Genomic DNA, 54,407 nt, shown 5'->3' with positions numbered 1-54,407 from the left:
GCGATGTCGAACAGCGTCGACTACGGCGCCTGGTGGGGCTACTCGTTCCAGCGCGTCAGCGGCCTGAGCCTGACCGACGAGAACATCTTCTCGCAGCAGCCGGTCCGGTCCACGCCGGGGAACATCCGGCTCACGAGCTTCCCGGACCGCCGCGACTGGACGATCTTCCACGACGCCTACACCGACCCCGAGTCGGGTATCGGCACCGGCAAGAACGCCACCGCGTTCCCGACCACCACCGGCCCGATCACCTACACCGGCCACGAGGCCGCGGCCACCGACGCCGCGAACCTCAAGCACGCGGTCGAGGCCGCCGGCGCGGACAACGGTTTCATCACGGCGCTCTCCCCCGGCTCCGCCGCCCGCATCGCGAACGAGTACTACGCGACGGAGGAAGAACACATCTGGGCGTGGGCCGACGCCCTGCGCGAGGAGTACACGACGATCCTCGACGCCGGCCTCGTGCTGCAGATCGACGACCCCTCGATCGCCGAGAACTGGGACCAGATCAACCCCGAGCCGAGCATCGAGGACTACCGCGCCTTCACCCGCATCCGTGTCGAGGCGCTCAACCACGCGCTGCGGGGCCTCGACACCAGCCGCGTGCGCTTCCACCTGTGCTGGGGTTCCTGGCACGGCCCGCACACCACCGACATCGAGCTCCGCCACATCGTCGACCTGATGCTCGACATCGACGCCGGCGCGTACTCGTTCGAGGCCGCCAACGCCCGCCACGAGCACGAGTGGACCGTCTGGCAGGACGTCACCCTGCCCGAGGGGAAGGTCATCGTCCCCGGTGTCGTCGGCCACGCCACGAACGTCGTCGAGCACCCCGACCTCGTCGCGCAGCGCATCGAGCGGTTCGCGTCGGTGGTCGGGCGTGAGCGCGTCATCGCCGGCACGGACTGCGGCCTCGGCGGCCGCGTGCACCCGCAGATCGCCGCGGCGAAGCTCGAGTCCCTCGGCGAGGGTGCCCGGCGCGCGAGCGCGAAGCTCTTCTAGCCGTCCGTTCCTTCCCAGAACGGCTGCGATACATGGCGAGATCGGGCGTACCTGTCACGAAGAACACGGCAGGTACGCCCGGTTCCGCTAGGTACGCCCGGTTCCGGCAGGTACGCCCGGTTCCGCTAGGTACGCCCGGTTCCGCCAGGTACGCCCGGTTCCGCCAGGTACGCCCGGCTGTGCAACGCACGGGCGGACTGGAGGCGCGGTGCGGGCTGGCACCGTGCCTCCAGGCCGTCAGCGGCGTCGGCGCAGGGCGACGGCCGCGACCGCGACGAGCGCTCCCGCCCACAGCACGGGGCGCGTGACGCGCCGTCGCTTCGCGACCCAGCCGCCGTTCGTCGCGTTCGCGGCGTCGGCGGGGGCGTAGAGGTTCCCGTCGGTCGGGGCGCCCTTGCCACGGAGCGCGAACGTCTCCACCATCGGCTTCGTGATCTTGTGGAACAGGCCCGGGAACACGTACTGCAGCGGCACGAGCGATGCCTGGATGCGTCCGACGAAGCGGTAGCGCTTGGGGTGCGTGGCGGCCTGCACGACAGCACGCCCGGCCCGCTCGACCGAGACGGTGGGCGGCAGCGGGTGCGAGGTCTTGCCGGTGTAGTTGGCACCGTTCTGGTAGATCGGGGTGTCGATCGTGGACGGCAGCAGTGCGGTGAACTCGATGCCGGTGCCCGCGAACTCGTCACCGAGCACGTCGACCAGGCCGAGGGCCGCGTGCTTGCTCGTGACGTACGCCGACTGGTACGGCGCCGAGAGCAGCGACTGGATCGAGCCGACGAGCACGTAGGTGCCCTTCCCGCGCTGCTTCCAGTGCGGCAGCAGGTGCGTGACGGCGTTGAGGTGCCCGTACAGGTTCGTGTCGACGACGCGCTTGAACGCCTCGGTGGGGGTCTGCTCGAACAGGCCGTAGACGAACAGGGCCGCGTTGCCGACGAAGACGTCGATGCGACCGAAGCGGGTCGTCACCGTGCCGATGAGGTCCTTGACCTGGTGCTCGTCGGCGACGTCCGTGGGGATCGCGATCGCCTCGGCGCCGAGCTTCCGGCACTCGGCGGCTGCGGCCTCGAGCGAGTCGTGCCCGCGTGCGGCGAGCACGAGCGTGGCGCCCTGCCGGGCGAACTCGTGTGCGGCGGCCCTCCCGATGCCGCTCGATGCTCCGGTGATGACGACGATCTTCCCGCGGTACCGATGTCCCATGTGTCCTTGGTACCCGGCCGTGGTCCGTTCCCGCACAGCCGGGTCGTACCCCTGCACGCGGTGCGAAGATGGAGCATGCGCAAGGACGACCTGACCGTCGACGAAGCCGCGGTCATCGCCGAGCACGCCCGCTCCGGTGTCCTCGACGTCGACGACCCCGAGGTGCGGAAGGTCGTCGAGCAGGCGAACCGGGTGCTGGTCCGTGCACAGATGTGGGGCGAGGAGCGGAGCCCGAAGCTGCGGCGTCGCCGACGGCTCATCGCGGTCGGCGCCCTCGTGATGGTGCTCGTCTGGGTCGCGGGCCTGCTCGTGCCGCTGGCGATGCGCTTCGGCTGACGGGTCCGTCGGCGCCGGCTGCGGTCTGCGCGGGGCGGATCAACCACGGTGCGGCCCTGGCCTGACTCGTCCGGATGGTGCATGATCCGACGACCACACCACCATCGCGCTGCAGGGAGCACGACATGGACCAGCACATCGATCGACGGCGCTTCATGACGCTCGGACTCGCCGGAGCCGCGACGACGGCCCTCAGCGCGACGGCGATCGGCGCGGACGGGTCGGCGCAGGCAGCGACCACGTCGGCTGCCGCCCCTGTGCTGCTCGCTGCCGACGAGTTCGACGGCCCGGCCGGCAGCGCGCCGAACCCGGGGATCTGGCGGTACGACCTGGGTGCCGGCGGGTGGGGCAACGCCGAGCTGCAGACCTACACGGACTCGCGGCGGAACGCGGCGCTCGACGGGGCCGGCAACCTCGTGATCACCGCACACCGCGAGGCCGACGGCTCGTACTCGTCGGCCCGGCTGAAGTCCGAGAGCACCTACACGGCGCAGTACGGCCGCATCGAGGCGCGGATCCGGATCCCCCGCGGCCAGGGCATCTGGCCGGCGTTCTGGATGCTCGGCGCGGACATCGGGCAGGTCGGGTGGCCGGCGTGCGGGGAGATCGACGTCATGGAGAACGTCGGGTACGAGCCGGGGACCGTGCACGGCACGGTGCACGGGCCCGGGTACTCCGGCGCGCAGGGCATCTCGGCGGCGTACACGGCCCCGTCCGGAGCAGCCTTCGCCGACGACTTCCACGTGTACGGGGTCGACTGGCGCCCCGGCTCGATCACCTGGACGGTCGACGGTGTCGCGTACCGGACGGTCACCCGGGCCGACGTCGGCTCGGCGACGTGGGTGTTCGACAAGCCGTTCTTCGTGATCCTCAACGTCGCGGTCGGCGGGAACTGGCCGGGCTCGCCCGACGCCTCGACGCGGTTCCCGCAGCAGATGACGATCGACTGGTTGCGGGTCCACCAGAACGCCTAGCCGGGCCCGCGCAGCCGACCCGGTCGGTCCTGCGCTGCCCGCTCAGGGACGGCGGTTCGCCCGGGCGACGAGCCACAGGTAGGTGCTGTGCCCGACCAGGGCGAGTCCGAAGAACACCGCGGCGACCGCGTACACCCGGTCGAGCTTGCCCTGCCCGATCACGAGCATCACGACGCAGAACGCGACGGCGATCGCGAGGACACCGACCTGCACGGTCGACCAGATCCGTCGGAAGCGCGGCATGCCCGTCTCGTTCACGCCACCCATTCTGCCCGATGCCGTCAGTGCTTCTCCGGGTCGTGGCCCCAGTTCATGAGCGAGTACCGCCAGGGGGTGTCGTGCACGTCGCCGTCGGGACGCTGTTCCGAGTGCCGGGCGACGTAGCCGACGACCTTCCGCATGTGCGCCAGGTCGTCGTCGGTGCGGTCGGCCTTGTGCTTCTCGAGGATGCGGATGATGTGCCGACCGCTCTCGTGGCCGGTCGACTCGCCGCCGCCGGACGGCTTCTGCCCGACGGACTTCGACTCGTCGGTGTCGAGCCACTTCCGCAGCTCGGTGGCGGTCATGTTCACCGCGTCGCCGAAGTCGGCTCGGGTCTGCTCGTCGTCGTGCTCGCTCATGCCGTCGAGACAACCCGACGGTGCTGGACGACTGCGCAGGGCGGATCGCGTCTGATGGGAATGGAACGGCCCCGCCCGGTGTCGAACTCTCCACCGACCACGAAGGAGCCCACCATGAGCCTCGACCTCCACAAGAGCACCGGCGCCGGAACCGTCACCGACGAGCGCACCTGCCTGCCGAAGCCCGTCCTGCCCAGCCTGCACGACGAGCGCACCCCGTCCTTCGGCCGCTGGCTCGGACAGATCAACCACACCGACTGACCCACCAGCGGGAGCGAGGGCGCCCACGACCCGGGCCCTCGCCGCGCACTGCTACCGTGCACCCATGTCCTGGGGCCGGCGGTACTACGCGCTGCAAGCCGTCGGCGGAGCGGCCTGGTGGATCGCCGTCGCGACGCTGCCGTGGATCCGCACGGCGACGCTCGGCTCGCTCGACCCGGTGCTCGTCGCGGTGTTCGACGTCCCGCTGTTCGTCGTCGGCTCGGCGCTCGCCGCCGCCGGGGTCCGGGCCGCCGCGGTGGTCACGACGGTGTGGACCGCCCTGGTGCTCGTCGCCCTGAGCGTCTGGGCCACCGTCATCGGCGAGGCGGGCTGGGGCGTGCTCGTCATGCTGGCCGCCACGGTCGGCTCGACGGTCGCCCTCGCCCTCGTCCTGCTCGGACGGGTCCCGACGGAGTGGGTGACGAGCGGTCCGCTGCGGATCCGGACCGCTGACGCCGCGGCCCCGCGCTCCCGGCACGTCACCGCGACCGTGCTGCAGATCGTCGTCTTCTGGGGCCTGTTCCTCGGGGTGTTCCCCCTGGTCATCGCGTTCGCCGAGCACCGCTGGGGCCTGCACCCGCAGCTGCCGACACCCTTCGTCACCGCGCTCACCGTCGTCGGTGTGGTCGTGCTCCTGCTGGCCAGCGCGCTCGGCATCGCGTCGGCAGCGGCGATGTCGACGAAGGGCGAGGGCACACCGCTGCCCTCGGCCACCGCGAACCGCCTGGTGGTCGCCGGGCCGTACCGGTCGGTGCGCAACCCGATGGCACTGGCCGGCATCACCCAGGGCGTCGCCGTCGGACTGCTGCTGTCGTCGTGGCTGGTCGTCGTCTACGCGATCGCCGGTTCCGTGGTCTGGAACTGCATCGTCCGCCCGCTCGAGGAATCGGACCTGGCGGAACGGTTCGGCGACGACTTCCGTCGCTACGCCGAGCAGGTCCGGTGCTGGGTGCCGCGGTGGCCGGTGCCGGCACGCGTGGGTTCGGTGCCGCTCAGCTCGTCGCGCCGCTGATGTTGACCAGCCACGACACCCCGTGGCGATCGGTCAGCATGCCGAAGGTGTCGCCCCAGGGCGCGGTGGTGAGTGGTTCGACGATCCTCGCGCCCTGGGCGAGGCCGTTCCACCACCGCGTCAGCAGTTCGTGGTCGTCGCCGCTGAGCGAGAGCGAGATGCTGCTCTCCGCCGGTGTCGGCATGCCGGACGGCGCGTCCGAGGCCATCAGGAGCAGGCCCTGGTCGCCGTCGAGCTGCCCGTGCATCACCTTGTCGGCGTCGGCGGGGTCCTGGCTCATGCCGGCTTCACCGAACGTGCCGATGGTGAGCGTGCCGCCGAAGACCGAGTGGTAGAACTCGAGCGCTTCGCGGGCGCCGCTCCGGAACCCGAGGTAGGGGTTGAGACGAACGGTCATGACGGTCTCCCTCGTCCTGCGCGGGCGCCGTCGCCCGCGTCGTGATCATGCTGGCAGAGTGCGCGTCCCCGCGGAAGGAGACGCCGTCGTCTTCGTCCGGCGCCGCCAGGTCGTCGAGACGCCTCCACATTCGGCGGCGTCTCGACGGCGGGGCGGCGTCGCAGCAGCACGCCGGCGTCTTCGAAGCAGCACCAACGCCGGACGGGAGGCGCGTGGCGGCGCCGCCACGCGCCTCCAGGCCGTCAGGCGGTGGGGTCTACCACCGGCGGCCGGGCGGACGGGGCGAGCTCGCGGATCCGCTTGGCGGGGACGCCGGCGTAGACGCCGTGCGCCGCCAGGCGGCCGACGACCACGGCGCCGGCGGCGACCACGACGTCGTGCTCGATGTGGGCGCCGGGCAGGATCGTGGCGCGGCCACCGATCCAGACGTGCTCCTCGACGACCACCGGACGGCCGGTCGCGACGTCGCTCCAGCGGCCCTCGGCGTCGATCTCGTGGTGGCTCGTCATGATGAGCACCTGCATCCCGATCGCGGTGTTCGCGCCGATCGTCACGGGGGCCACGGCCTCGACCGTCACGTTCCTGTTGCAGAAGACGCCCCGGCCGATCGTGAGGTGCTTCGGGTCGCCCGTCAGCGAGAACCCGGTGCCCACACCGGACTCGGCGTGTGCACCGGCGGCACGGAGCAGCAGCCGACGGACGATCCGGGGCAGCAGCGGGGATCCGAGCAGTGCGGTGAAGACGAAGTGCTCACCGGCGTAGGAGGCGTCCTCGACGAGCCGGCGGCCGAACGTCGACGGATCGGTCGTCGGCGGGACGACCGCAGTCGGGACGGGTGGTGCTGCTGAGCCGGCCATGGGGTCTCCAGTCGTCGTGGCTGCGTGTCCGTGCAGCGCAAACGTAGGGCGACGATCGTCGGCGATCGGCCGGACGGCGGGCGGTTGCGGGATTCTTGCGGGCCCGCGCGGCAGCTCGTCTACGCGCGGGCGCCGTCGCGCGCGGTGGACGCCGTCTGCCGGGGCAGCTCACCGAACTCCTCGCGGTAGCTCCCCGCGAACCGGCCGAGGTGGGCGAACCCGGTGGCCCGGGCGATCTCGGCGATGCTCCGCCCGTCGCCCGACTCGAGCTGTTCGCGGGCGAGCAGCAGCCGGATGCGGCGCAGGTACATGGTCGGGGTGATGCCGTGGTGCCGCTGGAACGCCGCCTGCACGCCGCGCACGCTCAGGCCGGCGGCCTCTGCGACGTCGTCGACCGTGATCGGTTCGGTGGCGTGCTCGAGCAGGAAGGTCTCGGCGCGGGCGAACCGGGCGGTGGCGGCCATCGCCGGCTCGTGCTGCCCGACGGGCCAGTGTGGGATCGCGGTGAGCAGACCACCGGCGGCGAACCGGGCGAGCTCCCGCTCGCGTTCGATCGGGACGGCGTCCGGTCCGGCCAGCACCTCTTGCGCGACGGACCGCACCATGAGCCACCAGGCAGCGAGCGGCGCGCCCTCGGGGACGTGCCGCGGACGGAACTCGATGGGACCGGGGGCCCAGTCCCCGCGCTCGGCGGCGACCTGCTCGACGATCGAACGGTCGATGCGCAGGACGTCCTTGTTGCAGGCGATCCAGCGGAAGCGCTGGGGGCCCTGACGGAAGAGCGTCGGGCGGCCGATCTTCACGGTGTTCTCGTCGAGCTGGGCGACCCCGGACTTCATCCAGAAGATCATCATCGCGTCGCCCGGCTCGATCGTGCCGCTCAGGACCCCGGTGCAGCGGGTCGACTCGAGCGACAGCAGTGCCGTGCCGCGCACGCGCTCCTCGAACACGAACTCGGCGTCCGTCGGTTCGACCGTCAGCCCGTGGGTGATGTGCGTCCGAGCCATCGCCTCGGCCGCGACCGACGGCTCGGCGGTCTGGATCTCCCGCAGCATGCGGTGCATCTTCTCGGGCACGTGATGATCCTGACGACAAGTCGGCGTCCGCGCAACGAGCGACGCGCCGCGTTCCTGTACGGCGACCAGCCAACGCGCTGTTGGCTGTGCTCCAGGAGGTCGAACATGAAGTACATCCAGTACGACCGCTCGACGATCCTGACGAGCGACGACGTGGCCGATGCCGTGATCGAGTACGCCGCCGCCCTGGCCGGGGGCAGCCGTGCGGACACCGTGGCGATCCCCGCCGTGGCCGCCGACGGCACCATGACGACCACCAAGGTGCTCATCGGTCCGTCGAGCCAGCTCGTCGTCGAGGACGCCGAGGAGGACGAGCTCGAGCGCGAGGACACCGTGTTCGTGGCACGGCTGCGCGCCGCCGCGCTGACGTTCGACCACGACGAGGTGATCCACGCGGACACCCGGTCGGACCTGACCGAGGGGCCGGTGACGTAGGGGCGCCCCTGCGGAGCGCCAGCGGGGCGTCCGCTCAGCGCCCGAAGTCCGGCGGCGACGCGTTGGTGTCGACGGCGAGCACGGCCTCGGTGCGCCGACCGAGCTCGAGCAGGAACGCCTCGCCCTCGGGTTCGAGGTCGTCGTCCGGAGCCGGCTCGAGGGCGACCGGGATCGCCGGGGCCAGGAGCACCTCGATCGTGCTCGCCACCCCGAAGTCGTCGGCCGTCGGGATCGACACGACGTCGCTCAGCCGACTCTGGTGCAGGGCGGCGGCGTACCGGATCACCGCGTCGGCGATCGTGTCGCTCGTCAGGACACGGACCGTGCCCGCGTAGTTCACGTACTTCACACTTGCTCCCTGGTGAAGAGGAGCTTCCGTCGCGGTGACGGTTCCCTGATCCGGTGCCACGGTAGGCCGCCGTCGCGCGCCGCACACATCTTCGCGTTCCGGATGGGGTACGCCCGGAGCCTGAACCGGTGCTCAGTGGGGGTCGCAGACGATCGGGGACGTCCAGGCAAACCGACCACAGGGAGAGACATGACCGAGCAGCAGCAGCCCCCGGGGAGCGACCAGGAGCTCACGCCGAAGGCCGACCACGGCGAGGAGTCGTACCGCGGCTCCGGCAAGCTCACCGGCAAGCGTGCCGTCATCACCGGCGGGGACAGCGGCATCGGGAAGGCCGTCGCGATCGCGTTCGCGCGCGAGGGTGCTGACGTCCTGATCAGCTACCTGCCGGAAGAAGAGGACGACGCCCAGGACACGAAGCGCTGGATCGAGGAAGCCGGTCGGAAGGCCGTGCTGTTCCCCGGCGACGTGAGCGACCCCGCCTACTGCCGATCGGTCATCGACCAGGCGGTCTCGGAACTCGGCGGGCTCGACGTCCTCGTGAACAACGCCGCCTACCAGATGACCCACGAGACGATCGAGGAGATCAGCGACGAGGAGTGGGACCACACCCTCGCGACGAACCTCAGCGCCTACTTCCACCTCGTCAAGGCCGCGCTGCCGCACCTCGGCCCGGGGTCGTCGATCATCGGCTCGAGCTCGGTGAACTCCGACAACCCGAAGCCGAACCTGGCGCCCTACGACGTCACCAAGGCCGGCGTCGCGAACCTGTCCGCCGCGCTCGCGCAGCTGCTCGGCGACCGCGGCATCCGCGTGAACAGCGTCGCACCCGGTCCGATCTGGACCCCGCTGATCCCGTCGACGATGCCGCCGGAGCAGGTCGAGCAGTTCGGCAAGCAGTCGCCGCTCGGCCGTCCCGGCCAGCCGGCCGAGCTCGCACCCGTCTACGTGCTGCTCGCCAGCGACGACGGCAGCTACGTCTCCGGCGCGCGGGTCGCCGTCACCGGCGGCACCCCGATCCTGTGACGGGACCCCGGTCCGGCAACGGGACCAGGTGACGGACGGGAGGCCCGGGGCACGACGTGCGCCGGGCCTCCCGTCCGTCGTCGGGGGACGCTCCTGGCTGAATCGCCGCCCACCGGGGCCGGCCTACGTTCAGGGCCATGTCCACGCGAGCGAAGACCGTCACGGCGCTGTTCGGCGCCGCCACCGTAGCCCTCCTGCTCACCGCCTGCGACCCCGGCGGAGCCCAGAACATCAACCCCGTCGGCAAGGTCCCCGGCTCCGAGGAGAAGTCCCAGTCGGCCCAGTGCGACGTGGCCGCCAGCGCCGCCGTCGACATGATCGACAAGGCGGTCGGGTCGCACGACACCACCGAGTTCGCGAACATCCAGAAGGGTGACGGCGGCTGGTACCTCGGTGCCGCGATCGTCCCCGCGGACAGCAACGACTCGAACGACGACGAGGTCACCATCTGGGCGACCACCGCCGACCCGACGACCGACGACTTCGACGGCCCGCTGTACGCCGTGAACGACGTCGCCAAGCAGGCCGTCGCCGACGAGACCACCACCACCTCGGACGCGCCGACGCCGTTCGCCGACGACTCGAAGGCCGCCCAGCAGGTCGAGAGCTGTGTCGTCGAGGCGTCCGACCGCTAGTCGTCGGACACCGTGTCGTGGCCGATCAGTCCTTGGGCTGGTCGGCCACTTCCACGTCCACGTGGTAGTCGTCGCCGCCGTCGGTGCTGATGGTCGACACCGAGTCGTAGACCACGTCGTAGCCCGCCGTGTTCACGTCGCAGTGCACCTCGGCGCCGTCCTCGATCGCGATGTCGTCCGCACCACAGTCGACCTCGGGCGTCGCATCCGAGACGTCGGCCAACGCGTCGACGACGACGCGTTCGAAGGCGTCCGGTGTGACGGTCCGTGACGCCGACGACGATGCCGTGCACCCGCTGAGCGTCACCGCCAGGGCGATCGTCGCGATGAGCGTCGCGAGTGCGGTGATGGCGCGCTGGTGCTGCATGGTGTCCCCCGTGGCCCCTTGGCCGCTGCTCGCCCCGAGACCGGGGACCGGCTGTTCCTCGACGATAGCGGGAAGGTGCGAGGACGTCTGCCACGAGTTCGGGTCAGGAGCAGACGTCCTCGCGCTACGACGCCGTCGGGTTCGACGCGGTGGTCATGACGAGGCCAGCCCGGGAACGGGGGGGTCGGGCACCCGCCGGTAGGGTCCGGCGGGGTAGCTTCCCGAGACTGTACGACGACCACGGCTCAGACGTGTACAGGATCCGCCGGAACCGGACAGGAACCGGCGGGTCCCGGATCAGCCCCGCAGTCGCTCAGCCGTGCTGCAGCCGGTCCGCGACGCGGGCCCACTGGTCGTGCTCCCACTGGGCGTAGGCCTGTCGCCGACCGGACGACCCGAAGTCGTTCTCGACGTTCGCACTGACGGTCATGATCGTCTGCCCGTCGGTGGCTCGGACCGTGAAGTCGATGTTCATGACCGATCCGGCCCCGCCGATGTTCTGGTCGGTCGCCGTCAGGATCAGGCCGGAGTTCACGCCCGGTCGCACCGTGGGATCCGTGTAGTTGTACACGGTGGTGACCCGGGAGCTGTCGTCCCCGAACCGGTTCAGGGTGAACGGCACCACGTCACCCACCTGCGGGAACTCGGTCGGGACGCCGGTGATCGGGATCCCGCAGGAGAAGCAGGTGTGGAGTCGGTTCCAGATGTCCGTGGGGCTCGCGTGCCCCAGGGGGTAGGTGAACCAGTAGTTCCAGTGCTGCGACGGGGTGGCCGAAGCGGACGGGGTCGTCGCCGTGGACACCGCGGCGGCCGCCGGCGCCGTGTCTGCGGAGGCCGGTGCCGGAGCCGCCACCAGGACGACGCCCAGGACGAGCGCGACGCAGGACAGCAGCGGCGGGACGCTGTGCGCCCGAGAGGGCATGGAGATGGACATGTCTTCTCGTTCCTCGGCGTGTGCCGTTGGTTTCGCCAGACGATCGTCTGGCGTTTCCACGGTAGGCGAGCGGGAACCCCGCCCGGCTGAGCGTCCACCCGGGGAGTCGTGAAGGCCCGCTCAGCAGCACGGCGGTTCACTAGACGATCGTCTTCTGAACGCCTACGGTTCCCAGCACCCCGTCCCGCTCCCGAACCGTGAGAGACCGCATGCGCAGCCCCCGCCAGACCACCGTGCTCGAGACCGGCCGCTGACGTGGCAGCGGCGAAGGCGACCGTCCTGCTCGTGAGCGACTTCCCCCTGTCGGCGATGCGGGGTGAACGCGCCGCGCTGGTCGAGCAGGCGAAGGCCTTCGCCGAGTCCGGTCACGTCGTCTGGGTGGCGACGCCGCGGGCGAGCGAGACCGCGGAGCTGCGGAAGCACGGCGTCCGCCTGTTCGAGGTCGAACCGTCGATCAGCGCCCCGGAGAGCGACCTGCCGGTGATCCGCAACTCGGTCCGCGTCCGCCGGTGCCTCGGCACGCTGATGCTCGAGGAACGGATCGACCTCGTCGTCACCCACTCGGACTTCGGCCTCGCCGCGGCGGCGCTGACCACGGCGCGCTCCCTCGAGCTGCCGACGATCCACACCGTGCACGGTTCGGCGCCGGTCCGGGGCCGGACCGCGGCGGCGATGGCGCCCCTCGCACGGCACGCGCACCGTGTGGTGACCGGCATCCGGCCCACGCGGCACCGCTTCACCGGGCACCCCATGGACGACGCGCGCCGCAACATGGCCGTGGCCGTCTGCGGGGCGGCCGACGTCGTCGTCACCCCGACGACACGACAGGCACGTGCGCTGCGCGAGGCCGGCGTCGGCCCGGTCCACGTCGTGCCCAACGCCCTCGGCCGCCGGCCGGTCGAACCGCCGCCGGCGCCGGAACTCGGCCCGCTCCGGCTCGTCTGGGCGTCGCGGTTCACCCCGGACAAGCGCCTCGACGTCCTCCTCAACGCGATCCGGCTGGTGGAGATCCGGCTCGGGGCCCACGCGGTGCGGGTCGACGTCGCCGGCGGGACCGTCCCCCCGACCCGCACGCCGGTGTCGGTCCGTGTCCACGGCCGCCTGTCGTCGCAGGCCGTCCACGACCTGCTGCTCTGCGGGCACGCGGCGGTGGTCTGCTCGCTCGAGCACGACGGCCAGCCGATGACCGCGCTCGAGGCGTTCCGGGACCACCGTCCGGTCATCGTGTCCGACATCCGCCTGGCGAGCGAGTTCGGCTCCGCCGCCGTCCTGACCGACGACGAGACTGCGTTCGGGCTCGCCACGACGATCATCGAGCTGGCCTCGGACCGGACGCTGCTGCGGCCGCACACCGCCGCCGCGATCGAGCACGCACGGCTGGCGACGCCGGAACGGCACACCGATCAGGTTCTCCGGCTGGTCGCCGGATCCCGTTCCTGCTGAGTGACGGACCGGACGCGGTGACGCACGAGGGCCGTCGTGCCGCCGGTGACGAGCAGCCCGAGCGCGAGCAGCGCGAGGGGCAGCGGATCGGCTCCGGTGGCGGCCAGGCTCCCGGTCCCGCCGCCGGGCTCCACGCCGGCGACCGGCGCCGTGTCGACGCCACCGCCCGTGCCGGGTCCGCCGTCGCCGCCCTGGTTGCCCGTACCGGTCCCGCCCGGGTCGGGGGTCGGGACGTCGGACCCGCCGCCACCGTTGCCGCCGCCGCCACCGTTGCCGCCGCCGTCGCCCCCGCCGTTGCTGTCGTCCGGCAGCGCCGTGTTCACGATGGTGCAGACCACGTCGTCGTCGTCCGCGACGGTGACCGCCCCGTCCGTCACCGGCGCGCCGGTGCAGGTCCAGTCCCCCGCCTCGTAGCCGTCGGGGCCGCCCGACTCGGTCAGCGTGTAGTCCCCCGGCGGCACCGGTCGACCCGTCACCGCGTCGCTGCCCGACGTGCCGGAGACCGTGGTCGGTCCGCTCGCGGTCAGGGTCCAGTCACCCGGGTCCGCGTCGCCACCGACGACCTGCTTGACCAGGGTGAGGTCCCCCTCGACCGCGTCGGTCGACAGGCACGACACCGTCGTCGAGAACGGGAACCCGTGGATCTCACGTGGCACCGGCCCGGCGGCGATCGCGACCCCGTGCGTGAACGACGCCGCGACGACGTTGCCCTCGACGTTCTGCGTCACGTCCCACCGCAGGTCGGCCCGGGGAGCGTAGATCGTGCCCTCGAGGACGTCGGCGCCGGTGACGTGCACGGTCGTCGCGTCCGGGAAGTTCCAGAGCACGAACGGCGCGTGCGCGTTCGTCAGGTTCGCGAGGTTCGGGACGGAACCGTCGAAGGTCGTCCCGGTGACGTTCACGACGAGGGGCGATCCGGGGCCGGGCAGGCCGTCGAAGGTCAACAGGTCGAGGGCGTCGAGGTCCTCGGCGTCCACCGTCAGCACGTTCGTGACGCCGGGCTGGACGTCGGCGTACGCGGCCGTCCCCGGCGCGATCGGCGTCGGCAGGGGCGCGCCAGCGGCATCGTGCAGCACGGTCGTCACCGGGCACGTCCCGAGGTCGGCGGACAGGGACCGGTAGCGGGCGAAGGACGAGGCGAAGTCCAGCACCGACGGGTCGGCCGTCGTCGGGACGGAGCTCGCCGGCTGCCGGGTGGTCCCCTCGATGCGGGGGAACGTCTCGGCGGTGGTGCCCTCCGGAGCGAGCCGGTAGTCGATCGTCGCGCCGTTCTGGTCGGTGTCGAAGGCGTCGTAGGTCGCCGTGTCGCCGACGTGGGCGTACCCGCCGTTCAGCACGCGGAGCACGGCCGACTGCTCCGACGGGAACCGGATGCCGCCGTCGACGTACAGGAACGTGGGACGGCTCTCCCCCGGCAGCGTCAGGGCGTTCGCGGGCGGGTTGCCCGCACCGATGTTGTAGCTGGTCTCGAAGGCCAGGTCACCGCCGGCGGCGAGTGTGCCCTCGGCCTCGTCGGCGGCGAGCTCGACGTCGCCCTCGACGAAGACCAGGAACCCCTGGTTCGCCGGGTGTCCGTCCACCGGCACGGTGACGGGGTTGACGGGCGGGACGTCGGCTGCCGCTGCCGGCACCGTCGCGAACAGGGCCACCGGCGTGACCAGGGCTGCCGGCACGAGCAGCGCGGTGACGCCGAGCAGTGCCGCCCGGCTGCGGGCCCGGGCCGTCACGGCCGGGCCGCCCGGTCGGCCTCGGCGTCGGCGTCGGCGTCCGCGCCCTGCTCGTCGCGCCACTCGTCGAAGTACTGCTTGCCGATCGCCCGCAGGCTCCGGCCGATCTGCGTGTAGTCCTCGTCGCGCAGGTTCGCCAGCGACACCCGGACCGACCACTCGGGGCCGTCGAACCCGCCCCCGTTCAGCAGGATGATGCCGGTCTGGTCGGCGAGCCGGAACAGGATGTCGGTCGGTTCGTAGTGCTCGCGGAGGAACGCGCCGATCCCCGGCCCTCGCAGCCGTTCGGCGTAGGCCAGCACGTCGAGCTCCACGTAGTAGCCGACCCGGTTGACGTCCTCGGGCAGGGTGACCTGCATGCCGTCGAGCAGCAGCTCCAGGCGGTGGCGGATCAGCCCCTGCGCCTGGTGCTTGTAGTGGTCGGTGTCGTCGAGCACGGCGTAGGCCGCGAAGAGCAGCATCTGGCACTGCTGCGGGAGTGACAGTCCGGCGGTGTGGTTGAGCGCCACCGAGCGGCTGTCGGCGACGAGCCGGTCGACGAACCGGATGTCGCGCGGGTGCAGGGAGAGGGTGCCGTACCGGGCGTCGAGGGCGGACTGGTCCGCTTCGGGCAGTGCGGCGAGCCGCTCGTCGAACACGTTGTCCCGGTTGACGGCCACGACGCCGAGCCGCCAGCCGGTGGCGCCGAAGTACTTCGAGAACGAGTAGACGCCGATCGTGTTCCGCGGGACCTCGGCCATCAGGGAGCGGAAGCCGTCGATGAAGGTGCCGTAGACGTCGTCGGTGATGATCGTCAGCTCGGGGTTGTCGGTGGCGACGACGTCGGCGATCGCGTCGAGCGTCTCCTGGGCGATGCGGACCGAGGGCGGGTTCGTCGGGTTGACGACGAACAGGGCCTTGATGGACGGGTCGCGCAGCCGGTCGATCTCCTCCGGCGGGTACTGCCAGGTGTGGACGCCGTCCTGGTCCACGGTGCTGGCGTGCAGGTGCACCTGCTCGAGGTCGTAGTCGGCCAGCGCGGGGATCTCCAGGTACGGGGTGAAGATGGGCGTCATCAGGGCGATCCGGTCGCCGCGGTGCATCAGCCGGTTTTCGAGCAGCGAGTCGAACACGTAGCACATCGCCGCGGTGCCGCCCTCGACGGCGAACAGGTCGTACGGCTGCGCCGGCGGTTCCCCGGCGCACATCTCCTGGACGAGGTACTCGTGCACGATCTGCTCGGCGTGGTGCAGCATCCGGTCCGGCTCCGGGTAGTGGTCGCCGATCACGGAGTCCGCGAGTTCCCAGACGAAGGAGTCGGGTGCGAAGCCGAGGTCGTCCACCCCGTGCCGGAGCACCCGGCGCAGCAGGTCGACCCCGGGGTCGCCGTCGTGCTCGGTCAGCCACGAGCCGAAGCGTTCGGCGATGCCGTCCTTCTGCGGCACGCCGACGAGTTCGGGGTCCCACTCCCGGTTCTCGCGCGAGACCGTGAGCGCGAACTGGCCGAGTGCGAAGAACGCCTCGCGTGGGGTGGGCGCGATGAAGTTCGGGTTGCCGCGGCCGGCGTTGAGCATCTGGAACGCGGTGCGTGCTTCGTGCTCACCGGCGATGCGCTGGAGCTCGGCCTTGAGTTCGAACGGGGACAGGTGCTGCAGGCGCGCGATCTGCTCGCGGGAGACGCTGGCGACGGGCATGTGGTGCTCCTTGTGCGGGGTCAGTGTGCGGTGATCGCGACGACGACGGCGCCGCCGATGCTGAGGACGATGTTGCCGATGGCGTAGGGGACGGTGAAGCCGAGCAGCGGCACACTGCTCTTCGCCGTCTCCTGCAGGGACCCGACCGCCGCCGTGGTGGTCTGGGCACCCGTGAGCATGCCGAGGACCAGGACGGGGTCGGTCTTCCGGAAGAAGAACCGGCCGACGAAGGTCATGACGACCAGGGGCACCAGGGTGACGACCACCCCGGCGACGAGCAGCTGGACGCCGTACTGCGCGAGTCCGTCGATGAAGCCCGGCCCGGCGTTGATGCCGACGACGGCCACGAAGAGCGTGAGCCCGACGGTCTCGAAGAACCACTGCGCGCCGGGCGGGACGTGCCCGAAGGTGGGGCTCTTCGAGCGTCGCCAGCCCAGGACCAGTCCGACGATGAGCGCACCGACGCTGGTGGTGAGGGACAGCGGCACGGCGCCCACCGTGATCGAGGGCACACCGATGACGGCGCCGACGGTGATGCCCAGGGCGACCGTGACCATGTCGGTCTTCGGGTCGGTCCGCTCCGGGAACCCGACGTACCGGATCCCCTGCTCCAGCAACGTCAGCGGCCCCTGGACCCGCAGCTCGTCACCGGCGTGCAGCGCGGTGTCGGGGCCGAACGGGATCGCGTGCCCACCCCGGCTGATGCCCTTCAGGAAGATCTGCCGGGCCCGTTCGGTGTGCCGGAGTTCCCCGACGGTCCGACCGACGACCGCCTTGTTGGTCACGACGACGGACAGTTCCTCGATCGGCACGTCGAGCAGCGCCGGGTCGTCGATCTCGACCGCGAACTCGGCCAGGTCGTCCTCGATGACCGCCGCGTGGCGGCCGGCGACGACCACGACGTCGCCGGGGGCGAGCGTCTGGTCCAGGTGCGGCTCCACGATGGTGTCCCCGTGCCGCACCCGGGCGATGAAGACCCGGGAACCGATGCGGGCGTCCGAGGCCTGCTCGAACTCGCCGACGGTCTGCGGCGTGAAGGCCGACGTCAGCCGGTAGGCGCGCCGGACAACCTGCTGGTACGCGGACGTCACGTCGGGGTTGTCGTCGTGCACCCCGAGGCGCTGCTCCAGGTCGTGCGCCGCGGCGGGCAGGTCGCGGATGCCGAGGAACCGCGGGGCGAGCAGGGAGATGTAGAGCGCCGCACCGACGGTGCCGAAGATGTAGGTCACGGCGTACGCCACCGGCACCAGGTCGCTCCACGCCTTCGCCGTCGCGCCGCTCACCGGGAGTCCGGCGATGGAGTCCTGCGCGACGCCGATGATCGACGACTGCGTCAGCCCGCCGCCCGCCAGACCGGCGGCCAGACCCGGGTTGTAGCCGAGGATGCTGCTGATGACGATCGTCGTGCCGAACCCGACCACGGCCAGCACGACGGCGAACACCGCCTGCGGCAGCCCGGAGCCCTTCAGCCCCGCGACGAACTGCGGGCCGAGCTTGTAGCCGAGCGAGAACAGGAAGATCAGGAAGAAGACCTGCTTGACGATCGGGTCGACCTGCAGGTCGTCCCCGAGCACGGCGCCGATGACGACGCCGGCGAGCAGGGTGCCCGTCACGGCCCCGAGACCGATGCCGCGGTAGCTGAAGCGCCCCACGAAGAACCCGACCCCGAGCGCCAGGAACACGGCGATCTCGGGGTGCTCGATGATGGTGTCCCTGACCCAGGTCATACGGCCGCCCTCGCCCTCGGGGCCCCTGCCTGCCCCGTTGGCCGAAAACGTAAACGGACCTCACATCCGGCGTTCCCAGGAACGCGCGCGGCGCCCTGGACCCGCCACGCGACGGACGGGAGGCACGGTGCGGGCCCGCCCCGTGCCTCCAGTCCGCAGGCGGTCGAGCAAGGAGAACGCCCCGATGAGGAGGGGGGATCTCATCGGGACGTTCCGTTCGTGGGGCCGCGTCAGGCGGCGAGGCGCGCAGCGAGCGCGGTGGCGCGGGCCCGGAGGTCCGCAAAGGTGGCCTCGTACGCGTCCGGCGTGCCGACGCGCGAGGGGTTCGGCAGCGACCAGTGCAGGCTGTCGCCGTCGTCGATCGACTCGTGCGCGCGGTCGCAGACCGTGACGACCAGGTCGCCGTCGGCGACGAGGTCGCGGAAGGCACGCGGGACGTGGCGGCCGAGGTCCAGGCCGTGGCGTTCCCCGACGGCGACCGCCCCGGGGGCGATGGCGGCTGCGGGACGCGTCCCGCCCGACAGCGAGCCGATCTCGCTGACCTGCGCCCAGACGCCCGCGGCCAGCGGGGAGCGCGCGGAGTTGCCGGTGCAGACGAACAGCACGCGGGACACCGGGCCGGGCACCGCTGCCGAACCGTGCGGGACACCGCTCGGTTCGAGGTGCAGGTAGCTGCGGCGCCCGTCGCCGTCGGAGCGGCGTCGCGTGACCAGACCGGCGTGCTCGAGGATGCGCAGGTGGTGCGCCAGGAGCGGCCCGGAGATCCCGAGGGCGGCCCGCACCTCGCTCGGGCTGGCGTCGGACGCGGCGAGCAGGTCGACGATCGCCAGGCGGGCGACGTCTCCGAGGGCCGCGTGCTGCGCCGCACGCTGCTCGAGGTCCTGCCGCCGGGTGTTCATCGGTTCAATGTTGACTGAACCATCTGCCGTCGTCAAGATGAGCGGGTGACGACGAGCCCCGAGCCCCTGCGGTCGCCCGCGGGATCGGTGTTCCTGGTGTTCCTGCGGCTCGGGCTGACCTCGTTCGGCGGGCCGGTCGCACACCTCGGGTACTTCCGCGAGGCCTTCGTGGTGCGTCGCCGCTGGCTGCGGGACGACGCCTACGCCGACCTCGTCGCACTGTGCCAGTTCCTGCCCGGACCGGCGTCGAGCCAGGTCGGGATGGCACTCGGGCTGCAGCGCGCCGGACTGCTCGGACTCCTCGCCGCGTGGTGCGGCTTCACCCTGCCGTCCGCGGTGCTGCTCGTCGCGTTCGCCCTGCTGGTCTCCGGCACGCCCGACCTGGCCGGCGCCGGGTGGCTGCTCGGGCTGCAGGCGGCCGCTGCCGCGGTGGTGGCGCAGGCGGTGCTCGGCATGGCGCGCTCGCTCACACCGGACCGCCGTCGGGCGACCATCGCGGCCGCCGCCGCGATCGTGGTGCTGCTCGTCCCCGGCCCGGGGCCGCAGGTCGCGGTCATGGCGGCCTGCGGCGTGGTCGGCGTGCTGTGGCTGGGTCGGGTGGTCGGACCGGTCGAGGAGGTCGCAGGCACCGAGGTCGCCGTGCGGCTCCCCCGCTGGGTCGCCGTGTCGGCGCTCGTCGCGTTCGCCGCCCTGCTCGTCGCGGCACCCGTCGCTGCGAGCGGCACCGGGGCCGTGCGCCTGTTCGGGGTCTTCGCGCAGGCGGGCTCGCTCGTCTTCGGCGGCGGCCACGTCGTCCTGCCGTTGCTCGAGTCGCAGACCGTGGCCACCCACCTGGTCGACCACGCGGACTTCCTGGCCGGGTACGGCGCCGCACAGGCCGTGCCCGGGCCGCTGTTCACCTTCGCCGCCTACCTCGGCGCCGTCGCCGACGGCAGTCCGAGCGGGCTCGTCGGCGCCACGGTGGCACTCGTCGCGATCTTCCTGCCAGCGGCACTCCTGGTGGTCGGCGCACTGCCGTTCTGGCACGTGGTCCGCGCCCTGCCGTGGGCCCGGCGCGTGCTGGCCGGCGTGAACGCGGGGGTCGTCGGGCTGCTCGCCGCGGCGCTCTGGGACCCGGTCATCACCGAGGGGGTCCGCTCGGCACCCGCACTGGCGCTCGCCGTGGCCGCCTTCATCGCCCTCACCCGCTGGTCCGCTCCCCCGTGGGCCGTCGTCATCGGAGCCGGCCTGCTCGGCGCCGTCGTCCTCTGATCGGAGCACCCCGCATGCCCACCGTCCTGTTCGTCTGCGTCCACAACGCCGGTCGTTCCCAGATGGCCGCCGGCTTCCTGCAGCACCTGGCCGGTGGCCGCGTCGATGTCCGGAGCGCCGGCTCCGAACCGGCCGACCAGCTCAACCCCGTGGTCGTCGCGGCGATGCTCGAGGAGGGCATCGACATCCGGAGCGAGCAGCCGGCCCTGCTCAGCACCGATGCCGTCCGTGCCGCCGACGTCGTCGTCACGATGGGGTGCGGGGACGCCTGCCCGGTGTTCCCGGGCAAGCGCTACGAGGACTGGGAGCTCCCCGACCCCGCGGGGCTCGACCTCGACGCCGTCCGGCCGATCCGCGACGACGTGCGCGCACGGGTGCAGGACCTGCTCGCCGGGCTTGCGATCGCCTGAGCGGCCGGGTGAGCCGTCCCACAGGTCCGGGCCGTCGATCACCAGCGGGAGCGGGTCACCCTGGCAGCACGTGCACAGGCCACCCTGGAGGCGCGCACCGCGACTGAGAAGCCGGTCACGGTCGCAGCGCGTGGCGGCTCCACGGCGCGCGCCGGCCCCCAGGGTCCGGTTCCATCGTTCTGCCGTGCAGACGACATCACTTCTCCCCATCATCGCCAAGGCGTGTGCGGTGGCAGCTCCGGTCGCCATCGCCGTGTCGCTCGTGGCCGGTCCGGCCGTGGCGGCACCCCTTCACACCTCCACCTCCGACACCACCGCAACCGCCGCGCACCACGCGGTGACCCGTGCGGCGCGGACCACCTCGGGCGGCACGGCCGTCTCACGGCTCGACCGTCGCGCCGAGCAGCGCAACGAGGCCACGGTCCGGCACCTGTTCCGGTGCGCGTTCCGGTCCCCCGGGTCCGCGCAGGCCCGTGCGGCTGCCCGGACCGCCGTCGCGACCGGTGCCGTCGCCCACGGTGCGACGAGCGCCTCGGGTCCGACCGCGTTGCTCGCCGAGTTCACCGCGGACCGCTCCCGGGTGCCCGGCGCCCACGCCGTGATCAAGCACGTCGCCGGGGACGCGGACCTGGTGGCCGTGCACTGGCAGATCACCGCGAAGCCGACGGACGAACGCACCGGTGACGCCGCCGTCGACCTGTTCCGCATGCGCGACGGGCGCATCAGCGAGTGGTGGGCACTCCGTCAGACGGTGCCGACGGGGACCCCGGCCAGCGGCAACACGAACAGCATGTTCAGCGACCTGTACCCGGCCGCGAAGCGTGACCGTCACCTGACCGAACAGCAGGAGGAGCACAACCGGGTGCTCGCCGTGACCGCGTACGACCGACTGTTCCGCGACCACGACGTGTCCGTCCTCGACGAGGAGTTCGACCCGGCGTACCTGCAGCACAACTCGGTCGCGGCGAACGGCACGGCCGCGCTCAAGCAGTTCTTCGCCGGCAGCGCCGCGCAGAGCCTGCCGAAGCAGGAGTCCGTCATCTCGCTCGCCGACGGCGACCTGGTGTGGACGTTCTCGAAGCCGGTCGGGGCGAAGGCCGACGCACCGTTCGGCGCGGCCGACCTGTTCCGGGTCGACGGCAACCTGATCCGCGAGCACTGGGACGTCGTCCCGACGAGCTGAGACTCGGCCGACGGAGCCGCGCGTCTCAGGACGCGCGGCTCCGTCGCGCCCGCTCCTTGATCGCGGTGATGACGGCCGTCTTCGCGTCGGCGTAGGCGTTCATGTCGTCCCAGCTCCGGTCGAGCAGCTCCCGCTTCGTCCGTTCGTACAGCGCCCGGTCACCGGCGTCGGCGCGCAGGTGGTCACGGAGGAGCAGGTACTCGTCGACCGCCGCCGCGCCCCGCTCGTAGACGTGCACGTGGACGTCACGGGCCGGCGTCCGGACCAGGCGGTGGCCCGGCTCGCGGACACGGAGCTCGTACCCGGCGGCCAGGAGCTGGTCGAGGTAGGTGGCCTCGGCGGTGACGTCCGGGACGGCGACCACGATGTCGACGATCGGTTTCGCGGCCAGGCCGGGGACGGCCGTGGAGCCGATGTGCTCGACGACCGGAGCGTCCGTGCCGGAGCCGGGGAGGGCCTCCAGGATGCGTCGCCGGTGGTCCGCGAAGACCGCAGCCCACCCGCTGTCGGCGGGGTGCAGGGTCACGGTGACCGGTTCCGGGCCGCCGATGATCTCGACGGTCGTGACGTCCGGGCGGGTGTGGTCCTCGTCGTGGTGCTGCACCCGGACATGATCGCAGCCGGCGGTCGCGGTCGCGGTGGCTTTCGCGGTCGCGGTCGCGGTCGCGGTCGCGTCAGAGCTTCGCGGGGAACGCCGATCCGCGACCGATGACGGTCAGGAGCGCCGCGACCGCCCCGAACACGATCATCACCACGGCGAGCACCAGCCCGTCGAAGGCCGACAGCAGGGCGGCGCCGAACAGGCCGGCCGCGAAGATCGCGATGTTGAACGCGACCGGCAGGAACGCGCTCGCGACGTCGGCGTCCTCGCCGCCTGCGGTCGTCAGGGCGGCCTGCAGCTGCGTCGACGAACCGCCGAAGCCGATGCCCCACAGGCCCGCGGCCACCAGAACCGCGACCGGTGACGTGTGGCCGACGAGGAGCACCACGCCGGCCAGGACGAACAGGCCGACGCTGCCGTGCAGCAGGGGTCGGGGGTGCCGGTCGAGCAGGGCGCCGGTCACGACGACGCCGAGGATCGCGGCGATCCCGTAGACGAGCAGCACCAGCCCGGCACTCAGGTCGGTGCCGGTCGCCCGCAGGTACGGCGAGATGTACGTGTAGATCGTGTTGTGCGCCACCATCCACGTCGCGATCACGGCGAGGATGACCGCGATGCCGCGGATCCGGAACACCTTCACGACGGACAGCTTCGCGGCGCTCGTCTGCCCCGGGGCATCCGGCACGAACAGCGCGATCAGCGCGAGGACCACCACGCCGACCAGGCTCAGCCCGATGAACGACGACCGCCAGCCCAGGGCGTCGCCGATGAAGGACCCGAGCGGCGTGCCCAGCGCGAACCCCACCGGCGCGCCCGTCGAGACGATCGCGAGCGACACCCCGGCGGAGCGGGCCGGGCTGATCCGCCGGGCGTAGGTGGCGAACATGCCCCAGATCGTCCCCGACATCGCGCCGGCGACGAACCGGGTGACCAGCGCGACCGCGACGTTCGGCGCGAACGCGGTCAGGGTGTTCGCGACGAGCAGCACGGCGATGGCGGCCACGATGAGCGGCTTGCGACGGAACCCGCGGGTCAGGGCGATCGCCGGGACCGTGGCGATGACCGTGCCCATCGCGTACGCGCTGACGAACAGGCCGACCGTGCCCTCGCTCGTGCCCATCCCGTCGGCGATCGCGGGCAACAGCCCGGCCGGCATCGTCTCCATGGCGACGAGGAGGAACCCGATCGCGGCGAGCAGGGCGAGCGGGAACCAGGGCAGTCGGCCGTCGGTCGCCCGGTCGGTCGTGGGGAGGTCGGAGGTCGTCGTGGTCACGGACCGACGGTAGGGGCATCGTCCGGCGGGAAGGGAGGTTCTGCAGGACCCCGTTTCGCCGGAGCCTCACCGGGCGGGTGGTGGGGGGGCTTCGATGGTGGTGTCCACGAACGAAGGGAACACCATGACCGGAACCAGCACCTTCCTCATCACCGGCACGAGCCGCGGGATGGGCACCGACTTCGCCCGGGCCGCCCTCGACGCCGGGCACCGGGTCGTGGCGACCGGACGCGACCCCGAGCGGGTCCGCGCCGTCCTCGGCGACCACGAGCACCTGCTCGCCCTCGCGCTCGACGTGACCGACCCGGGATCGGTCCGGGCCGCCGTCGACACCGCGACCGACCGGTTCGGCGGCGTCGACGTCCTGGTGAACAACGCCGGGAGCTTCCAGGCCGGGTACTTCGAGGAGATCTCGGCCGAGCAGTTCCGCGCGCAGCTGGAGACGAACTTCTTCGGAGCGCTCGCCGTGACGCGCGCCGTGCTCCCGGTCATGCGACGGCAGCGCTCCGGGCACGTCATCAGCATCAGCTCCACCGCGGGCATCGTCGCCGGCGCCGGTGGGAGCGCCTACTCGGCGTCGAAGTTCGCGCTCGAGGGCTGGATGGAGGCCCTGCACGACGAGGTGGCACCCTTCGGCATCCACACCACCGTGGTCGAGCCCGGCTTCTTCCGCACCGACCTGCTGGCCGAGGGCGACTCGACCTTCTGGGGCGACGTCGCGATCGACGACTACGCCCCGCTCTCGGCCGGGTCGAAGGAGTTCTTCCGCGGCATGCGGGGCAACCAGTCCGGCGACCCCGCGAAGCTCGCGCAGGTGCTGCTGACGCTGATCGCGATGCCCGAGCCGCCGCTGCGGTTCGCCGCCGGCGCGGACAGCGTGGCGGGGATCGTGCAGAAGGGACAGCAGCTCGTCGAGCAGGCGCAGGCGTTCCCCGAGCTGTCGACGACGCTCGACCTGGAGGCGTGACATCTCCCCTTGCCAAACTCGGCTACGGGTATTAGCCTTTCAGTTACTACCCGTAGCCGAAGGAGCCACGACATGCTCGAACACCTGGACACCGAGGGCGGCACGATCGCCTACGACCTCTCCGGATCAGGCCCGCTCGTGGTCCTCGCCCACGGCATGGGCGACAGCCGGCACGCCTACCGTTTCGTCGCGCCGGAGCTCGTCGCGGCCGGCTACCGGGTGGCGAACGTCGACCTCCGCGGCTGCGGCGACTCGAGCACCGGGTGGGCCGGCTACGAGCGCGCCGACATCGCACGCGACCTCGTCGCCGTGGCCCGCCACCTCGGTGGCCCGGCCGTGGTCGTCGGGCAGTCCATCAGCGGCGGTGCGGCAACGATCGCCGCGGCGACCGCCCCGGACCTGGTCGCGGGCATCGTCGAACTGGCGCCGTTCACGCGCAAGCAGTACGTCGACCTGGGCGGACTGCTGCGCAACCGCCGACACCGCGCCGGCACCGTCCAGCTCGCGCGGGTCATGACGAGCGGCAGCCTGCCCGGCTGGCTCGCGTACCTCGACATCGCGGTGCCCACCAAGCCCGCCGACTGGGCGACGGAACGCAGCCGCATCGAGACGACCCTGCGGCAACCGGAGCGGATGGCGGTCCTCCGCGCCATGACCCGCACGTCACCCGCCGACGCCGGCGAGCAGCTGGCTGCCGTCCGGTGCCCCGTGCTGGTCGTCGAGGGGAGTGCCGATCCGGACTGGGCCGAGCCCCGCGCCGAGGGCGAGCGGATCCTCGCCGACCTGCCGGACGGCCTCGGCGAACTCGCCGTGATCGACGGTGCCGGTCACTACCCCCACGCCGAGACGCCGGCGGCGCTCCTCGCCCTGCTGCTGCCGTTCCTCGCCCGCACGCTGCCCGTCGCAGGTCCCGTTGCCTAGGGCGGGGCTCGACCCGGCGACCGTCACCGAGGCCGCGGCGACGCTGGCCGACGAGATCGGCCTCGCCCAGCTGAGCATGAGCGTCGTCGCCGATCGCCTCGGGGTGAAGGCACCGTCGCTGTACAAGCACGTCGACGGACTCGGCGACCTCACCCGCAGGATCGCGATCCTCGGCGCGAACGAGCTCGGTGACGCGCTCCGCGACGCCATGCAGGGGCGCAGCGGTCGGAGTGCGCTCGAGGTGGCGGTGCAGACCGTGCGCCGGAGCGTTCAGGAGCACCCGGCGCGGTACCAGGCGGCCGTCAGCATCCGTCCGACCGGCGCCGAGGACCCCCTGGCGGTCGCTCTCGGCCGCACCCTGGCGTCCTTCGCCGCGGCGCTCCGCGACTACCCGCTCAACCCGGCCGACGAGATCCACGCGCTCCGGGTGCTCCGCAGCGTCCTGCACGGGTTCGCCACGATCGAGGCGTCCGGTGGGTTCCAGATGGACACGGACGTCGATGCGAGTGCCGCGTGGATGGTCGACTTCCTGGATCGTGGCTTCCGTGCCGCGACGACACGGTGACCGCATCCACGGCGGCGCGCCCGTCGAGGCCCGTCGGGCACGACCCGCTCCGTGGCGGCCTGCGGTTCCTGGCGGAGTTCGTCGCGTGGGTGGCCGTTCCCTGGGCACTGTGGTCCCAATCGCCGGTGCTCGCGATCGCCGCCGTCCTGGTCCTCGTCGTGCCGCCGGCGGTGTTCGGGACCCCTGGTGACCGACCCGGCGGTGACCCGCCGGTCGCGGCGCCGGGAGCGGTCACGATCGCGTCGGTCCTCGCGCACCTCGTGGGGGCGGTCGCTGCGGCCTGGATCCTGTGGCCGACGGCGGTCGCGATCGTCGTCACCGTCCTGTGCGTCGCCGTCGTCGTCTCGGAACAGCCGCGGTGGCGCGCGCTGGTCGGACACGGGCGCTGAGTCGTTCGTAGGCTGACGCCATGGCAGCAGCAGACGAGACCGGTCCGTTCTGGCACGGCACCGTGGCGGCCCTGCGACCCGGGGAGTTCCTCTCCCCCGGTTTCCGCTCGAACTACCGCCCCGACGTCGTGATGAACCACGTGTACTTCACGGCGATCCGCGACGGAGCCGGGCTCGCGGCCGAACTCGCGGCCGAGCTCGTGCCCGGCGACCGTGAGCCGCGCGTGTACCGTGTCGAGCCGACCGGTCCCTTCGAGGACGACCCGAACGTGACCGACAAGAAGTTCCCCGGCAACCCGACCCGGTCGTACCGCAGTGCCCTCCCGCTCCGCGTGGTCGGCGAGGAGACCGGGTGGACACGGCTCACCCCGGAGGCGTTGCGCCGGTGGCGGGAACGGCTCGTCGCGCTCCCGCCCGAGGAACGCGGCGAGATCGTCAACTGACCGACGTCAGGCCGCGATGAGGTTCGGGGCGAACCGGCACCAGTAGTCCGTGATCGGCCCGTCGGACTCGCGGATGCCGACCCCGAAGGACTCGCCGCCGACGACCCACGACCCGAGCACCGGGTGGTTGTGCCCGTTCGACCCCGGGAAGTCCGGGAGCTCGTGGTACTGCTGCCACACCCGTTCGGCCCCGGTACCGGGGCGCCGGTACTCGCGACCGTTCGTCTCGACCGAACCGTCGGCCCGGTGCACCGCGATGCCGTCGCCCTCGCGCCCGAACACGGGCTTCACGACGAAGTCGCGCATGCCGTTCGGACCGTCCGCGAAGGCCGGCAGCAGGTTCGGGTGGCCCGGGAACAAGCGCCAGAGCGCGACGAGCAGCAGCTTGTTCGAGAGGAACATCTTCCACGCCGGCTCGTACCAGCGGCCGAGCCGCCCGCGGTCGCTGACCAGGAAGGCGCCGAACTCCTCGTCGCCCTGCGCCCGGTCGTCCCCGGAGACGAGGTCCTCCCACGGGTACAGCTTGAAGAGGTTGCGGATCACCGGGTACTGGGTCCCCGGCTCGTCCCCGGGCAGCGTGAACACGCTCCGCGACGAACCGGCCGGCTCCTGGTCGCCGACGAACTGGCGGGCCGTCGCGTGCCAGCCGATGTCCTTCATCTCGATGCCGGTGTGCTCCCACCCGGCCTCCCCCGCCAGGTCGCGCATGTAGGCCACGGTGTCCCAGTCCTCGCCCGCCGTGTCGAGGTCGGAGTGCGCCACGAACAGTCGCCCACCGTCCTCGGCGCGCAGGGACTCGTGCAGCAGTGTCCGCCAGCGCGCCACCATCGCCTCGTGGATGCCGTTCCACTGGTCGGTCTCGGCGGAGAGTTCGCCGGTGGCGAGCCGGTCCTGCATCCAGTGCCACTGCGTGACCGATGCCTCGATCAACCCGGTCGGGGTGTCCCCGTTGTACTCGAGCATCTTGGCGGGTGAACCGTCTCCGGCGTAGGCCAGGTCGAACCGCGCGTACAGGTCGGGCTCATCGTGCTCGAGCGACCAGGCGGCGAGGTCGAACCCTGCTCGCGTCAGGCCCAGCGTGCCGAGGGCACCGGTGGCGAGGTACCGCGCGGCTTCGAGGCACATCCGGTGCAGTTCCTCGGTCTGCCGCTCGAGCGCCTCGACCTCCGGCAGCGTGAAGACGTACGCGGCGGTGTCGTTCCAGTACTCGACGGGCGTGCCGTCGTCGCGGACCGACCGCGAGTAGATCAACCCGGTCTGCTGGATCCGGCGCCGCCAGTCCGGACGCTCGGGGAACTCGATGCGCTCCATCAGCCGCCGAACCCACCGTGTCCGCCGGCTCCGCCGAAGCCGCCCTTGGTGACGGAGCTCCCACGGGACGAGACGCCGGCCTTCGCGGTCTTCCCGGCGGGCAGGGCGCTCGTGCCGCCGGAGACCGCGTCCCCCACGCCGGGGACCCTCGTGGCACGGTTGGCGAAGAGCGGCAGGAAGTACCAGCCGGCGTGCCCGCCGTGGTTGTTGCAGTCGTCGTCCGGCAGACGCTTCTCGGTCGCGTTGTCGCGGCAGATCTTCGCGTAATCGCTGTCGACGCCGGCTCCCTCGCCGCACCCGGTCAACGACGCTGCCAGGGCTGCGACCACCCCGATGGAGACGACACGGGAAGCACGGCGACGAACACTCACGAAGGGGAACAGTACCGCTCACCACGAGCCGGTGTCCGCGTCGGCACGTCGGCCAGCGCAGACGATCGTCTGGCGAACCGGTAGCGTGTGCGGTGGCGGCACCCGCCGCACACCGTCCACGAGAGGGTCGACCATGTCGCGGAGCACCGATCGGGCCCGGGTGGCACCGATCGCCCTCGCCGTCGGGGTCGCGGCGCTCGCGGTCGCCCTCGCGCTGCCCGCGCCGACCGCGCCGGGACCCGAGGCGCTCGGGGTGGGGGCATCCGGCGCGCTCGGCACCGCACTCGGCGCGCCGCCCGCGGCGAACAGCACGCACCGGTTCGCGATCAGGTCTCCACGGACGGTCGGCACGGAGCGGGTGGTGCGCGTCCGGTTCGCCGGCTCGGGGAGGCCCGGCGCCGTCGTGGTCGTCCACTACGCCGCCCCGGAGAGCCAGGTCGCGACCGTCCACGTCGCGGAGGTCGAGCCGGGCAGCAGCGCCGTCGGCCCGACCGGCCGGTTCGCCTTCACTGCGGCGTTGCCCGAGCTGCCCCGCGACGCCGACCGAGCGTCGTGGAGCGCCCTGCTGATCGACCCCGCGTCACTGGCCGTCATCGGCCGCGTCGAGGGCGTCCACCTCGTCGAGCGGACGGACCACTGACACCTGCTCCGTGGCCCCGCTCGATGAGAGGGCGCGCAGGGTGCTGGCCGCCGCACCATCCTGCGGCTACGTTCGCTAGACGAACGTCTGGCCAGCAGTCAGCGGCGAGACCTGACCACGAGGAGCCCCCGTGTCGACACCCCACCGCACCCCGTCATCCCGACCCGTGTCCATCGCACTCGGGGCCGCGCTGCTCCTGGCCCTCGGCCTCGCCGGCTGTTCCACGGCCGGGTCCGCGACACCGTCACCCTCACCGTCCCCCGCCGCGCAGGGCGACGCACCCGCGACGACCGGCTCGTCACCCTCGGTCGACGTGACCGTCGCCGCGACGTCGCTCGGCACGGTCGTCGTCGACGGCAAGGGCATGACCGCCTACTACTTCGACGCCGACGTCAAGGACTCCGGCACGAGCACCTGCACCGGTGGATGCGCGACCGCGTGGCCCGCGATCGAGGCGACCACCACGACGCCGAAGGTGTCCGGCATCACCGGCACGGTCGGCACCATCAAGGGCGTCAACGGCGGACGGCAGATCACCATCGACGGTCGGCCGATCTACACCTTCGCCGGGGACAAGAAGGCCGGCGACGTGACGGGTCAGGGCGACAAGGGCGTCTGGTACGTCGTGAACCCGGACGGGACCGAGCAGAAGAAGTAGACCGGAGGCCCCGGCGGGACGGCAGGGATGCCGGGACCGCCGGGCTCAGTTCTCGGCCAGGCCCGGGTCCCCGCCCACCCGCACGGGCTCCACCCGCTCGAGCAGCGCATGCACGCCGGGCAGTCCGAGCCCGGTGAACAGCGCCGCCCACAGGTCACGGAGCTGCCCCTCGGTGTCCCGCGTCAGCCGCACGCTCGTCCGGGCCCACATCACCCCGAAGGTGGACGTCAGCACCAGGTCCGCCGCACGTGCCCACTCGGGATCGGAGTCCGGGCCGACACCTCCGCTCGAAGCCGACAGGTGCCGACGGACGTAGTCATCCCAGGTGAAGACCCGCGGGATCACCTCCCCCGCACCACGGAGTTCGTGACTCAGCCGGATGGCCCCGGCCGCCACCGAACACCGCATCGCGTCCGAACAGGCGGACGTCAGCATGACGAGCAGGTGCTCGAGCCCCGCGGGCTGCCTGATCCGCGAGTCGATCGCCGCCCAACGCACCTGCTGCCGCTCGATGACCGCGAAGGCGAGCTCGTGCTTGGACGAGAACACGTGGTAGCCGATCGCCGACTTCGGCCGGTCCATCGCGGCGGCCACCCGCGCGAACGAGGTCCCCGCGTAGCCGTGGCTCGCGAACTCGGACGCCGCGGCCTCGATGATCTGCTCGCGGGTCCTGGTCTTCGCCTGCTGCCGCTGGTTCATCGCACTCCTCGGTCGGGCCTTGGTTCATCATACGAACGTCTGACCAGGCATGGGCAGCGGTCACACCGGGGGCGATGCCTCTGATCTCCTCAGGTTCACTATTTCGCTAGACGATCGTCTGACGCGTTGTTAGCGTTCACGCACACCGAGCCGCCCGGCCGCACCGCCACGAACCGAGGAGTCCCATGCGTTCCACCCCGTCCACCCACCGCACCCCGTCGGTCCGCCGACTGACCGTGCTCGCGACCTGCGTCACCCTCGGCGGTGCGCTCGCCGCAGGCGTCCTGGTCCCCGCGCAGGCCGGAGCCGCCACGATCTCCCACACGACGCACACCACGCACACCTCGGCCCAGCCTGCGGCCGTGGCGTTCACCGCCAAGACCTACGGCGGACCCGACCGGAAGAGCTTCACCGGCATCACCTTCGCCGGGACCGGCAAGCCCGACACCCTGGTCATCGTCTACTACGACGCTCCGGGCAAGCCCCGCGGCCTGTTCGACAAGCACATCGCCGAGGTCACCTCGGGGGACGACTTCGTCAGCGCCAGCGGCCACTACCGCTTCACCGCGGCGTTCCCGGACCTGCCGCGCGGGACGACGACGCTGCACTGGCACGCCCGGCTCGCCGACCCGGACACCCTGTCGGTGATCGGACGCGTCAACGGCACCCGCACGCTCGGCTGACCCGTGACCCGTCACGCGCACCCGGCGCTCGTCCACACCCTGGCCGTCGCCGTGTCCCTGGCGGCCGTCGTCGGGGCCACCCTCACCTGGGCTCCTTCGGCCTCGGCCACCACGAGCGACCCCGACCGGGTCGCAGCGCCGATCATCGCCGGCACCGAGGTCGGGGTCCCCGGCGGCACCTGCACGGTCGGTGCCGTGCTGGCCGCGAAGGGGTTCCGCAGCCAGTTCACGCAGTACCAGCGGGCGACCCGGTGGGTCGTGCTCGCGAAGCACTGCGCGCCGCTGCAGGCACCCGTGCAGCTCGACGGTGCGACCGTCGGCAGCGTGGTCTGGCAGTCCGCGGAGTCGGACCTCGAACTCGCGGTCATCCCGCCCCTGGCGTGCACCCGGGCTCGGGCGGCGACCGGGTCGTGCGACCCGTCCGTCGCGACCTGGACGCCCCGGGCATCGGGTCGCGTGTTCAACCGGGTCGGCGGGGTCCTGGCACGTCCCGCCGTGACCGGCATCGGCCAACCGGATGCCGCTCCCTTCTGCACCAGCGGGGCGTCGAGCGGGCTGCTGTGTTCCTGGACCTCCACACGTGTGCCGGCAGCAAGCCGTCCCGGCGCGCAGCACCTCGCCGCCGCGCGCGCCGACGCCGGCGCCGGCATCGAGCCGGGCGACGCCGGCGGGCCGGTGATCAGCACCACGAACCGGCTGTACGGGATCATCTCGGGCAGCACGACGACGAGCCCGACGGGCTCGACGGTGCTGCTCTACACGCCCGTCCAGCAGGTGCTGACCGAGCTGTTCCGGTACCGGCTGGCCCCGGCGTCCTGAGGCGCGGGCCGCCGGGTGGGCGACTGAGCGCTGCCTCATGAACCGGACACGCCCCGGCCACCTCGCCGCCACGCCGCCGACGACCCTCGCCGCGATCCTGCGGGGAGCCGGACGTCACCACGTCTGGCTCCCCACGACCCCAGGGTCCTGATCAGATCGAGGTTGCCCCGTGTCCCCGCGCCGCCACTCCCCACTCACCCGCTCCCCACGCCTCCACTCCCCGCGCACCACCCGCGTCGCCGCGACCGCCCTCGCCGGCCTGGCCGTCGTCGCCTCCGCCGCGTTCTCCGTCCCCGCCGCCCACGCCGACGACACCCTGCAGCCGGCGTTCACCGCCGCCGACCACCCGATCACCGACGTCCCCGGGCTGGTCAACGGCCGTGAGCTCGCCGCAGTCCGCGGCCGGTCCGGTCAGACCGTGAACGCCCCGCGGCTGATCCGCTCCGAGTCACTCGACAAGATCACCGGGGCCGGGGCCACGACCCTGGCCGACGAGTACCACGTCGACCTCGTCGTCGACCTGCGCACGCCGTCCCAGATCGCCGCGAAGCCGGACGTCGCGATCCCGGGTGCACGACACGTCGACATCTCGATGTTCGGCGCGGACGGCGACTACAGCGACGACACCGCGATGTACCACGACCTGGTCGACAAGGGCCGGGTCGACCAGGCGACACCCGGGTCGATGATCACCGCGTACCGCCGGGTGCTCCGGATCCTCGCCACGCACACCAGCGGCACGGTCCTGATCCACTGCTCCCACGGCATGGACCGCACCGGCACCGTCGTGGACCTGCTCGACCGGGTGCTCGGCGTCGACAGCGCGGACACCCTGCACGACTACCTGCTCTCGAACACGCAGCTCGGGGTGACCTGGGCCACACCGCAGCTGCTGCAGGGCACCTTCGAGCAGGACATCGCGACCGAGTACGGCGGCATGGACTCGTACCTGACCGACACGATCGGCGTGACGAAGCACGAGGCCGCCGCCCTGCGCGAGCGCTTCCTCGTGTCGAACGACCCCACTGCGTCCTCCATCACGGTCGCGGGCGTGCGCGTCCACCTGCCCGCCGCTGCCTCGTCGCACGGCGCGACGGTCACGGCCCCGGTCCGGACGCTGCGCGCTGCGGACGTCCACGTGCACACCACGAACCCGAACGCGGTCACGAGCGTGCACGTCTCCGGGCGGACCGCGCACATCACCGTGACGGCCCAGGACGGCACCACGACCAAGGGGTACCGCCTGACGGTGCGGCACCGCTAGCCCGACGCCGACCGCCCGCGGCCCGCGCCGGGCGGTCGGCGTGACCAATTGTTCACCACCACCGTCGCCCGGTCCGAGCGTCCCTCCGGCTACCGTGACACTCGTGCAGTCCTCCAGACAACGGCGCCCGCGGTGACCGGACACCCCGCCGTCCCGACCATCCACGACGTCGCCGCCCTGGCCGGTGTGTCGAAGTCGGTCGTCTCCCGAGCCCTCGCCGGCGCGTACGGCGTCGCTCCGTCGACGACCGAGCGGGTCAAGCGCGCCGCCATCGACCTCGGCTACGTGGCGAACGCCAACGCCCGCGGCATGTCGGCACACCGCACGCACACGCTCGGGGTGTTCGTCCGCGATGCCTCCACCCCCTTCTACGGGCACCTGCTGACCGCGTTCCAGCTGCAGGCCGCGGCGCGCGGGTACCGCGTCGTCACCGCCACCGGTGCGGGGTCGTTCCCGGTCAGCGAGGAACGCCGAGCGTTGGAGACCCTGGTCTCCCTGCGCGTCGAGGGGCTCATCGTCTGCAGTGGCGCCCTGCCGATCGCCGACGTCCTGCCGTTCGCCCGGCGCATCCCGACCGTGGTCTCCGGGCGCCCCGAGACGAACGATGCGGTGAGCAGCGCGTACTGCGACGAGCGCGGTGGCGGACGCGGGCTCGCCGACCACGTCGCCGACCTCGGACACCGCCGCGTCGCCGTGCTGACGGTCGCACCGGCCGGGTCACTGACGCAGTCGGCGCGGACCGACGCGATGGTGCGCCGACTCCGTGCGCGCGGCGCCGAGGTGCTCCGGATCCGCTCCGAGGACCACGGAGCAGACCCCGAGGACCTCGACTCGTTCCTCGAGCAGGTCCTGCGGGCCGGTGGCGTGACGGCGATCATGGCACCGAGCGACCGCTGGGCCGTCGGTGTGCTCGAGTCGATGCGCCGCCGCGGCCTCCGTGCGCCGGACGACCTGTCGGTCACGGGCTACGACGGGGTCGCCCCACTCGCCACCGAGCTGCTCGGCATCACCTCGTGGCGACAGCCGCTCGGCCTGATCGGTCGTCTGTCCGTCGACGACGTGGTCGACCAGATCGACGGCCGGTCGACGGGCGTGACCCACAACGCGGTCGACGGCACCCTGGTACCGGGCCGGACCGCCGCCCGGGTCTGACCGCCGGGCAGAACGCACCCCGGGCCTGCCCGGCCCGCTCCTCAGCCGCGACGTTCGGTCGTTCCGGAGTCCGAGTGACGATGTGGTCGGCGAACCCGGTCAGCACGCGGGGAGCGTGACGCTGGCGACGGCACCCCCGGAGGGGACGTTGCGGAGGTCCGCCGTCCCGTTGGCACGTTCCGCGATGCCTCGTACCAGGGAGAGCCCGAGTCCGCTCCCGCCGAGGACGGCACGCCGTGCACTGTCCGCCCGGGTGAAGCGGTCGAAGGCCTGTGGGAGGAAGTCGTCCCGGACGCCGGGTCCGTCATCGACGACGCGCAGCTCGAGCCGCCCGTCGGCGGACTGCTCGAGCGTGACCCGGATCACGCCGCCGTCCTCCCCCGCTGCGATCGCGTTCGCCACGAGGTTGTCGACGACCCGGGCGAACGCCGCGGGCTCGATCCCGTAGTGCTCGTCCGGCGCAGTCAGGCGGACGGCGAAGTCGATGTCGCGCAGACCGACGGACGAGACGGCGCGAGCACGGTCGATCGATCCCATGAGTTCCGTGACGAGCGCAGCGACCGGCGTCGACGGAACGGCGCCGCCTTCACCCAGTCGACTGAGTTCGAGCAGGGCGTTCGCCAGCGCGACCAACCGGGCGGCATCGCTCTCGGCTGCGCGCAGCGCACGTTCGAGGGCCACGGCATCGCCGGACGAGCGGTGCGCGAGTTCGAGCCGCGCGGTCAGTGCCGCCAGCGGCGTGCGGAGTTCGTGGCTCGCATCGGAGACCATCCGCCGCTCACGCTCGGTGTTCTCGCGCTGCCGGTCGATGAAGGTGTTGAGGGTCCGGGCAAGTGCCGCGAGTTCGTCGTCGGACGCCCCGACGGGCAGGTGTCCACCACCGTTCCCGGCACTGAGGTGCTCGGCGATCCGGCGCATCCGCCCCACCGGGCGGAGGGCGAGCGTCGACAGCAACCACGCCGTCGCGCCGAAGGCGAGCAGCGCCAAGACCGTGCCGACGACCAGTGACCGGTCCACCCGCGCCACCGTCTCCTCTCCGGCCCGACCGTCGTGCGCGGCCCAGACGACGAACGACCCGGCGGCGTTCCCCACCGGCACACCGACGACCGTCACAACCCGGCGTGCGGTGTGGAGCCGCAGCGTTTCGCCGTCGTCCGGCACCGTCGAGGGCAGCGCCGCACGGACGTCGCGCGGCAGGGAGTCCACGACCCATCCGCCGGACGCCGACCGGATCCCGACCAGGACGTCCTCTGCTGGACGGTCCGGCGCCTCGTCCGGGTTACGCCGGAGATCGGAGACGAAGGGTGCGGCGTCACCGGAGGCGAGGAACCGGTCGGTCGCGAGCGTCGCGCGTTCGATCTGCACGTGCAGGACGACCGCGACGCCGGAGAGCACGACTGCACCGACCATCAGACTCCCGAGGGTGATCCGGGCACGGATCGACAGACGGCGCAGGAACCTCACGTCGCCGACACGACCTCGAGGGCGTACCCCACGCCGCGCACCGTCCGGATCGCGACGTCAGCGCCCGAGGCCTGCAGTTTCTTGCGGAGGTAGCTGACGTACTGGTCGACGATGGTCGGGTCGAAGTGCTCGGGGCTCCCCCAGACCTCCTCGAGCACCTCGGTTCTGGTTCGCGTGTCAGGGGCGCCCTGGATCAGGAACCGCAGCAACGAGAACTCCTTGACGCTCAGCGGCAGGTCCCGCCCGCGCACCGACGCACGCACGGCCAGGGTGTCGAGCCGCACCGACCCGGCCTCCACGATGGTCACCCCACCCGCGGCGCGACGCCGCAGGTGCGCCCGGATCCGCGCGTTGAGCTCGGTGATCGCGAACGGCTTCGTGAGGTAGTCATCCGCCCCGGAGTCCAGCCCGAACACCCGGTCGTCGACGGCGTCCCGTGCGGTCACCAGGATCACCGGGAAGTCCTGGCCGAGCTCACGGAGCCGCCGACAGACCTCGAAGCCCGTCATCCCGGGCAGCATGACGTCGATCGCCGCCGCCTCGAACGACTGGGTCCGGGCCTGGACGAGTGCGGCGATGCCGTCGGTCACGACCGTGACCACGTGTCCTTCACCGGTCAGGCCGCGCTCGACGAGGGCACCCATCTCCGGGTCGTCCTCCACCACCAGGATGTTCGCCATCTCAGACGACCCCGCTCGTGCCGAGCAGGGACCCGATGACGAAGGTCGCCGCGAGGGCCAGGGCTCCACCGACGACCACCCGGGCGGTGGCGCGGCGCAGTGAGCCTCCGCCGATGCGGGCTCCCGCGGCTCCGGTCAGGGCCAGCGCGAGGAGGACGACGACGAACGTCGCAGGCACCCGGATCGCCTCCGGGAAGAGGAGGATCGCCAGGAGCGGAAGGAGCGCGCCGATCGAGAACGCTGCGGCGGATGCGAACGCGGCGTGCCACGGGCTGACCACCTCGTCCTCGTCGATCCCGAGTTCGGTGGTGAGGTGTGCGGCGAGGGCGTCGCGCTCGGTCAGTTCCGAAGCCACCTGTTCGGCCGTTGCTCGTCGGAGACCGCGGGCCTGCCAAAGCTGCGTGAGCTCCTCGAGCTCGGCGGCCGGGTCGTCGGCCAGCTCGCGGCGTTCCTGCTCGATGAGGGACTGCTGGCTGTCCTTCTGGCTGCTCACTGACACGTACTCGCCGAGCGCCATCGACACAGCGCCGCCGACGAGGGCCGCGATGCCGGCCGTCGCGATCGCCGGAACGGACGACGAGGCACCGGCGACGCCGACGATGATGGAGGCCGTCGACACGATCCCGTCGTTCGCGCCGAGGACTCCGGCGCGCAGCCAGTTCAGACGTGCCGCGAGGTCGCCGGTGTGCGCTTCTCCGGCGTGCGGCTCCGCGGTGCTCATGGTCTCAGCGAACCATGTCCGGGACGCCCTGTTCGTGTGAGGTTTCGAACGATCCGAGCCGCCGGATCCTGTTGTCTGGTCGAACCGCGCCTGCACCGTCGGGCGCTCGACGTGAAAGGCCGTCATGGACTGGCAGTTCGGCGGGATACCGCTCCACCCTCTCTTCGTCCACCTGACCGCGGTCGCCGTCCCGGTCGCGTCGTTGACCGCGATCGTGGTCGCGGTGTGGCCCGCGGCACGACGGTGGCTCGCAGTCGGCGCACCGATCATCGGCCTCGTCGCCCTCGTCTCGGTCCCCCTGGCGACGTCCTCGGGCGAGTGGCTCGAGCACCGAGAGCGCGAGAGCGCACTGCTCGAACGGCACACCGAACTCGCCGACGGCCTCCTGCCGTGGTCGATCGCGGTCTTCGCGCTCCTGCTGCTGTGGTGGGCCTGGCACAGGTTCGCGACCGACCGGGTGACGAGTGGCGGGGCGCTGCGCGCGGTCGCGGTCGTGGGGCCCGTGCTGCTGCTCGCCGCCGGCGTCGTGTCGATGATCGAGGTCATCGTCATCGGACACGCGGGCGCCGCGTCCGTCTGGAAGGGCTGACCGCACGGACCGGGACGGCACCTGCTCGGCGCCGCCGACACCCATCGTTCACCGTCCCGTCACGGACCGACGGGTGAGATCCGGACCCGTCCGGTCGATCATGGGGAACGTTCCCGATCATCGGGAACGTTCCCCATCCATCGACCACGGACGGACCCATGCCCCAGAACGTCACCGCCAAGCTGCCGCGCGACCCGAGCGACCCGTACCGCCACGGCATCTACCTGCGCCCGGACGCCCGCACCTGCCGAGCCGTCACGGTCGTCACCGATCAGCTCCGCGCGCAGTACGGCCTGCTGTCGGCCGGCGCCTTCCCGCCGCACGCCACACTCGTCGGCAGCCAGCCGTTCGGCAGCCACGAGGACCAGGTCATCGCGGCCGTCTCGGCGCTGCTCGACGGCCGACCGGGGTTCGACGTGCACAACGCCGGCATCCGAGAACAGGGCATCGGGTTCGTCTACGACGTCGCGACCCGACCGGACGGCTCGCACAACGACGACTTCGTCCGGCTCGCCGCCGACATCGAGGCCGTGGTCGCCCCGTTCCGGCAGCCGATGCAGGTCCCGCTGGCGAACGACTACGACCCGGAGCAGTACCGCGCGCACCTCTCGCTCGCCTCGCACGACCTGTACGGCCGACCGGACCTGCACGACGAGGTCGGCGCGTTCATCCGCGAGCTCGACGTCGACGTGCCGACCGGGTTCCGCGGCGACACCGTCGTGCTCTACCGCACCGCGAGCCCGGACTGGTCCGGTCGCTGGTGGCAGACGATGACCTGGGAGCACGTCCACACCTGGAAGCTCGCCTGACCGTGGCCGCGACCCTCCGCGACGTCGCCGAGCGGTGTGCCATCTCGCGATCGCTCGTGTCACTCGCCCTGCGGGGCGACGACGGTGTGTCCCGACCACGTCGGGAACTCGCAGTGCGGACGGCGGACGAGCTGGGCCTCCCGGTCGGTTCGCTCGCCCGGCGACGCGCGCAGGGCGCGCCGCTCGTCCTCGGGGTGGTCGTCACCGAAGCCGCGAACCCGTTCCACGACGAAGCACTCCGGAGCGCACGCGCGACCGCGCAGACCCTCGGGTTCGCGCTCCGGGTCGTGGACGGGTTCCGTGACCCTGCCCGGTTGGCCGACGGCCTGGAGGCCCTGCACACCTCCCGCGGATCGGCCGACGGTGTGCTCGGGGTCGCGGTCCTGAGCAGTCGGCTCGCCCCGGCACGGCTCGCGGCGGTCGCGCGCGACCTGCCGGTCGCGGTCCTCGGATCGAGCGGGTCGGCGCTCGCCGGTCTCGGACTCGACACCGTGTGTGCCGACGAGGAGTCGGGCATGCGGGCACTGGTGCTCCACCTCGCCGCCCTCGGGCACCGACGCACGTGCTTCGTGGCGGAGTCCGGCCACCCGTCGACGACCCGTCGTGCCGTCGCGCACGCCGCGGTCACCGGGCAGCTCGGCGCACCGGGCGAGCACCGCGTCGACGACGTCGAGGCCCTGGCGGCGGACCCGGCACGGATCGCGCGGCACCTCGGTGACGGGGTCACGGCGTTCGTCGCGACGAACGACGCGACCGCGGCGCGGCTCGTGTCGATCGCCGACGGCGCGGGGCTCGCGCTCCCCCGGATGGCGGCGGTGACCGGGTTCGACGGCACCGGTCTCGGCGAACGGCTCGACCTGACGAGTGTCGACCAGCCGCGCGTCCGGATGGGCGCGCGGGCGGTCGAGCTCGTGGTCGAGCGGCTCCGGGGTCGCCGCGGCGACCGGCACGAGGTGCTCCCGACACGCCTGCTGCCGCGTGGGTCCACCGCGCGGGCGGTCGCCGGGCACCCGCTCGGCTGACCGCTCGCGACACCCGCGCCGGGTAAGTCGGCGGGGCAGACCGACGAGCGGGCCGACTGGCGGCCCGGTCGGCGGCTCAGTCGGCGGCGGTCGTGGCCGACAGCTCCTGCACCCGGCGCACCAGCTCGGCGTGCGATCCTCCGGCACCGGCGGCGACGTAGTCGTCCGCCAGGTGTGCGCGGTCGACGACTTCGCCCCGACGGAAGCCCCGGAACCACCCGCCGGCGCGCTCGAGCACCAGGGCTCCAGCGGCGACGTCCCACGGGTGCGTGGCGAAGCCCATCGTGGCGTCCGACCACCCGGCGGCGACGTGCACCAGGTTGAGGGCACCGCTGCCGAGGCTGTGGTGGTGGCGGTACCGGAGCGTCAGGTCCCGGAGCAGGTCGAACGCCGCGGCCTCGCCGAGCAGGTCGAGGTCCTGCTGCACCGGGAAGCTCGTCAGGACCGTCGCTGCGTCATCCGGCCCCGACGACGAGTGCATCGGGGCGCCGTCGAGCCAGGCGCCGTCGTCGTCCGCCGCGAACACGTGGTCCGCGACCGGGTCGAAGACCACCCCGGCGACGACCTCGCCGTCGACCTCGGCCGCGATCGAGATGCACCAGTACGCGAGTCCGCGGGCGAAGTTCGCGGTGCCGTCGATCGGGTCCACGATCCACCGCACCACGGGGTCATCGGTGCTGCCGGTGTCCCCGGTGCCGTCGGTGTCCCCGGTGGTGCCGGTACTGCCGGTGGTGCCGGTTTCCTCGCCGAGGACGACGGAGCCGGGCACGGCTGCGGTGAGCACCGCCGTGATCGCCTCTTCCGCCGCGCGGTCGTGCAGGGTCACCACGTCGTGCGCGTCGCGCTTCGTGCTGATCGTCATCGGGGCGCGGAACACGGCGAGCAGGTCGGGCGCGACGGTGCGCGCGGCCTCCTCGGCGATCGCCCGGAGTGTCTGGGGAGCAGGAACGGTTCGCATGGTCTCCGGTTCTACGACGTCGAGGCTCCTGGACGGCGAACCACGCCGGTCGACGGACCGAACCCGAGGTGAACGCGCGGCGTGCGGCGGTGAACGTCGGCAGCCGATCGGCGGAGGGGTTGAACGCGGCGTGAACGGGTGACGGCGGGTGGTCGACGTGCCTTGACCGGTCTTCGACCCCCGCCGCACAGTGGAGTCGTTCCCGGTTAGGGAACGTTCCCTACTCGGAGGAGTCCGCCCCATGACGGTCCCCGTCAGGTCCGGCCTGGTCGCCGGTCCCCCGCGTGCCGCAGGGTCGCCGCAGTCGCGGCGGCCACCCCGGACGACCCGGACGACGCGGTCCTCGTTGCGCTCGGACCGCCGACTCGGTCTGGTGCTCCTCGCCCCGGCGCTGCTCGCGTTCGCGGTCTTCGTCTTCTACCCGCTCGGCCGCGTCCTGGTCCTCAGCACCCAGGGCACCGACATCTTCGGTCAGCCGGCAGGCTCGGTGGGGCTGCAGAACTACGTCCGCACGTTCACCGACCCCGCGTTCGGACGGACGATGCTGACCACCGCGGTCTTCTGCGTCGGCGTGGTCGTCGGCCGGATCGTGTTCGGTCTGCTCGTGGTGATTCCCCTGACCGTGAAGCTCCGCGGCCTGCCGGTCTTCCGCGCACTCCTGACGGCGCCCATGGTCGTGTCCGTGTCAGCGGGGTCCGTCGCGTTCGCGGCGATGCTCGCACCCGGCAACGGGCTGCTGAACACGGTGATCACCCAGTTCGGCGGCGCGCCCGTCCCGTTCCTGACGAGCACGCAGTGGGCCCTGGCGAGCGTCATCGTCGTGACGATCTGGGGGTCGCTCGGGTTCACCGTGCTGCTCCTGCTCGGAGCGTTCGGCGCCATCGACCAGGACGTCATCGAGGCGGCGCACCTGGACGGTGCCGGGCCCGTGCGGACACTCTGGTCGATCTCCCTGCCGCTCGTCACGCCGACGCTCTTCTTCGTCGTCGTGACCGGCACGGTCGAGGCACTCACGACCTTCGGGCAGATCCAGATCCTCACCGGCGGCGGTCCGGCCGACTCGTCGAAGACCCTCGTCTACGCGATCTACCAGCAGGCGTTCGGGTCCGGCAGCGCGAACTTCGGCCTCGCCTCCGCGCTCGGGGTCGTGCTGTTCCTGCTCGTCCTCGGGTTGTCGCTGGTGCAGTTCGGCGTGCTCGAGAAGCGGGTGAACTACTGATGCGCCCCGTCACCGCACGCCGACTCCGGAGCGTCTTCGTCTACGCCTGGCTCGTCATCGCGGTCGTCGTCGTCTGCTTCCCGCTCTACTACGTGTTCGAGGGCGCGCTCACCCCGACCCGGTACCTGGACCAGGGACTCGCCGGTCTCGTGCCGATCCACCTGACGCTCGACAACATCGTCCGGGCCACGCAGGTCGTCCCGCTCGGGCAGCAGTTCCTGAACAGCGTCATCGTCACCCTCGCCCAGACGGTGCTGCAGGTCGTCATCGGCATCATCACCGCCTACGCCCTGGTGTTCTGTCGACTCCGGGGCACCCGCGCCCTGTTCCTCGTCCTGCTCGCCAGCATGATGATCCCCGGCGAGACAACGCTGATCGCGAACTACCTGACCGTCGCGTCCTGGCACCTCATCGACACGCTCCTGGTCGTCTTCCTGCCGTTCGTGGCCTCGGCGCTGACGATCTTCCTGTTCCGCCAGGCGTTCCTGAGCTTCCCCGACGAGCTGCGCGAAGCCGCGGTGCTCGACGGCGCCGGACACTTCCGGTTCATCCGGTCCATGCTCCTGCCGCTCACCCGCCCGACGCTCGTCTCGGTCACCCTGGTGAGTGCGACGGCCGCCTGGAACGGGTTCTTCTGGCCGCTCCTCGTCACGAACTCGCCGGAGCACCGCACCGTGCAGGTCGGCATCGCCCAGCTGTCCGACGCCGAGGCCGCCGACATCGGCGTGGTCCTCGCCGGTGCAGCCATGGTGACCCTCCCCGTCCTGGTCCTGGTCCTCGTCGCCCAGCGGTTCCTCGCCGGTGGCCTCACCGCCGGCGCGCTCAAGTGACGACACGTCCGCTCCCCTCCCCGACCCCCGCCCGCCCCACACCCGAAGGACGCACCATGCCCGCACGTCGCTCCATCACCCTCACCGCACTCGCCACCGGCGCCGTCGCGGTCCTCGCCCTGACCGGGTGCTCCACGTCGAGCTCCGCATCGGACAGCTCCGGCCCCGTCACCGTCGACTTCTGGCACGCCATGTCCGGGCCGCCCGCGACCGAGCTCGACGCGCTCGTCGCCCGCTTCAACAAGGAGAACGACAAGCACATCACCGTCAAGTCGTCGTTCCAGGGGGACTACGCGGCCGTCCAGACGAAGTACACGGCGGCGGTGCAGTCCGGCTCGACGCCGGACCTGCTCATGATGAACGACGTGTCGACCGGCTTCATGATCGACTCCGGCCAGACGGTGTCCCCCGCGACGCTCAGTGGATCGAAGTCGGGTACCGACACGATCGCACCGGCCGCCGCGACCTACTACAGCGACGGCAAGCAACTCGCGGCGATGCCGTTCTCGGTCTCGATGCCCGTGCTCTACCTGAACAAGGCGCTCGTCGCGAAGGCCGGCCTCGACGCCACGAAACCGCCGAAGACGCTGGCGCAGGTCGCGACCTGGGCCGAGAAGATCCACGCCGCGACCGGTGGCTACGGCATGAGCATGAACATGGGCGACTCGTGGATGCTCGAGGAGCTCACCGCCTCGGGCGGTCAGGCGTTCTGCACGCCGGAGAACGGGCGGAAGGGCAAGCCGGTCACCGGCGTCTCGCTCACCTCGGACAGCCAGGTGCAGTTCATGACCACGCTGCAGAAGCTCTACCAGGACGGCGCCGCCCTGAACCCCGGCACCGACTCGACCGTGCAGAACTCGGCGTTCTCGAGCGACAAGGTCGGGATGCTGCTGACCTCCTCCGGCGCCTACACGACGGTCGACCCGGACGGCTCGAAGTCCGTCGTCGCCCGGTTCCCCACCACGTCGGCCTCCGACGACGCCGGGCAGGTCATCGGCGGCAACGCGCTGTGGATCTCCGGCAAGGGCCACTCGTCCGCCGAGCAGCAGGCGTCGTACACGTTCGCCAAGTGGCTCCAGACGCCGGACGTGCAGGCCGAGTGGGCGAAGGCGACCGGCTACGTCGCGATGAACACCGACGCCCAGGACACCACCGTGGGCAAGCGTTCCCTGTCCGACCCGAACATCGCCACGATGTACCAGCAGCTCGCCGACGACCCCACGAGCGTCGCCGCTGCCGGCTGCATCACCGGCGCGTTCCCGACGGTGCGCGCCACCGTCATCGGCGCCTTCAACCGGATCGTCGAGGGTGCCGACGTCGAATCGACCATGAAGGACGCCGAACAGCAGGCCGGCAAGCAGATCGAGTCCTACAACGAGGCCGCTGGCAAGTGACCAACTCCGGGTGCACGCCCCGTCGAGGCTGACCAAGGGTTCATGGAGCGCGACCGCCGTTCGCCATACGGTTGTCTGACGAAGCGGGCAGGGAGCCCGCACGGACGATCGGAGCCCTGTGGTGTCTGCTGCGAACGGCCGGCCCGGCTACGGGGCTCCGGAGTCCCTGCGCATCGTGTTCTCGTTCCCACGGGGGCGGGGACACCTCGCGCCGATGCTGCCACTCGCCCGCGCGCCCAGCGCAGCCGGACACCGGACCGCACTGAGCGGCGCACGCGAGGCCGTCCTCGAACAGACCGGGTTCTCGCACCGGCAGCCGCGGGACGTGGAGCTGCCGGCGAGCAGGCCGGGCACCGGCACCCTGACCCCGATCGATCCGAGTGCGGTGCTCACCCGCGTCCCCCAGGTCTTCCTGGGGGACGCGGCCGCCGGGGCCGTCGTCGACGTCGGACGGCTGGTCACTCGGTGGTCGGCTGACCTCGTGGTCTGCGGGGAGTTCGACTTCGGTGCCATGACCGCCGCCGAACGTGCCGGGGTGCCGTGCGTGGTGGTCCTGGCCTTCGCCTCGGCCGGTGGGACCTGGCGCGACGCGGTGCGGGAGCCGCTCGAGGCGCTCCGCCGACGCGCGGGACTCGGGCCCGACCCGCAGCAGCAGATGCTCGGCGGCGCACTCACCGTCGTCCCGTTCCCGGCGTCGATGCGATCCGGGCACGAGCTGCGTGGCCCGGTGATCCGGATGCGGCCGGACACCTGGTCGTCACACTCGTCGGATGCCGCGGCGTGGCTGGCCGCCGGCGATGGTCCCCGCATCTACGTCACGCTCGGCACCGAGTTCAACACGAAGTCCGGCGACCTGTTCGCCCGGCTCATCGACGCGCTCGCGGCCCTGCCTGCGCGGATTCTCGTGACCACCGGACCCTGGGTCGATCCGACGACCTTCCCGGTGCCGGCGGGCCCGGGAGCGATCCGGGTCGAGCAGTACGTCCCACAGGACACGGTGCTCGGGCTCGTGGACCTCGTGGTGAACCACGGCGGATCCGGATCGGTGACCGGCGCGCTCGCGCACGGGGTACCCCTGCTGGTCCTGCCGCTCGGCGCGGACCAACTGCCGAACGGCGGCTGCGTCGAGGCCCTGGGCGCCGGACTCGTCCTCGATGCCGCGACGGCAACCCCGGAGGACATCCGCACCACCGCATCGCGACTCCTGACCGAGCCCGAGTTCCGCTCCGCGGCCGGACGGATCCAGACCGAGATCGCGACAGGCGAACCCCCGGCCGTCGTCCTGGCCGCCGTCGAGCGCCTGGTCGGCTGGACACCGGCCCGCGGTGACGAGCATGCTCGAACATCGTCCGCCACACCCGATTCTGCACGGCGACGTCCGCCGACGAGCTGATCTCAAGCGGCCCGTCAGGGGCAGGACGAGCCGCGAGGGACCCCACCTCCTCGCGGCTGCCACTCGGTCCAGCTGCCGACGGGTCGGTTCAGAGTCGCGTCAACAGGGCTTCAGCGTTGCCGTGCGCGATCTTCCGCTTGTCGGCCGGGCTGAGGGGTGCGTTCTCGATGAAGCTCGTGTGAGTTGCGGAGTCGCCGAACGGGTAGTCGACGGCGAACAGGATCCGGTCGATGCCGAACACCTCGAGCGCGCACAGGAGCGGCGGAACCGTCGTGTAGGCGGAGATGGTGATGTGGAGGTGATCGCGTACCTGTTCCGCGACGGTCCCGGTCAGTCCCTTGATACGCGGGGTGAGCCACTCGTCCGCGCGCGCGAGGGAGAACGGCAGGTTCTCGCCCATGTGGCCCACGACCATCTGCAGGTCCGGGAACCGCTCGAAGACCAGGTTCGAGACCATCCGGAGGATGTGCATACCGTTCTCCGCGTGCCATCCCCATCCACCCGTGGAGAGCATGGTCGCGACATACGGGTCGAGGCCCGAATAGTAGGCCTTGAAGACCTCGATGGGCGGGAAGCCGGGGTGGAGGTAGATCGGGACGCCGAGACGTTCGACTTCGGCGAGGATCGGCCGCATGGAGGGGTCGTCGAGGAAGACGCCGTTGGTCTGCCCGTGGATCATCGTGCCGACGGCGCCCTGCTCCTCGACGGCGCGACGGAGCTCTGCGACGGCAGCCTTCGGGTCGGAGATCGGGAGGGTGGCGAAGAACTTGAACCGGTCAGGGTGGTTGTCGACCACCTTCGCCATGGTGTTGTTGAGGCGCCGGGAGAGCTCGGCGGACTGGTGCGGGGGCAGGACCTGCACGAACTGTGCGACGGAGGAGAGCACCTGGACGTCGATGCCGGCGGTGTCCATCCGCTGGATGCGGGCTACGCCGCCGTCGGTCAGGTCGTTGAGGCCGTCGAGGTACGGCTGATCCATCATTGCGTGACCGTCGGCGCCGGCGGCGTCGAAGATCTCAGCGGGCATCATGTGTTCTTCGAGTCCGATGAACTTCATGGTCGGGTTCCTTCGTGGTGCGGTGGTGCACTTGCGCCCGTTCTGGGCGCGGAGAGGACCGGGCTCGGTGGCCCGGTACGGCGGTCCGTGAAGCAGTGACCGGTCATTGTCGACGCAAGAGCGTCGAGTCAGGGGTGGTTCATCGGCGGATCGTGACCCGGTGAGGCACCAGCGTCATCAATCGATGTTCGAGGGTCCGCCGACTCGGCGGACCACGGCGACGATCTCGACGGCCGCCAGGCGCGCTCCGGCTTCGTCGTGCGCTTCGATGCTGTCGACGAGCCGATCATGGAGCGCAGCATGCTCATCAGCGATTCGATCGTCGGCCTCGAGCCCCCCGACGACCTCACTGACGGCTGCTCCGAGATGTTCATGGAGATCTGCGAGAAGTCCATTACCGCTGATCCGGGCAACCTCTCGGTGGAATCGTCTGTCCGCAGCGGCGATGCGTTCCATGTCAACCCGCTCACCAGTCGCTACGGCCAGGAGTGCGCGAAGCGTGGCGATGTCCTCCGGGACAGCACGTCGGGCGGCGAGGGCCGCAGCGTGTTCCTCGAGGACCGCGCGGAGTTCCATCACCTCGTCCGGCGTTGACGTCGCAGAACGCCGGGAGATGGCCGACCGCAGCTCGCTGGTCGCGATCACGTAGGTTCCATCCCCCACCCTCGCCTCGAGGAGACCGGTGTGGACGAGTCCACGAAGCGCCTCGCGTACGGTGTTCCGGCTCACACCGAGCTGCTCGACGAGGTCGTGCTCCGCAGGGACGCGTGTCCCAACCGGCCACACACCATCGGTGATGGATGCACGGAGTCGATCAGCGGCCTGTTCCGCAAGCGTTCCGGATCGTGGGAGCCGGCTGAGTGGCGACATGAGTCCTCCAAATGTCCAACAATTGGTAGGTTACGCCCCGTCGCTTGCCCAGCAAGGTTGCTGAACGGACCCGAAGTGCGGAGTCAGATCGCGGTCAGGACCGCCACAGGGCCCCGGTCGCCGTCCTCACCACCGTCGAGTATCTGGCGGGCCATGCGTCGAGCGTGCCCAGACGGGCGGAGGTCAAAGGACCCAACGGCCCACCTGCCAGGCGACCCCACCACGGCGCGTACCTTCAGCGCACCAGGCAGATCGTGCGGAAGTCGACGTCCGGACCGGGCCGTGAGTACGACGAGCCGCTCGCGAGCCAGTCGGCGGTCGGCGCGATCTGGTCGGGGACCATGTCCTCTTCCGACCGCGCGTCGATGCCCTCGGACGCCCAGTACTCCCGGACTCCGTCCACGTCGCGGTTCGCACCCTCGATCACGGTGTGGTCCTCGGGCAGGAGCTCGTTGCCCTGCTCGTCGGTGTACTCCCCCGGGTCGTACCAGTACATCCACCGCACGCCCTGGTGGGCGTTCGACAGCTGGCAGTCCTCGCTGTACGCACCACCGGCTCGCTCGCCATCGCGGTAGGCGGACTTCCGGTCGCCGCCGAGGATCCGCACCGTGCGGTCCCCGATCCGCTCGAGCGTGGCCCGGGCGTCACCGTCGGCGAAGTGCCGCTCGGCGGCGGTCGCCGGCTGCGCCCACTGCTGGGCGTCGGCGGCCATGCTCCGCACCTGTGACGTCAGGACCAGGCCGTTCCACGGCACGGCGATGACCAGCACGACGATCGCCGCGACGACGGCGACCAGTGAGTGGCGCGGTTTACGCCGGCGAGCCCGGACCTGCACGACGAGCACCACCACGGGGATCCCCACGGCGAGCACGGCGCCGATGACCAGCCGCGTCAGCACGCCCCCTGCTCCGAGCCGGTCGTCCATCGACCCGAAGTCGCGCGCCATGTACGCCCCGATCTGGACCGCCCAGCTCACGACGAGCAGCACCGGCAGCACGAGTGCGATGGCGATCGCGTTCCCTCGCCCCGTCGTCGGGCCCGTCCCCTGGTCACGCCAGTCCTGCTGTTCCGTGCCCATGCCGGCCCCCGCCCCCGTGGTGTCGGGACCATCCGCCCAGCAGAACGCGCCCCGGGCCCGCGGGCGACGCCTCCGCCCCACCCCCGAAGCGGTGGTGCCCCAGCGGCGCCTGTTCCTGCCAAGATGATCGACGTGACCACGACCACGCCTCGCGCCGATCCCGACGCCGCTGCCGACGGCTTCGAAGGCGGCTGGTTCCGCATCGACGACGACCTGGTGCACCTGGACGACGTGGTGTGGCGACCCGCCACGGACGCGGACGACACAGCGACCACCCCCGGCCCTGCCGCCGTCATCGTCGGTGGCGAGCCGCGCGAGCACGTCGGATCGACGCTGCCGTTGGCGCAGCTGGCGGAGATCGACGTGGCACGTCAACGCACCGTGCGGAAGCTCTGGCTCAGCCCGATCACCATCGTGGTGTGCCTGCTCGTCGTGACCGCGCTCGAGGTCTCGGGGCTGCCGTGGCGCACGGACCTCGGTCGGCAGCTCCTGGTCGGACTCGGCACGGCCCTGCCGGTCGACGCGCTCTGCACCGCGATCTGGTGGCGAATCACGCGTGACCCCTCGGGCGCCGTCGTCCGCAAGATGGGCGGCCACCGGACCCGCCAGCAGTACGACCAGCAGCGCGCCGTTCTCGAACGCTGACCGCGCCCCGACCCCTCAGCGAACCGGCGCCGACACCGCGGCTGCACCCGCAGCACCCGCAGCAGGCTCCGCCTCCGACGACGGCCGCACCACGCGCCCGGGCCGCAGCACCGCGTCCACCCGCTCACGGTCGAGCTCGCCCTGCCACCGCGCCACCACGAGCGTCGCGACGCAGTTGCCGAGCAGGTTGACGCTCACCCGCATCGCGTCCATGATCCGGTCGGCACCGAGCAGCAGCGCGACGCCCGCGACCGGGAACAGCCCGAGGCTCGTCGCCGTCGCGGACAGCGCCAGGAACGACGAGCCCGGCACCCCGGCCATGCCCTTCGACGTCAGCAGCAGCACCCCGAGTGCGGCGACCTGCTGCTCGAGCGTCAGCGGCACCCCGAACGCCTGGGTCAGGAACAGCAGCGAGATCGACAGGTAGATCGCCGCCCCGTCGAGGTTGAACGAGTAGCCCGTCGGCACGACGAGCCCGGCGACGCTCCGTGAGACGCCGACCTCGGTGAGCCGGGTGATCATCCGCGGCAGCACGGCCTCGGTCGACGCGGTGCCCAGGGCCAGCCCGAACTCGGCGCGGGTGTGCCAGACGAACCGCCAGATCGGCACCCCGGACAGCAGCCGTCCGCCGACGAGCAGCGCCACGATGAACACCGCCGCTGCGCCGTAGCAGGCGGCGATCAGCAGCCCGTACGACCCCAGGGTGTCGATGCCGTACTGCCCGACCACGTACGACATCGCCCCGAACGCACCGAGCGGCGACAGACGCATCACCCAGCCCAGGATGCGGTAGACGACCTCGAGGCACAGGTCGAGGCCCCGCACGAGCGGCCGCGCACGGTCTCTGCCGATCGCGGCGATCGCCGCGCCGACGAACACCGCGAACACGAGCACCTGCAGGATGTCGTTGGTCGCGAACGCGTTCACGACGCTCGACGGGATGAGGTCGAGGATGAAGGTCCCCGCGTCCGGAGCCGTGCCGCCGGCGGTCTTCGCCGCCACGGCGGAGGCGTCGAGCGACGACGGGTCGATCCGCAGCCCGGCCCCGGGGCGCACGAGGTTGCCGACCAGCAGGCCGAACACGAGCGCGCACGACGACGCGAGCAGGAAGTAGACCATCGCCTTGCCGGCGATCCGTCCCACGGAGCGCAGGTCGCCGACGTGCACGATGCCCGTCACCACGACGATGAACACGAGCGGCGCGATCACCATCTCGATCAGCCGGATGAACCCCTGCCCCACCACGTTCAGCACCGGCGCCGCCGCGGGGAAGCAGACCCCGACGGCGATGCCGAGGGCCACCCCGATCGCGATCTGCACGAACAGCGAGTGGTACCAGCGGGCGGGAGCACGATCCGTGGTGGTGACGTCCATGCATCCACCCCACCGCGCGCGTGTTTCGACGACGTTGCGAGTCTGTTCCCACCTGCCGCGCCGCACGCCCACCGAAACAGGGCCGCACGCCCACCGAAACAGGGCCGCACGCCCACCGAAACAGGGCCGCACGCCCACCGAAACAGGGCCGCTCGCCCACCGGAACAGGGGCCGCCGTCCGGGTCAGCTGCCGCCGACGACCGTCAGGGTCGGGCGGTGCCGAGCACCGGACTCGTCCTGGCTCGTCAGCACGCTCCACGACCGGACGACTCCGGCCGACGGACTGACCAGGGTGTGGTCGATCGGCATCGCCAGCCGCGGATCGAGCCACGTCGGCCACGTACCGAGCCCCGCGCCGTGCAGGGTCGACGCGGCGTCCCGGCACAAACCGAGACCCCCACCGTCGAAGCTGTCGACCGACCCGTTGAAGTCCCCGGACACGACCACGTCAGCGCCGCGCCCGCACTGTTCGCCGACCCACCGCAGGTCGGTCCGCCAGCCAGCCAGGCCCCGCCCGATCGGTTGCGGCGCGTGCACGGCGACGATCGTCGGGATCGACGGCCCGGACACCGTCATCGTCTTCACCGGATCGACGCCGGGCGACATCGAGGCGCCGGACGCGCGGTCGGCCCCGACGAGCACCGCCACCTCCGTGCCGGCACCACCCATGAAGAGCCGCACCGGCCGACCGTGCTGCCCCATCCACCGAGCCACCGCGGTGGCGACCCGTCGGTCCCCCGTGTCGGGGAGCACGACGACGTCCGCCCGTGCGGTCAGTGCCGCGCGGGCGATGCCCTGCGCACCGACGAGTCCTCCGTTGGTGTTCCACTCGAACACCCGGAGTGCACCCCGGGCACCGTCGACCGGCCGCACGTCCCATCCCCGCACGCCGAGCACCGCTGTGTTCGCCACGGCGACGACGAGCAGGACCGCCCCGAGCGACGCAGCGACCAGCCGCACGGCTCGCGTGCGTCGCAGGACGATGGCGACGAGCACCAGGGCGAGACCGGCAGCGACCAGTCCTGCGGTCACGAGGGACCGGGCCGGCAGCACGGCGGCGAGCACCGGAGCCCGCCCGACACCGAGCCAGGGAGCGGCGACGAAGGCGATACCGACCAGCAGGGTCGCGACCACCACGGTGGTCGAGACAGCAGCCGCACGACGAGACACCCCTGGATCCTCGCGTACGGCCACCCGCGGCTGCCGGTGAACAGAGACCGCCTGCTGAGGATCCTGCTGGGCCACAGCAGTGGCAGCAACGTGGGGCGCCCACGCCGTGGGCCGGCTGGCACCGGACTGGAGGCCCGGTGCCAGCTGGCACCGGGCCTCCAGTCCGTCACCGCGCACGTCGCGGGCCGCGCGCGACCGCGGGCAGCTAGCTGCCGTTCGCCTCGACCACGCGCCACCCGAGCATGCCGACCGTCACGAGGGTGCCGAGCACCGAGACGATCGCCGCGACGACACCGAGCCGACGCCCGCGGCCAGGCCGCACGATCGCGACCACCGCCAGGATCGACGCGACGAACTGGAACGGCCACCCGATCACGAACACCGACGGCCAGCAGCTGCTGTACAGCCCGGTCAACGCGAGGAACAGCGCGAGCAGGGCGATCCCGAGCCGGTTCGCCCCGGCGGTCTCGGCGGTCCCGCCGTCCGAGTCGTCGCCGAGTGGGCCGCCCGGGTACGGGTTGTCGGGGCGGAGCGCCTGCAGCGCCCGGATCCGTTCGGCGTCGAGCCCACCGTCGCGGGCGCGGGCCGCATCGGCCAGCGCGAGGCCGTCGTTGCCGTGCCCCGCAGCCTCGTGCTGGGCGATGGCCCACGCGAAGAGCGCGCGCTGCCGGGGGTCCGAGCGGGTCGCGGCGTCGACCGCCCAACCGAGCGTGGTGAGGAAGAGCAGGCCCCCGAACGCGAGCAGGACCGCTCGCCCCGGCTCGTCGGGGTCCACCCGGAAGAGCACCACGCTGCACGCCACCATGCCGACGCCGAACAGGGCCGTCGCCCCGATCTGGCCGCGCCAGTAGCCGTTGCCCGAACTCGCCCCCGCGGGTGTGGTCATGCAGCGACCCTAGCGTCCGGGTGCCGATGCTCGAAGACCCGCAGCGAGCCGATCGTTCGTCGACTCGCTCGTGCCCCCCGCTGGGAGCGGAGGCGGGAGGATCAGGTCGGAGTGCCGAGCTGGTAGCCGGTGCCGCGGATCGTCGTGATGAGGTCCCGGTCGGTCTTCCGCCGGATGTAGTGCACGTACGTGTCGACGGTGTTCTCCTGCTCGCCGTTCTCGAACACGGCGGAGAGCAGGTGCTTCCGCGAGAACGCGCGCGCTGGCTCCGCCGCGAGGAACCGGAGGAGGGCGCTCTCCTTCTCGGTGAGCAGGATCCGCCCGGAGTACGGCGAGTGGATGCTGTGGTCGTCGGGGTAGAAGGTCCAGCCTCCGATCTCCACCCCCGTCCCGGTGCCGGTGTAGTCCCGGGTGAGGGCTCGGAGTCTGGCGGCGAGTTCGTCGAACTCGAACGGCTTCACGAGGTAGTCGTTCGCTCCGGCGTCCAGACCGGAAACGCGGTCGCGGAGTTCGCCGAGTGCGGTGAGCATGAGGACCGGGGTACTGATCCGTCGGCTCCGGATCGCGCCGACGAACTCGGTGCCGTCCATGCCGGGGAGCCGGCGATCGACGACCATGACGTCGAAGTACTGCTCCACCGCCGCGACGAGCGCCTGCTCACCGTCCGGCGCGAGGACCACGTCCCAGTCGTCGCGGAGCACCTCGGCGACGAGCGGCCCGAGCCTGGGGTCGTCCTCGACGAGGAGCAGCCGCTGTCCCATGGCGTTCATCCTTCCGCGATCGTCCGTGTCGTGGTCGGGATGTCCGTCGGTGTGCGGTGTGTCGGGATCCGGAGGGCGAAGACCGTTCCCTGATCGCCGGTGGACTCGACGGTGACGGCTCCTCCGGCGCGGACCGCGATCTCCCGGACCAGCGCGAGCCCGATGCCGTACCCCGTGCGCGTCGCGGCGCGTTCCGGGCCGGGGCCGGTGCCGTGCGCGAAACGTTCGAACACCCGCGCCGGCGCGATCCCGGTGATGCCCGTGCCGTCGTCCTGCACGCGGACGCACACTCGGTCGGGCTCCGATGTGGTGGTCACGGTGACGGTGCCGCCCGGTGGGGTGTGGCCGATGGCGTTGTCGGTGAGGGCGACGAGACACCGGTGCAGCTGTGTCGGCGTCAGGGCCACGGTGGCGCTGTGGTCGGCCACGCGGAGGCGCACCTGCCGTTCGGCGGCCAGCACGCTCATGTCGCGGCGGAGCACCGCCAACCCGTCCTCCAGACGTGTGACGCCCGGTTCGGTGGGTGTCCCGGCAGCGGCTCCGAGGAGGTCGTCGACGATGTCGATCAGGATCCGCGTGTCGCCGGTGACCTCGTCCACGATGCCGCGGCGCGGATCGTCGGCGGGTGTCTGCATGCGGAGTCGTTGCACGCGGGCATGGAGGACGGCGAGCGGTGTGCGCAGTTCGTGACTGGCGTCCGCGACGAAGGTCCGCTGCACACGCAGCGCCTCGGTCAGCGGGCGGACCGCGCGGCGCGCGATCAACCAGGACGCGACTCCCGCGAAGACGATCGCGAGCCCGCCGACCCCTGCGATCGCGACCGTGAGATCGACGGTGTCCAGGGTGATGTGCACGTCGAACGGGCCGGCCTGCTCCCGCTGCTGGCCGGGGGTGAGCTGCCAGACCACGTACGCGACGACCAGGGCGATGATCCCGACGACCA

61 protein-coding genes (2 of these 61 cut by a window edge) are annotated in these 54,407 nt (G+C 71.8%); 31 read left to right on the top strand and 30 right to left on the bottom strand.

What is annotated here, in order from left to right:
• Nucleotides 1-1,002, top strand: the 3' portion of a protein-coding gene (locus tag DEJ00_RS13655; protein WP_111057724.1) for a cobalamin-independent methionine synthase II family protein. 225 nt of this gene lie to the left of the window's left edge; the window shows 1,002 of its 1,227 coding nt (coding positions 226-1,227); its start codon lies off the left edge, out of view; the stop codon is at nucleotides 1,000-1,002.
• A 237-nt stretch (nucleotides 1,003-1,239) separates the two neighbouring features.
• On the opposite strand, the gene DEJ00_RS13650 is transcribed toward DEJ00_RS13655, so the two are convergent.
• Complete coding sequence (locus DEJ00_RS13650) at nucleotides 1,240-2,199, bottom strand: SDR family oxidoreductase (protein WP_111057723.1); 960 nt, start codon at nucleotides 2,197-2,199, stop codon at nucleotides 1,240-1,242.
• Between the two features lie 75 nt (nucleotides 2,200-2,274).
• Here DEJ00_RS13650 and DEJ00_RS13645 point away from each other — a divergent pair, with 75 nt between their 5' ends.
• Together DEJ00_RS13645 and DEJ00_RS13640 are read left to right on the top strand one after the other, a co-directional pair.
• Entirely contained in the window at nucleotides 2,275-2,535 is a 261-nt protein-coding gene (locus DEJ00_RS13645) for a hypothetical protein (protein ID WP_027465422.1), read from the top strand.
• 125 nt (nucleotides 2,536-2,660) lie between these two features.
• On the top strand, nucleotides 2,661-3,509 hold the full coding sequence (locus tag DEJ00_RS13640) for a family 16 glycosylhydrolase (protein ID WP_111057722.1): 849 nt from the start codon (nucleotides 2,661-2,663) through the stop codon (nucleotides 3,507-3,509).
• Nucleotides 3,510-3,551: 42 nt separating this feature from the next.
• Here the strand turns inward: DEJ00_RS13640 and DEJ00_RS13635 are convergent, their stop codons facing one another.
• Both DEJ00_RS13635 and DEJ00_RS13630 read right to left on the bottom strand, forming a co-directional pair.
• The gene (locus tag DEJ00_RS13635; RefSeq protein ID WP_138803199.1) at nucleotides 3,552-3,767 is read right to left on the bottom strand and encodes a hypothetical protein; all 216 of its coding nucleotides are present in this window, start codon (nucleotides 3,765-3,767) and stop codon (nucleotides 3,552-3,554) included.
• Nucleotides 3,768-3,790: 23 nt separating this feature from the next.
• The gene (locus DEJ00_RS13630) at nucleotides 3,791-4,129 is read right to left on the bottom strand and encodes a DUF3140 domain-containing protein (RefSeq protein ID WP_111057721.1); all 339 of its coding nucleotides are present in this window, start codon (nucleotides 4,127-4,129) and stop codon (nucleotides 3,791-3,793) included.
• Nucleotides 4,130-4,243: 114 nt separating this feature from the next.
• Here DEJ00_RS13630 and DEJ00_RS18580 point away from each other — a divergent pair, with 114 nt between their 5' ends.
• Nucleotides 4,244-4,390 (top strand): hypothetical protein, encoded by a 147-nt coding sequence (locus DEJ00_RS18580; protein WP_163343702.1) that lies wholly within the window; start codon nucleotides 4,244-4,246, stop codon nucleotides 4,388-4,390.
• 64 nt (nucleotides 4,391-4,454) lie between these two features.
• Nucleotides 4,455-5,402: an isoprenylcysteine carboxylmethyltransferase family protein gene (locus tag DEJ00_RS13625; protein WP_111057720.1), complete on the top strand. Its 948-nt coding sequence runs from the start codon at nucleotides 4,455-4,457 to the stop codon at nucleotides 5,400-5,402.
• Here DEJ00_RS13625 and DEJ00_RS13620 read toward each other — a convergent pair.
• The 3 genes from DEJ00_RS13620 to DEJ00_RS13610 form a co-directional block, all read right to left on the bottom strand.
• On the bottom strand, nucleotides 5,383-5,799 hold the full coding sequence (locus tag DEJ00_RS13620) for a VOC family protein (RefSeq protein WP_111057719.1): 417 nt from the start codon (nucleotides 5,797-5,799) through the stop codon (nucleotides 5,383-5,385). The two genes, DEJ00_RS13625 and DEJ00_RS13620, sit on opposite strands and share 20 nt — an antisense overlap.
• 242 nt (nucleotides 5,800-6,041) lie before the next feature.
• Nucleotides 6,042-6,656 carry a DapH/DapD/GlmU-related protein gene (locus tag DEJ00_RS13615; protein WP_051596707.1) on the bottom strand — a complete coding sequence of 205 codons (615 nt, stop codon included), beginning with the start codon at nucleotides 6,654-6,656 and terminating at the stop codon, nucleotides 6,042-6,044.
• Nucleotides 6,657-6,775: 119 nt separating this feature from the next.
• Complete coding sequence (locus tag DEJ00_RS13610) at nucleotides 6,776-7,732, bottom strand: AraC family transcriptional regulator (RefSeq protein ID WP_111057718.1); 957 nt, start codon at nucleotides 7,730-7,732, stop codon at nucleotides 6,776-6,778.
• Between the two features lie 105 nt (nucleotides 7,733-7,837).
• Between DEJ00_RS13610 and DEJ00_RS13605 the strand changes: the two genes are divergently transcribed.
• Nucleotides 7,838-8,167, top strand: a complete 330-nt coding sequence (locus DEJ00_RS13605) for a hypothetical protein (protein WP_111057717.1) — start codon at nucleotides 7,838-7,840, stop codon at nucleotides 8,165-8,167.
• A 34-nt stretch (nucleotides 8,168-8,201) separates the two neighbouring features.
• Here the strand turns inward: DEJ00_RS13605 and DEJ00_RS13600 are convergent, their stop codons facing one another.
• Complete coding sequence (locus tag DEJ00_RS13600; RefSeq protein WP_071244494.1) at nucleotides 8,202-8,516, bottom strand: hypothetical protein; 315 nt, start codon at nucleotides 8,514-8,516, stop codon at nucleotides 8,202-8,204.
• A 189-nt stretch (nucleotides 8,517-8,705) separates the two neighbouring features.
• On the opposite strand from DEJ00_RS13600, the gene DEJ00_RS13595 reads away from it, so the two are divergent.
• Entirely contained in the window at nucleotides 8,706-9,539 is an 834-nt protein-coding gene (locus tag DEJ00_RS13595) for an SDR family oxidoreductase (RefSeq protein WP_111057716.1), read from the top strand.
• Nucleotides 9,540-9,676: 137 nt separating this feature from the next.
• A complete protein-coding gene (locus tag DEJ00_RS13590) occupies nucleotides 9,677-10,174 on the top strand; it encodes a hypothetical protein (RefSeq protein ID WP_111057715.1) in 498 nt (165 codons plus the stop codon).
• A 25-nt stretch (nucleotides 10,175-10,199) separates the two neighbouring features.
• Here DEJ00_RS13590 and DEJ00_RS13585 read toward each other — a convergent pair whose 3' ends face one another.
• Nucleotides 10,200-10,541: a hypothetical protein gene (locus DEJ00_RS13585; protein ID WP_111057714.1), complete on the bottom strand. Its 342-nt coding sequence runs from the start codon at nucleotides 10,539-10,541 to the stop codon at nucleotides 10,200-10,202.
• Between the two features lie 313 nt (nucleotides 10,542-10,854).
• Complete coding sequence (locus DEJ00_RS13580; protein WP_111057713.1) at nucleotides 10,855-11,475, bottom strand: hypothetical protein; 621 nt, start codon at nucleotides 11,473-11,475, stop codon at nucleotides 10,855-10,857.
• A gap of 285 nt (nucleotides 11,476-11,760) precedes the next feature.
• Between DEJ00_RS13580 and DEJ00_RS13575 the strand changes: the two genes are divergently transcribed.
• Nucleotides 11,761-12,918, top strand: a complete 1,158-nt coding sequence (locus DEJ00_RS13575; RefSeq protein ID WP_146247979.1) for a glycosyltransferase family 4 protein — start codon at nucleotides 11,761-11,763, stop codon at nucleotides 12,916-12,918.
• Here the strand turns inward: DEJ00_RS13575 and DEJ00_RS13570 are convergent.
• The 4 genes from DEJ00_RS13570 to DEJ00_RS13555 form a co-directional block, all read right to left on the bottom strand.
• The gene (locus tag DEJ00_RS13570; protein WP_181440190.1) at nucleotides 12,879-14,645 is read right to left on the bottom strand and encodes a collagen-binding domain-containing protein; all 1,767 of its coding nucleotides are present in this window, start codon (nucleotides 14,643-14,645) and stop codon (nucleotides 12,879-12,881) included. The two genes, DEJ00_RS13575 and DEJ00_RS13570, sit on opposite strands and share 40 nt — an antisense overlap.
• Entirely contained in the window at nucleotides 14,642-16,318 is a 1,677-nt protein-coding gene (locus DEJ00_RS13565) for a bifunctional aspartate transaminase/aspartate 4-decarboxylase (RefSeq protein WP_111057710.1), read from the bottom strand. The genes DEJ00_RS13570 and DEJ00_RS13565 overlap by 4 nt, the downstream gene beginning before the upstream one ends.
• A gap of 20 nt (nucleotides 16,319-16,338) precedes the next feature.
• A complete protein-coding gene (locus tag DEJ00_RS13560) occupies nucleotides 16,339-18,045 on the bottom strand; it encodes an aspartate:alanine exchanger family transporter (protein WP_111057709.1) in 1,707 nt (568 codons plus the stop codon).
• Between the two features lie 230 nt (nucleotides 18,046-18,275).
• On the bottom strand, nucleotides 18,276-18,944 hold the full coding sequence (locus tag DEJ00_RS13555; RefSeq protein WP_111057708.1) for an ArsR family transcriptional regulator: 669 nt from the start codon (nucleotides 18,942-18,944) through the stop codon (nucleotides 18,276-18,278).
• A 45-nt stretch (nucleotides 18,945-18,989) separates the two neighbouring features.
• Between DEJ00_RS13555 and chrA the strand changes: the two genes are divergently transcribed.
• The 3 genes from chrA (at nucleotide 18,990) to DEJ00_RS13540 (ending at nucleotide 21,788) form a co-directional block, all read left to right on the top strand.
• Nucleotides 18,990-20,195: a chromate efflux transporter gene (gene chrA / locus DEJ00_RS13550; protein ID WP_111057707.1), complete on the top strand. Its 1,206-nt coding sequence runs from the start codon at nucleotides 18,990-18,992 to the stop codon at nucleotides 20,193-20,195.
• A 14-nt stretch (nucleotides 20,196-20,209) separates the two neighbouring features.
• Nucleotides 20,210-20,605 (top strand): arsenate reductase ArsC, encoded by a 396-nt coding sequence (locus DEJ00_RS13545; protein ID WP_111057706.1) that lies wholly within the window; start codon nucleotides 20,210-20,212, stop codon nucleotides 20,603-20,605.
• A gap of 229 nt (nucleotides 20,606-20,834) precedes the next feature.
• Nucleotides 20,835-21,788: a nuclear transport factor 2 family protein gene (locus tag DEJ00_RS13540; protein WP_111057740.1), complete on the top strand. Its 954-nt coding sequence runs from the start codon at nucleotides 20,835-20,837 to the stop codon at nucleotides 21,786-21,788.
• 25 nt (nucleotides 21,789-21,813) lie between these two features.
• Here the strand turns inward: DEJ00_RS13540 and DEJ00_RS13535 are convergent, their stop codons facing one another.
• Together DEJ00_RS13535 and DEJ00_RS13530 are read right to left on the bottom strand one after the other, a co-directional pair.
• Nucleotides 21,814-22,392: a GrpB family protein gene (locus tag DEJ00_RS13535; protein ID WP_111057705.1), complete on the bottom strand. Its 579-nt coding sequence runs from the start codon at nucleotides 22,390-22,392 to the stop codon at nucleotides 21,814-21,816.
• Nucleotides 22,393-22,462: 70 nt separating this feature from the next.
• Nucleotides 22,463-23,662 carry an MFS transporter gene (locus DEJ00_RS13530; RefSeq protein WP_111057704.1) on the bottom strand — a complete coding sequence of 400 codons (1,200 nt, stop codon included), beginning with the start codon at nucleotides 23,660-23,662 and terminating at the stop codon, nucleotides 22,463-22,465.
• Nucleotides 23,663-23,786: 124 nt separating this feature from the next.
• Between DEJ00_RS13530 and DEJ00_RS13525 the strand changes: the two genes are divergently transcribed.
• The 5 genes from DEJ00_RS13525 (at nucleotide 23,787) to arr (ending at nucleotide 26,947) form a co-directional block, all read left to right on the top strand.
• Entirely contained in the window at nucleotides 23,787-24,629 is an 843-nt protein-coding gene (locus DEJ00_RS13525) for an SDR family NAD(P)-dependent oxidoreductase (protein ID WP_111057739.1), read from the top strand.
• 72 nt (nucleotides 24,630-24,701) lie between these two features.
• Nucleotides 24,702-25,550: an alpha/beta fold hydrolase gene (locus tag DEJ00_RS13520; RefSeq protein WP_111057703.1), complete on the top strand. Its 849-nt coding sequence runs from the start codon at nucleotides 24,702-24,704 to the stop codon at nucleotides 25,548-25,550.
• A complete protein-coding gene (locus DEJ00_RS13515; RefSeq protein ID WP_111057702.1) occupies nucleotides 25,543-26,115 on the top strand; it encodes a TetR/AcrR family transcriptional regulator in 573 nt (190 codons plus the stop codon). Before DEJ00_RS13520 ends, DEJ00_RS13515 begins: the two co-directional genes overlap by 8 nt.
• On the top strand, nucleotides 26,112-26,504 hold the full coding sequence (locus DEJ00_RS13510) for a hypothetical protein (protein WP_111057701.1): 393 nt from the start codon (nucleotides 26,112-26,114) through the stop codon (nucleotides 26,502-26,504). The genes DEJ00_RS13515 and DEJ00_RS13510 overlap by 4 nt, the downstream gene beginning before the upstream one ends.
• Before the next feature lie 20 nt (nucleotides 26,505-26,524).
• On the top strand, nucleotides 26,525-26,947 hold the full coding sequence (gene arr / locus DEJ00_RS13505) for an NAD(+)--rifampin ADP-ribosyltransferase (protein WP_111057700.1): 423 nt from the start codon (nucleotides 26,525-26,527) through the stop codon (nucleotides 26,945-26,947).
• 6 nt (nucleotides 26,948-26,953) lie between these two features.
• Here the strand turns inward: arr and DEJ00_RS13500 are convergent, their stop codons facing one another.
• The gene (locus DEJ00_RS13500; RefSeq protein WP_111057699.1) at nucleotides 26,954-28,258 is read right to left on the bottom strand and encodes a glutathionylspermidine synthase family protein; all 1,305 of its coding nucleotides are present in this window, start codon (nucleotides 28,256-28,258) and stop codon (nucleotides 26,954-26,956) included.
• A complete protein-coding gene (locus tag DEJ00_RS13495) occupies nucleotides 28,258-28,629 on the bottom strand; it encodes a tRNA-dihydrouridine synthase (protein WP_152377983.1) in 372 nt (123 codons plus the stop codon). Before DEJ00_RS13495 ends, DEJ00_RS13500 begins: the two co-directional genes overlap by 1 nt.
• A gap of 133 nt (nucleotides 28,630-28,762) precedes the next feature.
• Between DEJ00_RS13495 and DEJ00_RS13485 the strand changes: the two genes are divergently transcribed.
• Together DEJ00_RS13485 and DEJ00_RS13480 are read left to right on the top strand one after the other, a co-directional pair.
• Nucleotides 28,763-29,269 carry a hypothetical protein gene (locus DEJ00_RS13485; protein ID WP_181440189.1) on the top strand — a complete coding sequence of 169 codons (507 nt, stop codon included), beginning with the start codon at nucleotides 28,763-28,765 and terminating at the stop codon, nucleotides 29,267-29,269.
• A 130-nt stretch (nucleotides 29,270-29,399) separates the two neighbouring features.
• The gene (locus DEJ00_RS13480; RefSeq protein WP_111057696.1) at nucleotides 29,400-29,927 is read left to right on the top strand and encodes a hypothetical protein; all 528 of its coding nucleotides are present in this window, start codon (nucleotides 29,400-29,402) and stop codon (nucleotides 29,925-29,927) included.
• A gap of 45 nt (nucleotides 29,928-29,972) precedes the next feature.
• On the opposite strand, the gene DEJ00_RS13475 is transcribed toward DEJ00_RS13480, so the two are convergent.
• Nucleotides 29,973-30,626 carry a TetR family transcriptional regulator gene (locus DEJ00_RS13475; protein WP_111057695.1) on the bottom strand — a complete coding sequence of 218 codons (654 nt, stop codon included), beginning with the start codon at nucleotides 30,624-30,626 and terminating at the stop codon, nucleotides 29,973-29,975.
• Nucleotides 30,627-30,811: 185 nt separating this feature from the next.
• On the opposite strand from DEJ00_RS13475, the gene DEJ00_RS13470 reads away from it, so the two are divergent.
• From DEJ00_RS13470 to DEJ00_RS13455, 4 genes are all read left to right on the top strand, one after another.
• Entirely contained in the window at nucleotides 30,812-31,309 is a 498-nt protein-coding gene (locus tag DEJ00_RS13470; protein WP_111057694.1) for a hypothetical protein, read from the top strand.
• A 3-nt stretch (nucleotides 31,310-31,312) separates the two neighbouring features.
• Complete coding sequence (locus DEJ00_RS13465) at nucleotides 31,313-32,128, top strand: trypsin-like serine protease (protein WP_111057693.1); 816 nt, start codon at nucleotides 31,313-31,315, stop codon at nucleotides 32,126-32,128.
• A 169-nt stretch (nucleotides 32,129-32,297) separates the two neighbouring features.
• Entirely contained in the window at nucleotides 32,298-33,392 is a 1,095-nt protein-coding gene (locus DEJ00_RS13460; RefSeq protein ID WP_111057692.1) for a tyrosine-protein phosphatase, read from the top strand.
• 132 nt (nucleotides 33,393-33,524) lie between these two features.
• Nucleotides 33,525-34,544, top strand: a complete 1,020-nt coding sequence (locus DEJ00_RS13455; RefSeq protein ID WP_111057691.1) for a LacI family DNA-binding transcriptional regulator — start codon at nucleotides 33,525-33,527, stop codon at nucleotides 34,542-34,544.
• Nucleotides 34,545-34,643: 99 nt separating this feature from the next.
• On the opposite strand, the gene DEJ00_RS13450 is transcribed toward DEJ00_RS13455, so the two are convergent.
• From DEJ00_RS13450 to DEJ00_RS13440, 3 genes are read right to left on the bottom strand one after another with little or no spacing between them, the layout of a single operon-like run.
• Nucleotides 34,644-35,954: a HAMP domain-containing sensor histidine kinase gene (locus DEJ00_RS13450; RefSeq protein WP_146247977.1), complete on the bottom strand. Its 1,311-nt coding sequence runs from the start codon at nucleotides 35,952-35,954 to the stop codon at nucleotides 34,644-34,646.
• A gap of 50 nt (nucleotides 35,955-36,004) precedes the next feature.
• Nucleotides 36,005-36,688, bottom strand: a complete 684-nt coding sequence (locus tag DEJ00_RS13445) for a response regulator transcription factor (protein WP_111057689.1) — start codon at nucleotides 36,686-36,688, stop codon at nucleotides 36,005-36,007.
• Between the two features lies 1 nt (nucleotide 36,689).
• On the bottom strand, nucleotides 36,690-37,409 hold the full coding sequence (locus tag DEJ00_RS13440; protein ID WP_111057688.1) for a VIT family protein: 720 nt from the start codon (nucleotides 37,407-37,409) through the stop codon (nucleotides 36,690-36,692).
• 124 nt (nucleotides 37,410-37,533) lie between these two features.
• Here DEJ00_RS13440 and DEJ00_RS13435 point away from each other — a divergent pair, with 124 nt between their 5' ends.
• The 3 genes from DEJ00_RS13435 to DEJ00_RS13425 all read left to right on the top strand — a co-directional run bounded on the left by DEJ00_RS13435 (nucleotide 37,534) and on the right by DEJ00_RS13425 (nucleotide 39,829).
• Nucleotides 37,534-37,998 (top strand): DUF2231 domain-containing protein, encoded by a 465-nt coding sequence (locus DEJ00_RS13435; protein WP_111057687.1) that lies wholly within the window; start codon nucleotides 37,534-37,536, stop codon nucleotides 37,996-37,998.
• A gap of 158 nt (nucleotides 37,999-38,156) precedes the next feature.
• On the top strand, nucleotides 38,157-38,807 hold the full coding sequence (locus tag DEJ00_RS13430) for a heme utilization protein (RefSeq protein WP_111057686.1): 651 nt from the start codon (nucleotides 38,157-38,159) through the stop codon (nucleotides 38,805-38,807).
• Between the two features lie 2 nt (nucleotides 38,808-38,809).
• A complete protein-coding gene (locus tag DEJ00_RS13425; RefSeq protein WP_181440188.1) occupies nucleotides 38,810-39,829 on the top strand; it encodes a LacI family DNA-binding transcriptional regulator in 1,020 nt (339 codons plus the stop codon).
• Between the two features lie 76 nt (nucleotides 39,830-39,905).
• On the opposite strand, the gene DEJ00_RS13420 is transcribed toward DEJ00_RS13425, so the two are convergent.
• The gene (locus tag DEJ00_RS13420; protein ID WP_111057685.1) at nucleotides 39,906-40,787 is read right to left on the bottom strand and encodes an inositol monophosphatase; all 882 of its coding nucleotides are present in this window, start codon (nucleotides 40,785-40,787) and stop codon (nucleotides 39,906-39,908) included.
• A 241-nt stretch (nucleotides 40,788-41,028) separates the two neighbouring features.
• Here DEJ00_RS13420 and DEJ00_RS13415 point away from each other — a divergent pair, with 241 nt between their 5' ends.
• From DEJ00_RS13415 to DEJ00_RS13400, 4 genes are all read left to right on the top strand, one after another.
• The gene (locus tag DEJ00_RS13415; protein WP_111057684.1) at nucleotides 41,029-42,006 is read left to right on the top strand and encodes a carbohydrate ABC transporter permease; all 978 of its coding nucleotides are present in this window, start codon (nucleotides 41,029-41,031) and stop codon (nucleotides 42,004-42,006) included.
• Nucleotides 42,006-42,836 carry a carbohydrate ABC transporter permease gene (locus DEJ00_RS13410; RefSeq protein ID WP_111057683.1) on the top strand — a complete coding sequence of 277 codons (831 nt, stop codon included), beginning with the start codon at nucleotides 42,006-42,008 and terminating at the stop codon, nucleotides 42,834-42,836. Before DEJ00_RS13415 ends, DEJ00_RS13410 begins: the two co-directional genes overlap by 1 nt.
• A gap of 56 nt (nucleotides 42,837-42,892) precedes the next feature.
• Entirely contained in the window at nucleotides 42,893-44,230 is a 1,338-nt protein-coding gene (locus DEJ00_RS13405) for an ABC transporter substrate-binding protein (protein ID WP_111057682.1), read from the top strand.
• A gap of 121 nt (nucleotides 44,231-44,351) precedes the next feature.
• Nucleotides 44,352-45,623, top strand: a complete 1,272-nt coding sequence (locus DEJ00_RS13400; RefSeq protein WP_258373688.1) for a glycosyltransferase — start codon at nucleotides 44,352-44,354, stop codon at nucleotides 45,621-45,623.
• 88 nt (nucleotides 45,624-45,711) lie between these two features.
• On the opposite strand, the gene DEJ00_RS13395 is transcribed toward DEJ00_RS13400, so the two are convergent.
• The 3 genes from DEJ00_RS13395 to DEJ00_RS13385 form a co-directional block, all read right to left on the bottom strand.
• Nucleotides 45,712-46,680, bottom strand: coding sequence for an amidohydrolase family protein (locus tag DEJ00_RS13395; RefSeq protein WP_111057681.1), 969 nt, complete (start codon nucleotides 46,678-46,680; stop codon nucleotides 45,712-45,714).
• 177 nt (nucleotides 46,681-46,857) lie between these two features.
• Nucleotides 46,858-47,550 carry a FadR/GntR family transcriptional regulator gene (locus DEJ00_RS13390; RefSeq protein WP_081827282.1) on the bottom strand — a complete coding sequence of 231 codons (693 nt, stop codon included), beginning with the start codon at nucleotides 47,548-47,550 and terminating at the stop codon, nucleotides 46,858-46,860.
• A gap of 235 nt (nucleotides 47,551-47,785) precedes the next feature.
• A complete protein-coding gene (locus DEJ00_RS13385) occupies nucleotides 47,786-48,628 on the bottom strand; it encodes a hypothetical protein (RefSeq protein ID WP_111057680.1) in 843 nt (280 codons plus the stop codon).
• 132 nt (nucleotides 48,629-48,760) lie between these two features.
• Here DEJ00_RS13385 and DEJ00_RS13380 point away from each other — a divergent pair, with 132 nt between their 5' ends.
• Entirely contained in the window at nucleotides 48,761-49,273 is a 513-nt protein-coding gene (locus tag DEJ00_RS13380) for a hypothetical protein (RefSeq protein ID WP_146247976.1), read from the top strand.
• A gap of 15 nt (nucleotides 49,274-49,288) precedes the next feature.
• On the opposite strand, the gene DEJ00_RS13375 is transcribed toward DEJ00_RS13380, so the two are convergent.
• The 5 genes from DEJ00_RS13375 to DEJ00_RS13355 all read right to left on the bottom strand — a co-directional run.
• On the bottom strand, nucleotides 49,289-50,647 hold the full coding sequence (locus tag DEJ00_RS13375) for a cation:dicarboxylate symporter family transporter (protein WP_111057678.1): 1,359 nt from the start codon (nucleotides 50,645-50,647) through the stop codon (nucleotides 49,289-49,291).
• A 183-nt stretch (nucleotides 50,648-50,830) separates the two neighbouring features.
• Entirely contained in the window at nucleotides 50,831-51,817 is a 987-nt protein-coding gene (locus tag DEJ00_RS13370) for an endonuclease/exonuclease/phosphatase family protein (protein ID WP_146247975.1), read from the bottom strand.
• Between the two features lie 205 nt (nucleotides 51,818-52,022).
• Entirely contained in the window at nucleotides 52,023-52,703 is a 681-nt protein-coding gene (locus DEJ00_RS13365; RefSeq protein ID WP_111057676.1) for a hypothetical protein, read from the bottom strand.
• A 101-nt stretch (nucleotides 52,704-52,804) separates the two neighbouring features.
• Nucleotides 52,805-53,464: a response regulator transcription factor gene (locus tag DEJ00_RS13360; protein WP_231495656.1), complete on the bottom strand. Its 660-nt coding sequence runs from the start codon at nucleotides 53,462-53,464 to the stop codon at nucleotides 52,805-52,807.
• 5 nt (nucleotides 53,465-53,469) lie between these two features.
• Nucleotides 53,470-54,407, bottom strand: partial view of a HAMP domain-containing sensor histidine kinase gene (locus tag DEJ00_RS13355; protein ID WP_181440187.1) — the 3' portion only. It continues 145 nt past the right edge of the window; the window shows 938 of its 1,083 coding nt (coding positions 146-1,083); its start codon lies beyond the right edge, outside the window; it ends in the stop codon at nucleotides 53,470-53,472.

Source organism: Curtobacterium sp. MCLR17_039 (assembly GCF_003234745.1).
GTDB lineage: Bacteria > Actinomycetota > Actinomycetes > Actinomycetales > Microbacteriaceae > Curtobacterium > Curtobacterium flaccumfaciens.
Note: the sequence above shows the minus strand (reverse complement) of the source record. Positions and strands in the feature narration are given on the sequence as shown.

Bases quoted from the DNA above. Each gene is read 5' to 3' on its own strand.
- DEJ00_RS13520 (WP_111057703.1), top strand. From the start codon at position 24,702: ATGCTCGAACACCTGGACACCGAGGGCGGCACGATCGCCTACGACCTC.
- DEJ00_RS13625 (WP_111057720.1), top strand. From the start codon at position 4,455: ATGTCCTGGGGCCGGCGGTACTACGCGCTGCAAGCCGTCGGCGGAGCG.
- DEJ00_RS13485 (WP_181440189.1), top strand. From the start codon at position 28,763: ATGTCGCGGAGCACCGATCGGGCCCGGGTGGCACCGATCGCCCTCGCC.
- DEJ00_RS13620 (WP_111057719.1), bottom strand. From the start codon at position 5,799: ATGACCGTTCGTCTCAACCCCTACCTCGGGTTCCGGAGCGGCGCCCGC.
- DEJ00_RS18580 (WP_163343702.1), top strand. From the start codon at position 4,244: ATGAGCCTCGACCTCCACAAGAGCACCGGCGCCGGAACCGTCACCGAC.
- DEJ00_RS13435 (WP_111057687.1), top strand. From the start codon at position 37,534: ATGGACTGGCAGTTCGGCGGGATACCGCTCCACCCTCTCTTCGTCCAC.
- DEJ00_RS13405 (WP_111057682.1), top strand. From the start codon at position 42,893: ATGCCCGCACGTCGCTCCATCACCCTCACCGCACTCGCCACCGGCGCC.
- DEJ00_RS13445 (WP_111057689.1), bottom strand. From the start codon at position 36,688: ATGGCGAACATCCTGGTGGTGGAGGACGACCCGGAGATGGGTGCCCTC.
- DEJ00_RS13560 (WP_111057709.1), bottom strand. From the start codon at position 18,045: ATGACCTGGGTCAGGGACACCATCATCGAGCACCCCGAGATCGCCGTG.
- DEJ00_RS13525 (WP_111057739.1), top strand. From the start codon at position 23,787: ATGACCGGAACCAGCACCTTCCTCATCACCGGCACGAGCCGCGGGATG.
- DEJ00_RS13580 (WP_111057713.1), bottom strand. From the start codon at position 11,475: ATGTCCATCTCCATGCCCTCTCGGGCGCACAGCGTCCCGCCGCTGCTG.
- arr (WP_111057700.1), top strand. From the start codon at position 26,525: ATGGCAGCAGCAGACGAGACCGGTCCGTTCTGGCACGGCACCGTGGCG.
- DEJ00_RS13450 (WP_146247977.1), bottom strand. From the start codon at position 35,954: ATGGTCGGTGCAGTCGTGCTCTCCGGCGTCGCGGTCGTCCTGCACGTG.
- DEJ00_RS13475 (WP_111057695.1), bottom strand. From the start codon at position 30,626: ATGAACCAGCGGCAGCAGGCGAAGACCAGGACCCGCGAGCAGATCATC.
- DEJ00_RS13595 (WP_111057716.1), top strand. From the start codon at position 8,706: ATGACCGAGCAGCAGCAGCCCCCGGGGAGCGACCAGGAGCTCACGCCG.
- DEJ00_RS13420 (WP_111057685.1), bottom strand. From the start codon at position 40,787: ATGCGAACCGTTCCTGCTCCCCAGACACTCCGGGCGATCGCCGAGGAG.
- DEJ00_RS13650 (WP_111057723.1), bottom strand. From the start codon at position 2,199: ATGGGACATCGGTACCGCGGGAAGATCGTCGTCATCACCGGAGCATCG.
- DEJ00_RS13375 (WP_111057678.1), bottom strand. From the start codon at position 50,647: ATGGACGTCACCACCACGGATCGTGCTCCCGCCCGCTGGTACCACTCG.
- DEJ00_RS13385 (WP_111057680.1), bottom strand. From the start codon at position 48,628: ATGGGCACGGAACAGCAGGACTGGCGTGACCAGGGGACGGGCCCGACG.
- DEJ00_RS13390 (WP_081827282.1), bottom strand. From the start codon at position 47,550: ATGTCGCCACTCAGCCGGCTCCCACGATCCGGAACGCTTGCGGAACAG.
- DEJ00_RS13555 (WP_111057708.1), bottom strand. From the start codon at position 18,944: ATGAACACCCGGCGGCAGGACCTCGAGCAGCGTGCGGCGCAGCACGCG.
- DEJ00_RS13545 (WP_111057706.1), top strand. From the start codon at position 20,210: ATGCCCACCGTCCTGTTCGTCTGCGTCCACAACGCCGGTCGTTCCCAG.
- DEJ00_RS13365 (WP_111057676.1), bottom strand. From the start codon at position 52,703: ATGACCACACCCGCGGGGGCGAGTTCGGGCAACGGCTACTGGCGCGGC.
- DEJ00_RS13430 (WP_111057686.1), top strand. From the start codon at position 38,157: ATGCCCCAGAACGTCACCGCCAAGCTGCCGCGCGACCCGAGCGACCCG.
- DEJ00_RS13360 (WP_231495656.1), bottom strand. From the start codon at position 53,464: ATGGGACAGCGGCTGCTCCTCGTCGAGGACGACCCCAGGCTCGGGCCG.
- DEJ00_RS13500 (WP_111057699.1), bottom strand. From the start codon at position 28,258: ATGGAGCGCATCGAGTTCCCCGAGCGTCCGGACTGGCGGCGCCGGATC.
- DEJ00_RS13630 (WP_111057721.1), bottom strand. From the start codon at position 4,129: ATGAGCGAGCACGACGACGAGCAGACCCGAGCCGACTTCGGCGACGCG.
- DEJ00_RS13565 (WP_111057710.1), bottom strand. From the start codon at position 16,318: ATGCCCGTCGCCAGCGTCTCCCGCGAGCAGATCGCGCGCCTGCAGCAC.
- DEJ00_RS13615 (WP_051596707.1), bottom strand. From the start codon at position 6,656: ATGGCCGGCTCAGCAGCACCACCCGTCCCGACTGCGGTCGTCCCGCCG.
- DEJ00_RS13605 (WP_111057717.1), top strand. From the start codon at position 7,838: ATGAAGTACATCCAGTACGACCGCTCGACGATCCTGACGAGCGACGAC.
- DEJ00_RS13470 (WP_111057694.1), top strand. From the start codon at position 30,812: ATGCGTTCCACCCCGTCCACCCACCGCACCCCGTCGGTCCGCCGACTG.
- DEJ00_RS13585 (WP_111057714.1), bottom strand. From the start codon at position 10,541: ATGCAGCACCAGCGCGCCATCACCGCACTCGCGACGCTCATCGCGACG.
- DEJ00_RS13440 (WP_111057688.1), bottom strand. From the start codon at position 37,409: ATGAGCACCGCGGAGCCGCACGCCGGAGAAGCGCACACCGGCGACCTC.
- DEJ00_RS13410 (WP_111057683.1), top strand. From the start codon at position 42,006: ATGCGCCCCGTCACCGCACGCCGACTCCGGAGCGTCTTCGTCTACGCC.
- DEJ00_RS13415 (WP_111057684.1), top strand. From the start codon at position 41,029: ATGACGGTCCCCGTCAGGTCCGGCCTGGTCGCCGGTCCCCCGCGTGCC.
- DEJ00_RS13645 (WP_027465422.1), top strand. From the start codon at position 2,275: ATGCGCAAGGACGACCTGACCGTCGACGAAGCCGCGGTCATCGCCGAG.
- DEJ00_RS13640 (WP_111057722.1), top strand. From the start codon at position 2,661: ATGGACCAGCACATCGATCGACGGCGCTTCATGACGCTCGGACTCGCC.
- DEJ00_RS13395 (WP_111057681.1), bottom strand. From the start codon at position 46,680: ATGAAGTTCATCGGACTCGAAGAACACATGATGCCCGCTGAGATCTTC.
- DEJ00_RS13590 (WP_111057715.1), top strand. From the start codon at position 9,677: ATGTCCACGCGAGCGAAGACCGTCACGGCGCTGTTCGGCGCCGCCACC.